Here is a 57,671-nt window from a genome sequence, read left to right on the forward strand (position 1 = left end):
AAAAAATGGTTTGTGGAAATTTTTGCTAAACCAGCATAGCTATTGGATCATCTTTTTTGTGGAGTTCTCTAAAGTAGTCAATAAATTTGAGGATTCGATTTTTCAAATCATCTTGACTGAGGAAACTGGCTCTTCTGAGTAACTTGCGAACCAAAATACTGAACCAAATCTCAATTTGATTGAGCCACGAAGAATGTTTGGGTGTGTAATGAAACACAATTCGGTGTGCTGGGTCACTCAAAAAAGTAGTGCGGGATTTCATTGATTTAAGGATACCACTTTCTCCCTTTATACCCAGGTCAAGATTCAAACCTTCTTTTTCTGCAACTAAACGAACTAGAGACTCAGACTGATGAGTGTTCAAGCAGTCCATAATGAGATGCCATTTTTTAGCCTGGGTATCAGTTTCAATTGTTCGACGAATATGAAGAGCAAAATCAATTTCTGTTCTGGTATCTGAACAAGTCGGCTCGACAATTTGACCTGTGGCAACATCGAAGCTGGCAATTAAGCTTTGTGTACCGTGACGAATATACTCAAATTCCCTTCTTTCGACTTTGCCTGGTCGCATTGGCAAGTCTTTTTCTAATCGCTCAGTAGCTTGAATACCTGTCATTTCATCAATCGATATTGTCCGTTCCCCCTTTATATGACGTTCGATTGCACTGATGTATAAACCAGTAATATCTTCCACCTTTGCATCAAATTCTTCATCTTGAGGGGGGGGTTAACCAGTAGCGGCTCTGGTGGGGTTTAAGTTCTGCTTCTTCAAGTAATCTTCCCAGATGGCGAATAGATATGCTTTCAATAATTCCTTGTTTGATGATTTCGTCCGTTAGTTCTCTTACCGTCCAATGACTTATTGGTCTTCCGTAATCGGATGGTGGAGAACAAGCTAATGCAAACAACTCGATTACTTGTTCCATACTAAACTTTGGGCGTGCGCCAACACGCTCAGAGTCTTGTAATCTTTGCTCAATTAATAATTCTTTCCCCTCAGTTTCTAACCATCGGTTTCGCCATAAACGCGCCGTTTGCCGATTGACATCTAAATTTCGGGCAATTTCACGATGATTTTGACCCTCTGATGCCATGAGAATTATTTTGGCTCGTAGTGCTATCTGTTGCGGCGTGTTGTGTCTGTTTATCAACTTTTGGAGTTGATCTCGTTCGCCATCGCTTAAATTTAATATTTTAGGAGTTAATCTAGCCACACCCTGATTCCTTGATCCGTAACCCAAAACGGGTTTTAACTTGATTATTTATTCTCCCACCAATATGGTCTGTTTATTTACGCCGACCTGTACTAGTTATTTTGACCTCACAGCAATGTCAACCCGAAGTTTATATACAAGCATTGACCAACTCAAAAAATACTATATTCTGCAAACAAATTACCACAAATAGCTTACGCAAATATATCCCAAAAACTAAATTTGGGATATATTTTTATGAATCGATTTAATCACAAAACACTTGAACTAGTCGAACAAAATCCAGAATGTTTATCAACGATAAATTATCGAAATTTAACTGTCAAAAGTGAATCTGAAGTTGCTGGCGGTCAGTTTCACCTACTCATGCAACAAATTGGGTTAGGGCTACCAGTCGAAGCTTTATTGAAGGCATACCCCCAAATTAATAACTGGGTCGATAAGGTAAAAACTTTTCTAAATATTCCTGGCAACAAACAATGGAACGCCCAACTTCAATATTTATACCACGACATTCTTCTCTACAGCGAGTGCGATCTCATTATCTACGGTGAAAATCAAGTAGTTGGGTTTGACTGGACAATTCAAAAACCTCCTAAATTTGAAATTCTTGAGAGAAAATGGCAAACCCAGTTGAGGTTATTTCTCCTATACGAACAAACTGGAATCCCATTGGAGCAAATTAGCCTGGTTTACTTGTTCGTTAACACTGATAGTATTTACCAGTTTACTTATTCTGAAGATAAACATTTGAATTTCAAAGCCCGGCTAGAAGAAACACTCGCGCCTTTTGTAGAAGATGATAAGGAGAAAAAACTTTTAACCCACAAAATGACCCCTCAAGAAGCACATGATAAATGGCTAGCAAAAGAAATATCAACTATGGAATATTTAGCAGCAATTCCTGAAGTTGAGATATGAATCCAACAGAATTAAATATCACGAAAATCGAACTCACTCCTAACAGTGGTTGGACGCTCAATATTCTCTCGCGTCGGGTAGCGACTATTACCGACCCCTTGGGAAATAGAAAAACCAGCTATTTCGGGTTCGATACCAAAGAACAAGCCGAAAAGTTTAGAGATTGGCTTGTCAGAAAAAACAAATGTAGTAGTGCAGTTATCCGTCACTCAGAACGATTAGCTACTGAATGGGAGGTAAAAGCTTGGAATGTTCCAACCTCCCTAATTCTTGAATGCGCCGTCAAAGATTTAAAGGAATCAAGCAATGCAACTATCTCTACTAAATCTACCCTACAACGATGATAATTCACCCATAGCAGATATTTTTAATATTCCTAACTTAGAAAAAGCAGAATTCCTCCGTAATTTAGCTGCTTCCATGCAGCCAACAATCGACCAAAAGAAAAATCCTGCAATTGGAAATCAAAGGGTAACAAAGCGTCGTAAAACTATAGTCCAAGGGATAATTCAAGAAGGAATTGAACTTGAGATTATCCAGTCTTGGTTATTTGCGATCGCACAAATGTGGGAAACAGGAAATATCCCATTAATACTACGCGGTATATCTCACAAATCGCAAGTAGAAGCCCTATTTAGGATTTCCCAAATGGGAGAAACAATTCAGAAAGTCCACGAAAAATTGGCAGGCGAATATTACCAAGACTGGGTAAAGTCTTTAAGTCGCGCCGGATTACATACACCAAGCGAAATCATATCCGCAATAACAGAAATTCAACAGGTAGTAAAACCTGAAGCAATTGATACTACTAAGGAACTACTCAATAAGCTTGAGTTAGAAATCATTGACATGAAAGATGAAGATTTCTTCCCTACTCCTAAACTAGTCTGTCAACGGCTTATTCAACTGGCAGATATTAAACCAAATTGGCAAATTTTAGAGCCTAGTGCTGGTAGTGGAAATATTGCTGAGTATATCACTAATACCTACCCTAATGTTCAACTAGAGGTGGTTGAGATTAATTACGATTTACGACAAATTCTAGAACTCAAAGGATTTAATCTCGTAGGGAAAAACTTTCTGGAGTTTAACCCCAGTCATTTATACAATGCCTGTATCATGAATCCTCCATTTTGTGAACTTGTCCAACATATCTACCAGGCTTGGAAGTTACTCGTAACAGGTGGTGTATTAGTTTCAGTTATACCTGAATCAGTTTTCTTCAATCGTAAGTACAAAACCTTCAAAGGCTGGCTACAAGCCAATAATAGCTATGTAGAAATGGTAGATAAAGATGCCTTTTTGAGTTCAAATAACCCTACGAATGTAGCTACCAGAATCATTAAACTCATTAAACCATAGTGTACTACAAGCGCATGGCATACTGCCAAATTGATAAAACTAAATATGTCACGTATATTTTCCCTATATGGGGACAATATATGAGATACAAAATCCTTACACAGCAAGAGTTAGAAGTAGCACTCAATAAGTGCAAGCTTGCTGGTTGGAAGGTCAGTAATATCACCAAACTTAGTAATAAAATGCTTGAAATCAAACCCCAACGAACAAGGAGATAAATATGGCAATTGAAACTATTGCTTCTTATAGATTTATTCCTGGTAAAGACAGTCAAATAACCAGTTATGGATCTCCTGAAGAACAAACAGTCGCAATTCATAATTCAAGCATGGCATCTGTGTCACTGACTTTCACAACTGAAAACACATCTGTTCTTAGACAAATTATCATCAGTCTTCAGCAAATATACCAGACACTTATAAATACTAAAACTGAAATTATTCAGGAAGATAATTGCATTGACAGCTTTACAAACTTAAGGGGAGAGTGTGATGAAAAGTTTATCTAAATAACTAAGCATCAATCAATCTTTTAAGTCGTCTTAATAACAGACGACTTTTATTTTTTACAACGACTTTTTGCTTTACGCATTAAATATTGATTTCCATTAATTAAAATTATGGCAAGGAATCAAACAAAGCCTACTAATTCTGCTACTGAAGAAAGCACAGTATCCCAGTCTGAACCCCCTGAACAAACAGTTCAGAATAGTACAAACATACAAAAGCGTAAATTAGCTATTTCTAAATTTGCAAATCCTGAGTACAATGCGCCGATTAGTAACATCTGCATCTGCCAAGTCATTAACCACATGGAAGCAGAAAAAGTCGGGTTGTTTATCAAAGATAAATACTTAGCAGCAATTAACTGGCAAGGACAAGAACCTACACACAAGCACACTTTCTCTAGTGGCACGCCAGAAATGGGAGTGTTGTTGCAATCGCCCAGGATGCACATTCTTGATGTCTCTCCCAGATACATTGAACAGCGCGATGACGGCAAGATTGTAGGAGTGTACGAATCACCTGATGGGTACGAAATGTACCAAGCACTTGGCAAAGATGCCGCAGTATTGAGACGGTTTTATTTGTTGCAACTTGTTGATGAAAATAATCATAACCTGCACTCAGTACCAATTGTCCTATCAATTAAAGGCGTTGCATCATCAAAATTTGGCGAGGCTTATAAACAGTTCCAACGCGAACTAGAGGTTGCATTCGCCCGATTTACTGATACGACTGTTGCTGAAAAACGTGCAGAGTTTCATCGTCTCGGTGTATTTCAACCCACCTTTACGCCATCTCTTGAACCTAAAGAAGCAGTCAACCAAAGAGATAAATCTTGGGTAGCAGTTGTCACTTCCTATAAATCACCGAACCCCGATGGCAGCGATTTTCTTGAATTCTTCTCAGAAGGCAAAGAAATCGATATCCAAACAACAATGCAGGCAAATCCCGAATTCTCTCATCGCATCGGTAAAACATCAACTGTTATAGCAGAACATAATCGCCTGGTAGGTGCAGCTGATATGCCAGTAGCAGCACTTCCTCCTAGTACAGCAGGTCAAACTTATACAGCATACAGTACTGAGATGGAAGAACTGCCCTACTAAAACAAGTATCTCATGTAACCCAAAAGGGTGCTAGAAATAGCACCCGTTAAAACATCATCTACTAAAAGCAAAATAACAAATGAAACTAAGCATTGAACAATCTAAACTCGCAGAAATTCTAGAAACCGCTTATTTCGCAATTAGTCCTAAGCCCACTGACCCAATTTTAGGAAATATCTTACTGATAGCAAATGAAGATGGGATAGTATCAGCAACAGGAACAAACCTTAACCTCACAATTCATACTACAACTACGGCTAATGTAGAAACTTCAGGTCAGGTAGCACTACCAGCCAAACTATTAACTGACACTATTAACAATGTCAGAGGAGAAATTACCTTAGAGGTAGAAAACCAAGCCTGCATAATTACTCACAATAGCGGTAAATGCCGTCTGATTGGCGGAAAACCTGACGAGTTTCCAACTCTTCCCAAAGGAGAAAATCCAATAGAAGTAAATTTAAGTGCCAAGAAACTCCAAGCCGCACTTGAAGGGACACTATATTGCACCAATGGTGACGAAACAAAGTTAGTTCTAACTGGTGTCAACTTCAAAATTGATACTAATAAGTGGCAAGCTGCTAGTACAAATGGTCACAAATTAGCACTAGTCACAGGAACACTTGATAGCGAATATTCTGACCCAATTGACTTTACTGTTCCAGGTAAGTCACTTAGTGAGTTAAGCAAAATTCTCTCTCAAAGTGCTGATACAAGCGTGTGCAATATTCTTCTATCAAATAAAACTATTGAGTTTAGTCTTCCTCACACAAAAGTCATTTCCCGACTTTTAGAGGGAGAATACCCCAAAATCAATAGCTTGATTCCCAGAACATTTGAGTATGAATTTACATTAGAACGCAAGGGATTTGAGAGCGCACTGAAGCGGGTAAGTTATCTAGCCGAACGCAAGCAAAAGGTTGTCAAAATTCTCTGGGAATTGGAAGCTACACAGGCAACACTATACACCGAAGCTACTGATATCGGGGATGCAGTTGACTCGGTACTGATGAAACCAGCAACTAATCATTCAGAAAACATCAGTATTGGATTAAATATCGACTACCTTCTCGAAGGATTAAAGCACATTAGTACTGATGAAATCGTGGTGCGGTGTAACAAACCCACGCAACCAGTCATTATCTGCCCAATGGGAGGACTGCTCAATCAGTTGTATCTAGTAATGCCTGTAGAAATTAAGCAGGGGTTTGAAAATAAATCCACCCCAAGCAAAACGACAACAGCAGAGAAAACTCCTGAAGCATTGGAAACAACAGAAACTACTGTAGTAGCCGAACTAGAAGAAGCCATAAATAATACTCAGACTTCTCAAACGGAAAGCAATGGTGAAACCTCTGAAGTAGAGACATCAACAGCTGAGGCCAAAGCTAGTAACAAAAGTAAGCCTAGTTCGCGTACACGAGCCAAGAAAGAGGCTGCTTCTGTATAAAAGCAAACTCTCCTACCAGATAACTGGTAGGAGGAATTTCAAATAAATCATTGGAAAGAACTATGTACCGACCACTACATCTCAAATACCGTCCCCAGATTCTTAGTGAAGTTATTGGGCAAGAACATATCGTTCGCACTCTCATAAATGCGATCGCATTCCAAAAGATTGCACCTGCTTACCTATTTAGTGGCCCCAAAGGTACAGGTAAAACCAGTACCGCCCGCATCATCGCTAAATCTCTTAACTGTCAATCAAGCAATGAGCCGACAACTAAGCCCTGTGGAGAATGCAATTCATGCAAGGGAATTACGGCATCTTCTTCTGTTGATGTAACCGAACTGGATGCAGCAAGCAATAGTGGGGTAGAACTGATCCGAGAGCTTATATCCACTACCCAATTTGCACCAGTGGAGAGTAGATTCAAAATATTCATTATTGATGAATGTCATGCCCTAAGTAGCCAATCGTGGCAAGCACTCCTCAAAACCATTGAAAGCCCTCCCCGTCATGTAGTATTTATCTTCTGCACAACCGAGTTACACAAAGTTCCAGAAACGATTGTCTCCCGTTGCCAAAAGTTTGACTTTAAGAGAGTTCCTGTCTCGCTAGTTGCAAGCTACCTAGAAAAAATATCTCACCAGGAAAGTATCAACATTGCGCCATCAGCAGTTACCGCCGTAGCTAAAGCAAACAAGGGACATCTGCGCGACTCACTCAAACTGTTAGATCAGCTAACCTTACTAGGTGAAGAGGAAATTACCTATAACTGGGTTTGGGAACTATCAGGCACTATTCCCGAATACGATCTACTCACCGTCTGTGAAAATATCATCAAAGGAGAAATTACGGGGAATTTAGGCATCCTTCAAGATTGGATTGAATCTGGTAAACAGCCAACTGCTATCCATACAAGTCTTGTCAACTTCCTCAAAGACTTACTTGTGTGCAAAACTAATCCCAATGGCAGACATCTTACACAGCTAGAACAGGACACCTGGGAGGAATTAGTAAGTATCTCGCAGTTGTGGAATATCGACCAGATCCGAAACGCGATCGCAATCTTAATGGCACGCCAAAGTCTCATGCGGGATGAAGACGCGCACCTTTGGTTGGAAGCTACACTTATCGAGATAGTGCCAACCAACAAGGGTAGTCACCAATCACAACCCTGGAAAGATTGGAAAACTGCTCAAGATGCAATTAACTGGGGCAAGGAACAGTTACCCCACTTAACACAAGCGCAGTTACAAGAACACTGGCAAAAGCTGACACCTATTAATGGTAAAAAGGCACCTGCTTGGGTAGAAGCTGTCCAAAAGCTGCAACAAAAACAATTACAGCAAGCTTAACTTTAACGAGGGTTATAACTATAGTTATAATCCTCAATTTATAGTTTTTTAGTAACAATTAAAATGCTAAAACTACTAAAGGGCTTAATATTTATTAAAATACTCTCATTTAGGCAACCTGCATCAATTCCATACATTTCTTTGAAAGTTCGTCTGCCACTGACACAGATTCTACATCAATACATATAAATCCGAGATGTTCAACCTTCTCCCTCATGCGTTTATTATATAATAAGGTACGGTCTAAAAACTTTTGAATTAGGTACTTTTTATCCTCACTTACATTATAAAAATTACTTTCACTAAAGATTCGGTAAGAGAAGAGTTGGTCACTAGCCGTAAGCCAAATCGCTTTAACACCATTTTCGCTAACTAAATTCGCTACAAATTCAGGCCATAATGCAGAGCCTTCAAGGATAAGGCATTCCGTTGATAAATCAGACGCATGAGAATGAACGATAATCTCGACTTGCGGTAACACATTTTTCTCATAATGCGACAATACATCTACAAAAAGAGCGTCAACAGACAAAGTTCCATAATGTTCTGCTACGTGTTCTGGAATAGCATTTCTATTTGCACCCACCCAAGGATGTCCAGGATGCCGAGCGAGTTTGTCTGTAGAACGATAACTCCAACCAAGCCTCGCCGCCAAAGATTGGCCAAGGGTGGATTTGCCTACATGAGAGGAGCCACCAATTAAAATCACTCGTGTTTCATTGCTTAATTCATTCATAAGTACTGATTAACCATATTTATTTCTGTATTTATTTAATCAAATAACCAAATAAATTAACATTTACTACCACAGCAGCATACGCAGTTAAGTTGATAGTTAAAAATTAATATCAACATGAAGTTAGGAAAATCTCTAATTAATGAGTTATAACCACAGAGATTTTGTGAGAAAATCTAGAGGGATAATCGTTGTCGATGAAGACAAACTAAACATTTATTGGAAAGATCCCTCTTCAATAAAACCTTGGCAACCCAAAATACAACTCAAGCCATACCAGGAACTTTCACAAATATTTGTTGATATCGAAACAGCAGGAATCAACTCATTTGAAAGCCGTATTTATGCTATTGGTTGTATGGATTCAAGGGGATATTCTACTATTTTCATGGATATCTCAGAAGCTAAAATACTAACCAAATTTATCAACCATCTCAGTAAAAGAAATCCAGATGTAATTTTCACATATAACGGGATGGCATTTGATATTCCATTTATTATTACTCGATGCAACTTGCACGGTATAAAACACCCATTTAAAGTTGCATCCAAATCTCGGACTATTCGTACCGCCCAAGTACGGGGCGAGCCACTAAAAATTCAGGAGGTGTTCATCCGAAATAGCCAACACGTAGACATTTATATCTGCGTTCTGAGGTGGGATTTCATAGCCAAAAAGCTAACTAACGGCAGATCGCTCAAAAAGGCTGTATTGGACATGGGACTGCGCCAGAACACCAGGCTAGTTCTTCCCTATGAGGAAATCCTCGCTTGTTGGAAAGATGGCCCCAATAGCAAGGGATGGAAACGGCTAAAAGAATATCTTATTTACGACCTTGAAGACACCCGGCTAATTGCAAATAGACTTGTACCCTCATACTATTACGAAGCACTAATTGTACCGGAAATGAATCTCCAGCAGCTAACACTTGCTGGTAATGGTACTAAATGGGAACGAATATTTGAGCATCATTATCCAGGTTATAAACCAAAACCCCATCGCAAGTACAAATTCCAAGGAGGGATGGCTTACTCTATTCCTGGATTGTATAGAAGGGTTGGATATGCAGATATTAGCTCAATGCATCCTTGGGCAATGCTAGACAAGGGTATTTGCTCAATTAAAGATACAGAACGTATTGGGCTAAGTATTCTGCAATATTTGGTAAATGAAAAATTTAGGTTGGAACAACTTGCATCTGCTGGAGATGTTGCTGCTAAGGAAAAAAGAGAATCAGTCAAGGTTTTAGCTAACTCCGAATTTGGATTCTTAGGCACCTCTGAACTCGCCTTCAATGATATGGAGGCTGCTGCATTAGTTACAGCCTACAGTCGAAAAGTACTCAAGCTAATGATTGAAATTATCACGCGGTACGGCGGTACTCCTGTGGAAGTTGACACAGATGGAGTGTTCTTCACACATCCCAACCCAGAAGAGGTACGTAGTTTACTTCAATCTCAATTGCCCAAAGGGATAACTGTCAAGCTAGAGTTTATCGCTGACGCTATGTTTATCCCCGAACGGGGAACCAAAAATTACCTTTTATGGCTTCCAGACGGGAAAATCATCACTAAAGGCAACTGGCGCAACCGCGATCGCTCTCAACTAGAGAAAGAGTTTTCTATTGAGTATTTAACCCTGCTAATTCAAAATGTATCAGCAGCAGAAGATTATTATGCACACATCAAATCCCAGATTTTATCAAGGGAATATCCAAAAGAAAAACTTGCAATTACACGCAAGATTAAAGAGGGCGAAAAAGAAATACTCAAACTAGGGAAACCTGGAGATGTAGTAACTTACTATTACGGAATTAGCGGCATAACCAATATCAGCAGTAATGAGAATTACTCACGTCAATACTATCTTCACCTTATTGAAAAAAGGCGAGAAGAAATTCTCAAAATAGCTGCTCCTACAACACTAGAAAGTAACAAACGTCAATTATCTCTTTTCTAAATGAACAAAGTTGAGATTTTAGGTAAATTTTGAAGGCACTAAATATAAAGGTTTTTCAAATTCATACATTCTGATTTGTCTGTAACTAATGAAAAATAAATCCGCTTCTCGCAAGCCCAGACTTAATAAAAAGCAAAGGGCTTGGGTAAACTCATTCCTTTCGTCTCATCCTAATGCCAGAGTTAGAACTATCTACGAATTAGATGGCGATCGCGTAGTTCAAATTGAGTGGTGGGAAAACACAAACCCAGTAATATTAGACCCAAAAACTTACATCCAAGGAATTATCAGCTACAACATGTGGGTCAAACTAAGAAAGTCTGGCGACCCCAGGAAAACAGCTGAGTTTTCTTATCGCATTACCCCACCAGAAAAACGAAGTGCATCATGGCACTTAACAGGTCAACTCTCTCTAGAACTTCCCCAATGTTACGAAGTTACAGAACCAAACAACCCAGTTATCATTAAACCAAAAAGGAGAAATGCTCAAACCAAAAAAGTTAAAAAATTTCTTCAATATACTCTTCCTTTATCAGAAATTAGTGTTCAACTTCATACTACAAATATAGAAGATAATGGTGTTACTCTATCTGGACAAGAAATATTACTAGAAAACACATCGCAGCTAAATTTAGATACTGGTAAAGACACTAAACTTCCCGAAGCTATAGTCAAAAGTCTCTCAGAGAAACAAGCCGACTTAAAGGAATGGGAAACAGCCATTACACTATACGAGGTAGCTGGTTATAGTGGAGTAATAGAGTATCTTCAACAGTTAGATTCTTGGCGCAAATACTTGGGTAATAAACCAGTAGATAACCATATTGATAAAGACTCAATTCAAAATTTCGTACAACCAGTACAAACTTAAGTAAGTGTTTACTGGTCACACATAATAAATGCCAAGCAAGCAGAAAGAGTTAATACTAACTCTTCTTTTTTTAACCACTGCTTATAACTAACGCATGATAATTAGATGTTTATCTAACTTGTAATGCCAGTATACCTATACTACGGCGAAGATACCTATTCGCTCAATCAAAAAATTAACCATTTGGTGAATCAAAATGTTCATGCTGAATGGAAAGATTTCAACTACATCAAGCTATCTGGAAATGAGAAAAATATCACTGCCAAGGTTTTTACTGAGGTTATGACTTTGCCCTTTGGAGATGGTAACAAAATTGTTCATACAGACAGCGATCATTTAATTGAAAGTTTATCAAATGAGGATAATAACCAAGAACTTGAAAATCAACTTTCTCGAATACCTGCAAGTAACATTCTTTTAATTGCTAGTAACAAAAAGCCAGATTCCCGCAGAACAGTAGTAAAAACTATCCTAAAATATGCTCAACAAGAAGAGTTTCCTCTCGTTCCTTGTTGGGATAAAAAGGGGATAGTTAATTTGATAGGAAAGTATGCAGCTATCCATCAAGTTAAACTTACACCGGATGTGACTGATTATCTAGTCGAAGCAATTGGTAATAACACTGCAAGAGCCGATAGCGAATTTGCTAAACTTGCTGTCTATGCAATTGAAAAAATTATTTCCCTTGAGGAAATAAAACAATTAGTTAGTAATCACAATACTGACTACCAAAAGCTTACTATTGCTATGTTAAGGAATCATTCAAACTTGGCAATAGCACAAGTGGATAAACTACTAGATAGTAATGAACATCCACTCAAAATAGTAGCAACTATTACGTCAATTTTTCGTACTTGGCTAATAACTAAAGCTGGCGTAGAAGCTAAGTTATCTGACATGAAGATTGCAGAAATAGCCGAATTGAAGAACCCTAAAAGATTGTATTACCTCAAAGATGAAATCAAGTTTGTAGGCGTTCAAAAACTGAAAAATAGCCTTACCTTACTTTTACAACTCGAAACGGAACTCAAAAGCGGCACTAACAATTTAACTAGCCGAATTATCGAAATTTGCACGATATGAAAAACGACTTATTTACAGAAATCATCGGACAGCATACCGCCAAACTTCTACTAACTGAAGCAATCGAACGTAATCAAATTGCTCCCGCATACCTATTTAGCAACGAAGTTGAGGGAGTGGGCAAAGGAAAAATTGCTTTGGCATTTGCAAATGCAATACTCTCAAGAGGAAGTCGCTCCGCGATCGCAGGAGAATCTAAACATCTAGACATCTTACAAATCAAACCAAGCTATACCGAAAACACCTCCCAGCAGAAAGGTGTACCTGCTATTCGAGTAGAACAGGTGCGCGAGGTAATTGAATTTCTCTCAACTAGTGCAGTCGAGGGCAAGCAAAAGGTTGTGATTATCCACGAAGCAGATATGCTCAACCCTACTGCCGCTAACAAACTTCTTAAGACGCTGGAAGAACCTAAAACTGGAACGTTTATTCTGATATCATCCTATCCTCAAAAGCTATTACTCACTATCAAGAGTAGGTGTCAAATCATACCTTTCCAAAGGTTAACTGATGAGGAGGTTATTTCTGTCCTTAAAGACCAACAGATTGAGGCAACAGAAAAAATACTAGCTATCAGTTCGGGCAGTCCTGGTCAAGCGATCGCCAACATGACAATGTTAGCTTCCATCTCACAAGAAATCACAAGCCAACTCGAAGTACCTCCTGACGATATCCTCAAGGCACTCAGTTTGAGTAACTGCATCTCAAGCTGGAATCACCAAACGCAGTTATGGTTGCTTACCTACCTGCAATACAACTGGTGGCAGAAATTAAAAAGCACTATGCTACTAGCCAAATTCACTCAAGCAAGAAAGCAATTGCTGCATCACGTTACTCCTAGAAGCGTTTGGGATAGCCTACTTCTGCCATAGCAAAATACACTCATTATCAAAAAGCACTGCCAGTTAGAAGTATTTCTAGCTGGCAGTATTTGTTTACACATAAAAGATATGAACCAGCAACACAGTTTATTCAATGTCGAAGAAACCATCCGCAACAGTAAAAACCAAAAAACCAGCGAAATATTAAACCCTAGCACTAGAAAGATACTTCAGTTACTAACCAGTCAAGGGATTAACAAAGCTGTAACAGCCAGCCTACTCGATCTAGCAGGAGCAAGTCGTGAAATTGTTCAATACATCGCTGGGCCAATTGTCACTCAGCAGAACGGCTGGCAACAGTCAATTCCCACTTGGGTTTGGCGCGCGATCGCAGTTGATAGATTAGACGCAGCTTTACAAGAGATAGACAAGGGAGAAGTAGGTAAACTCGCCTCTAGCAGCGAAGTCGTTGCACTGATGATGCCAATTGCTTTTGAAGTGCCGCTATCATCTGAATGGACAGATGTTTATCTCTGGGCAAGTTATGATGCCCTCGTTAGGCACAGACCTTTCAAGAATTTTAACTATGAAAACCTCTGGGAGAAGATTGGTACAACTCCGGTTTCGTATGACAAAATTCGCTCTGATTATGAAACCCTTGCTGCTGATATTCGTTCTCGTGTAGTCAAACACGCGGCGAAAGAGGGATGGGGTAAGAAGTCTTCAAATAACAACAAACACCCTGTTACAGCAAATTCAACTGAAAGTAATACGAAGATGGAGCAATTGTCACTGTTTTAATAACTAATTGTTAGTACTTTTTTCAACACTCCTCCCAAATTCCTTCCTCTCTTTGTCCGTGAGAGGAGGAAGTTCTTCCTTGTAATAAAAATTGCCTAATTTCTGACACTGATTGACATAAATTCGTCTTGCTGAATCACTTGCCCCCAAGTCCTGACGCAAAAGTAATTTAAATGATTTTTCATGCTCCTTCAATTCTTTTGCTGCTACAATAATTTCTGGTGATACGGCAGGATTTTCATAAGTAGAAGAAAGTTCCTCACTTGATGAATAAACGCTTAGTCTATTGCCAGCAGGTTGTGTTAGAAAACGCTGAGTATTATACGAACGCCATAGACCTAATTTTTCGCGCTGTAGTGACTCAATTTCAACCTCACCAACTCGGTCTGGAGTACTGCGCCGCACGTAGAGAAAACAAGCTTTATCAGCCGCTACAGTCAAACTTACTTTTACACCATTACCATCAAAATAAAACGAGTCAATTAAGTCGTTTTCTGCACTAATTTCTCCAAGCTTCTCTTTATTTGATAAATCAGGTAACACTTCTGAATTTAACGACGGCGTAGCATTATTAACATTAGCTGAGGATAATGAAGGTGTAGGTGAAGGATTCGATTCTATAGCTGAAACTTTATTTTCTTTTTCTGGAGATGAACATCCAACCAGTAAGAATAATCCTATAAATAAGTATATTTTCATAAATATAAATTTGTCTTTATTAACCAACAGCAGAATATTAATTATTGTTTTCCATTCAAACGACCTGTTTGATAAAAATCAAGCAGGTTAGGGAAAGCTTTTTGTAGCAACCAGTTCCGCCCAATTTCTGATTCGGGAATATTTGAAGCAGCCATGTAATAACCACTTCTGTAAGCAGCTACACCCAAACAAGCTTGTAGGCTGGATATAGCCCGTGAAGAAGCTGGAATATCCATCAAATCTTGTATATGACTGGGATGATAATTTTGTCCTGCCACCAAAAAATAAACTAAAGTATGAACCAACCGGGATAAAATTACTGTTCGGTCTTGCCAACGCTCTAAATGAGACTTGATACAGAAGTAATCAGGTAAATCAGCTGCTTGAGATTGATCAAGGAATAAATCGCTTTGGCTTTCGATAAAACTAGAATCCAGACCTATAAACTGTTTTAGAAAAACAAGCGTTTTGCCCCAACGTTCGTGTTCCTTAGTTTCAGGAGAGAACGCACCTTCTGAATATTGTGAGCCATACTTTTCTTGAAGCTGTACAACTGCCTCTTGATTGATATCACCTTGCCAGTCAGATTTAGCAAAAAATTTTTTGAAAATATCTTTCAAATAAATGGATGAAAATTCACTAATATCCGGTGCTTCATCATCAAAATCGTCTTCATAAGTATCAATAAGAAATTTCTCTAACTCGATTTCTAGCTCTCGTTTTCTATTAACTGGCAGTAATGATTTAGCATCTTCTAATGATAAAGGAAAATCTAAATAAGGATGTCCTTTAGCTAAGTAAGAATCACCCAAATCTGTCAAACTTTTTAGCGCAATAGTCCGGGCAAAATACTCATCTTGTGGATGTACGCATATCCCATCTAATTCCTTATCCACCAACATCATAGTAATTGCCAGTAGAGCAAACCATGAAGCATCGTGCAAACAAGTTGGTAAATCAGTAACTAAATCTACTAACTTCAGTTCTAGGATTTCTCCCCAAACGCCTATCCTAGCGGTATTGGAAACATCACAAAAATGCTCGACCTCTTCTCCAACAGATGTTTCTCCTAACCACGTAAGATTTTCTACTTGCAAAGGAGAGGAGTAGTCAGGAGTTAGCTGGTTTTGGCTGTCTTCATCGAACTGTATCCACATCAAAGCCAAGAGCATCAGCTTACAAATACTTACTCGCTTCAAGAGAAGATATTCAAGCATAAGTCATTACTTATAATTTTTAGATACATACCACGACATTTGCAATCCCACCATAGCACAGGATAATTAGCCGTTCCTTAGTAAAAACCGCAATGCTATGAGAAACAGAAATAAAAAATAACTCATAAGTATGAAGCAAAAAGTGTGCTTTAAATAAAACAATTCGTCAAAATGATAAATCCTAAAAGAACTAATGCTGACGCAGCAATAAAAGAAATATATCAATTCTCGCGTTATGAACTATATCAACAAAGTCATGCTAGTTGGCAGATGTGGACAAGAACCTGATCTGAAATTTTTCGAGTCGGGTGCAGTTAAGGCTTCAATCTCTATTGCAGTAAGACCGCCCTACAGAAGTGAACAAGCCCTTTGGTTTGATTTAGTCGCTTGGGGAAATCAAGCAGAAGTGATTGGAAATTACGTTCGTAAAGGAACTCAGATTGCAATTACTGGTGAGTTTGGATTTGATCGTTGGGCTGATAAAAATTCTGGCACTATGCGACAAAAACCTGTAATCACAATCAACACCATCGAATTATTAGGTTCACCCCGTAAAGAAGAATCTACATCCACTTCTGCACCAAACGAAACACAGGCTGTAGCTAACGCAAATTTCTAGAAAATTACAAATCGCCTATGCAGTATAAATCATAGGCGATTAACCATCTAATCAATCTACAAATCAAACGACCATGATTCATAATACTGCAACTATTAATCTTAAATCAGTGAACACAACCCACGACAAAGAAGGTTCCTTGATTGCTTTTGGGATTGCTGAATTCTACTACCGTTCCAAGGAAGGAGTCGTTACTGACGAGATACCATTCCGTTCCAAGGGCGCACCTGCTGTCGTTATCAACGAACAGGGGGAAGGCGTACATGGTACAGCAGAAGGATATCTTGATTTAGTGGTAGATAACAGGGGTGAGTACAAAGAAAAGATTGCCACATTCGTAATTAAAAACTTTATCTCAGCACAACCGATTAACGAACTTACCCAAGTTAGCAAAAACTCTCACTCGCCTGAAACTCCCGATTTTGCCAAGGAACTACTCGAAGATAACGTTACTTCGACAAATGAAGACCTAGACGAAGAACCTCCATTTTAGAACCAACTAACTGAATAATGCTAGTCCAGACAGGTTTACTGGTTTGAACTAGCGTTATTTTTTTCAAAAATCCAAAATAAAAATCCACTGTTTGGTAGAATCGCTGACATGGGTTCACAAAATCGCTTCATTAATATATGTCATCAACCAAAATAATTGCCACTTTCAATCAGTCAGGTGGTGCAGCTAAGACAACTATTACACACAATCTTGGATACCACCTTGCTAAAAAACATCGTGTACTGCTTGTGGATATGGACCCACAAGCATCACTAACAGCTTTTATGGGATTAGGAGAAGTCAAGCTGCAAACTGAACAAACTATCTATGGCGCGATCGCTGAAGAAACTCCCCTCTATGTATGGGAAAAACCCATTTACGGGATGCACCTTGTGCCTACAAATATACAATTGGCAGGTACGGAGCAAAAAATTTTCCATGACCTGACCATCGACAACCGCCAACGGCTCAAGTTTGCACTCTCAAATGTACTTGACCAGTATGATTATATTTTGATTGATTGTCCGCCTTCTCTAGGAATCCTAAGCATTATGAGCTTAGTAGCTGCTTCACACGTTATTATTCCTGTTGAGACACAATACAAGTGCTATCTTGGCACCAATCAACTGCTAGAAACAATTGCCCGGCTTAAAAAAGGAGGACACCAGAAATTACAAATTGCCTGTATAATTCCAACCAAATACGATAATCGTAATCTTCAAGACACAGGAATACTGGAAGAAATTAAACAACAGGTTGAAGGACGGATACATGTTACTGCCCCCATTCCTAAATCAACAGCTTTTCCTGACGCAACCCAAGCACATCTACCACTTGCACTCCACAAAAAAAACCACCCCGCAGTTAGCATACTCGAAGAAATCACAAAATATATCACTCAACTATGAGCCAAAAACGCGAACTAGAAAAACTCACCGGACTCGATAATTTATTTGGAGACGAAGAAGAACAATCCTTATCCGATTCCACTTTACCTTTATCCCAAATCATCCTTCCGCCGAGTCAGCCCCGTCGCTATTTTGACCCTGTAAAACTCAAATCGCTCGCCAACAGCATTAAGGAAGTGGGTTTATTAGAACCCATAGCCGTCAGAAAGATTGAGGAAGACAAGTACGAACTTATCGCTGGTGAACGCCGTCTCAAAGCTTGTGAAATTGCAGGACTTGAGGAAATTTCTGTAGTCATTCTTGAATGTGACGAGAAAAAAGCTCGCAAACTCCGCTTAGTTGAAAACCTCCAGAGGGAAGACCTCAACGCTTATGAGGAAACTATCGGAATTCTCGAACTACTTGCCGAAGAACTCGATCTTGACCAAGAAGCGGTGGTCTCTCTTCTATATCAGATGAATAATGAGACAAAAGGAAATTCTAACCATAACGTTATGGTTAGTGAAGAAGCACTTGCTATACAAACAATATTCCTCCAGATAGGCAAGATATCTTGGGAATCGTTTGTATCCAACCGCCTTCCTCTACTCAAACTTCCTCAAGATATCCAAATCACCCTTGAAAAGGGTCAAATCGAGTATACAAAAGCACAAGTGATTGCACGTATCAAGGATAATAAAAAGCGGCAAAATATTTTAAAAAAAGCTATTGAAGAAAATCTGTCATTATCTGCAATCAAAGAGTTAGTGGGGGATATTCTCCCAATTCAATCAGAAAACAAGCCGCAGTCTCCCCAGCAACAAAATAAAGAAAGAGCAAGCAAAATATACAAATCACTGCTTAAGAGCAAAATCTGGGATGACGAGAAAAAAGTAAAAAAAGTTAATCGTCTTTTTGACCAAATTGAAGCACTTTTAGAAGAAAAGAAGGAGGATGCTTCTTGACTCGGTTTGATCCAAGAATTCAGTTCAGGTGCTCTCAAAAAAATTCCAGCTAATAGAACCTGATCAACCAAAGCCAGTTTACTCTATAAAGGCTTGTAAACAGTTTGGATGGTAATTGTCTTTAAAAGTTTTTCCAACAGTACCAATTTTACTGTTATTAATGTGAGCGACGATATAGCATTTTAAATGGGTAAATAGAGCGAACGCTATCAAGTGGACGGACATCGAAAGGTAACTTAATAGTAAATGTGCTACCTTTACCAAATTCACTTTGCACATCTATGCTGCCGTGATGTGCCAAAACAATTGCTTGGGCGATCGCTAATCCCAAACCAGAACCGCCAGTGCTACGAGAGCGATCGCTATTGACTCGATAGAAGCGGTCAAAAATTTTAGTCAAATCATGCTGCGGAATACCAATACCCGTATCTTGAACCTGAATCACAGCATAATGGTCACTGCGATCTAGGTAAACGGTTATCTTTCCTCCTTTTGGCGTGTATTGAATCGCATTGATAATTAAGTTAGAAAACAAGCGATAAAGCTGATCTGCATTACCAATAACATCCAAAGAAGTTGGCATCCGTACTGAAGATGTTAATGTTACATCAGATGCGATCGCCAAGGCTGCAAATTCCTCTATTAAGTCGTTAACAATATCATCCAAGCAGCAAATATCTCGTTGCATTGGCATTGGTTGACGATCCAGACGAGTCAGCAGCAACAAATCTGTAACCAGAGTTGTGAGTCGCTGATTTTGACGCTGTAGAGTTTGCAGAATGTCCCGTGCTTCTATTTCATCTATTTGGGGCATCAAAAGGGCTGATTCTACTGTCGCTTGTGTTGCTGCTAGAGGTGTCCGTAATTCGTGTGCAGCATCTGCTGTAAATTGTTGAATTTGTCTATATGAGCGATAAATTGGCTGCATTGCTAACCCTGCTAACCACCAACTAGCAACACCAACCAGAGCCATTACCATTGGTAATCCCAATGCTAAAATGAGCTTCACAGCAACAAGATAACTGTTGAAGTCTGCCAGACTTCGCCCTACTTGAATGTAACCCCAATCACGATTGTCTTGGGTGTGTAGAACAAAAGAAATTTGGTGGTAGAAATGTCCTTTGCTGTCTTTCAGAGTTTGCCAAAGTTCCTTGTTAAAGGCTACGGGTAACCCTTCTGGATAAGTTCCGGCTAGAGCAATCAAGCGTCCGGAATTATCGAAAAAACGCACATAATAATTACCTTGATTGATTGCGCTTAAAATATGGCGTTTGGAACTTAACTGCTCTTGAATACAGCTTTTATCAACTACACAAATATTGGGTAAAAGCTGCTGTATAACTGGTTCTAATTCACCAGGTTGCTGTAATTTTAATTCAATACTGTCATGTAGTGTTCCGGCAACAGACTCCAGTTCTCGATCTAATGTCATCCAATGGGCATGGGAAATCGCTCTGTAGATACCAAATCCGCACAGGCTTAAAATCAAAGCCATAACGAGCGCATACCACAAGGCTAAACGCAGGCGGGTCTGCTTAAACAGTTTATTTTGATTCATGGCGTGAGATTGAGACGATATCCTGTACCATGCAAAGTTTCAATCATATTCCCGCACCCACTGTTGGTTAGTTTGCGTCGCAGCAAACGCATTTGAGCAGCTACTACATTACTTATGGGTTCTGCACTCACTTCCCAAAGCTGATTACGAATTTGTTCAGTAGTTACAATTTGGTTTGGGTGTTTCATAAAATACTCTAGTAACTGGAATTCTTTATTAGTTAAGGAAATCTCCTGTTTCTTGCCTGTATTATTTTGACTAACAACCATATTGTTGCCGTAATCTAGAGTTAAGTTGCCAACAGTTAATTCTTGGGGCTGAAATTGGGGCGATCGCCTCTGCAATGCCCGCAATCTAGCCAATAATTCAGCCATCCCAAATGGCTTTACCAAGTAGTCATCTGCACCCGCATCCAGCCCAGTCACTTTATCTTCCATTCTGTCTTTAGCTGTCAGCATTAAAACAGGTAGAGGACTTTGACGATAACGTAGCCTTTTGCATAACTCTAATCCTGATATTCCTGGCAACATCCAATCGAAAATAGCTAGCGTGTATTGTGTCCACTGATTTTCTAGATATGCCCAGGCATCATTACCATCGAGTACCCAATCAACTAAGTACTTCTGCTGGGTAAGAGTTCGCTTAATAGCAGCACCCAAATCTGGTTCATCTTCGACTAGTAACACTCTCATAGAGTTCACCTGTCAACAGTAAGTTGATATCTTTTTAAAAACTTTTTCATCTGTACATTTATATAAAATTTAAGTATAAAATTTTACAGAATTTTTTTTGAAATAGCAAAATGTTAACAGTGAAAAAGGACTCAGTAGATTGACTTGCCAAAATAGGTGTGGTCTTAGTTTGAGGAGTTACAGAAACTAAGTATTTGCAAGAGTCTATTGAGTCACTATTTATTTTGACAGGTAAAGATGAAACTAAGATGAAATTCCAGCTATTTCCCGAAAATTTATAAACTGATTTATAAACTATTGGTGTTCATTGTCACATCAAGAAAGTTCATTAGCATTATTTTTCTCATATTCGAGTTTGACGCTATACAAACAAACCCTCCATTAACTTAAGCTTCATCGTCATGCAAGCAATAGTGTATACAAAGCAAATCATGGAAGTCAATTTAATGACAATGAGAAAATCATAGCTACTGATTTTTGGAAATTATTTAAGACAATATCTGAAATTTCATCTTAATTTCATATTTATCTTTCAGGATAGAAATATCGAGTCTATTCATGAATGAATACAGGCATTTCTGAGAATTGGCTTGAAAAAATAAACCTGTTAGATATTGATTATTAACTAGGAGTGATGCCCCGTAAAGCTGACACACCAATTGCCATAGCACAAAAGCAAACCTACCAATAATTGGGGCGGCTGATTTAATCAGGTATTCCAAGACATTTGTACATGACATCAAGTTTATTACAAATATCACTAAATTTAGGCTGTAAATACGACATAAGAGAGCTTTAGCAAGTAAGCAAGTTTACAAAGTTGCAGCCACAGTAATTTCCTCATTTGTTTCAATATTCAATATGAATTCTTTTCCCAAAACTTTATCGTCCGAGAACTTTTCTAGTTCGCAATACAACAATCGTAAGAGATACAATCTTTTTGTATCTGCCAATGTTACCCAGGCACTAGGAAATGTCCCGATCGTACAGCTTGGAAACATATCCCGTGTATGTATTGAATCAGAGTGTTTATTAAAGCTTGAGAGCTGCAATCCTGGAGGATCAATTAAGGAGAAAAATGCAGTTTACCTCGTCAAGCGTGCGGAGGAAGAAGGACTACTTGTACCTGGTGGTACGATTATCGAGTCAAGCTCAGGAAATTTCGGCGTTGGTTTAGCAATGGTAGGAGCAGTCCGAGGGTATCGAGTGATTATTGTTGTCGATGCCAAAACTGCGCCACCGTTTAGACGAATGCTGAAAGCATATGGTGCGGAACTTGTGGATGTACCGCTACATGAAGCAGACGAATCAGGCTCTATGCAAAAGGCGAGAATGAAACGAGCGCATGAGCTTACCGCAACTATCCCTAATGCTTGGTATCCATGTCAGCACTTGAATCCTTGGAATACTGAGGCACATTCATACTACACTGCGCGGGAAATTGAAGCCCACTTTGCTGGTGAACTTGATGCTGTCGTGGTAGGTGTTAGCACGGCGGGACAAATAATGGGAATAGCTCGTTATCTCCTACCGCGATTTCCCAAAATACGTATTGTTGGCGTTGATGTGGTGGGTTCAGTGATTATGGGAACGCCAGCCAAACCATACAAGATGACGGGTATTGGGTTATCTTTCTTTCCACCAAATCTGGATATTTCAATGCTCGATCGCGCTTACGTGATACCAGAGGATATGGCTTACTCGGTGTGTCATGCACTTGCAAGTCGTGAAGGATTGCTTCTTGGTGCATCAACAGGGGCAATTGTCGCTGGTGGTTTGCATCTGGCGCGCTCTCTTGGTGCGGGTGCGCGGATTTTGATGATCAATCCAGACCGAGGGGATAGATACCTTGAGACAGTCTACGATTCCGATTGGCTTGATCATCATGGATTTACCTTGAAACAGGGGGAACATCTTGATGATGCGATCGCCTCACTGACTCCTCTGTATTTTTAGTGGCTCATCATAGATTAATGTTGAAAAAAATCATGAACATTTCACCTCAGCAGGGACAGGAAGGTAATAATACAGCTTCAGGGCGATCGCTACTAGCACTACTGAAGCAGTTTATTCCACTTTCCCTATCTGATGTGGCAATGACTCTCGGAGATCCGCTTCAGACATCTGCACTTAGCCGCCTATCTTTTCCGCAAGAGACATTAGCTGGAGTCGGGGTAGTCAAAGGAGTTGCCGTATTTCTGGAAAGCCCCATTATCATGATTCTTCATGCCTCAACTGCACTGGGAGGCCAAGCTAAATCTCGTCGCGTACTTTGGCAGTTTACGGTAATTGCGGGACTAGCTCTGAGTGGTATCTTTCTGTTCCTCACTTGGAAACCCTTATATAACTGGCTACTGCTTGATTTATTCGGCGTTAGCTCATCAATCGCTGCACGAGGAAGAACTGCTTTTCTGCTAATGTTCCTGTGGCCTTTCGTGATTGCTTGGCGGCGATTCTTTCAAGGGTTACTGATCCGCGCTCACAAGAGCATAGCTGTAGGTTGGGCAAGTGTAGCGCGATTGACTTGGGTAATTGTGACGCTAGCAGTGGGAGTAAGTTTGAGGTTAGATGGCGCATTTTTAGCAGGTATCACCATGATGGGAGCAATACTCATTGAGGCGGTGCTGGTTACATGGTTTGGTCTACGTCTTGGTGCTATTTCTATTCTTAATCAACAAGGATATTCTGAAACTAAGAAACTGCCTCAAACCTTTGGTGAAGTTACCTTTTACTATCTTCCTTTAGCCTCAACCATGCTTTTGGTTTGGGGTGCAAGAGCAATACTCTTGAGTTTGATTGCACGCGCATTCGATGGTAGCATTGCACTTGCTGTTTGGCCTGCGGCCTGGGGGCTACTTCTTTCGATCGCTAACGGTACACGTATGATTCAACAAGTGGTAATTTCTGCTTATGAAGAAACTTCCAGGCGAACACTTGCTGCTTTTGTAATTATTGTCGGGTTAAGTTTTACTTTGATACCTTTTTTTCTGGGGTATACAGATCAAGGATTATTTTTACTGCGTCAGTTTTTGGGTAATAATCCCTCTCTTGTAAACGCATCTCGTCCAGTTATACAAATACTCTCATGTTTACCCCTGCTCTTGGCTCTGCAAAATACTTTTCAAGGGCTACTGATTCACAAAGGCAAGAACTGGTTCATTAACTTGGCAACACTGGTTGCCGCAATCTTGACTTTAGTAGTATGCGGAACCCTAATTTTTACCAGACATAGCGGAGCTAATTCAGCAGCTTATGGAATGCTTGCAGGTGTAATTGGTGAAATAATAGTGCTTTTTTTCGCGCTTCAGAGTAAATAATTGGATTAATTTTGACTAGCAACTATGGCACTATTAACACGGAACAAAAAGCATGATGAAGCAGATAGTTGCTAACACGACCTAAAACAAATTCTTCTATAGTAGAAAGCCAACGCCGCCGTCCAATTACAATCAAGTCTGCTTGCCAATTCCGAGCAAATTCACAAATGGTTTCGCCAGGTTGACCAACGTGTTGTTTGTATTCTACTTCTACACCTGCTGCTGTTGCTTCTGTTGTATATAAATGCAGCATCTCTAACTTTGGCTGGGAGAATTTATCTAACATTTTTTGGCTGTGTTGTGCAGCTTCACTGTCTTTATCGGGATCATAGTAATTTAAAATGTCAGTAGTATCTAGATATCCCTCTTCTTCAGGACATAAAACGTTAAATATCATAAGGTTAGCCTTTGTGAGTTTTGCCAGAGCAAGTGCTTTTTCAAAAACACGCTTGCTAACTTTAGAACAGTCTATTGCCACTAAAATTTTCTGAAACATAAAAAACTCCTTATCTTATTCCATACGCACAATATCTCTCATTCCTAGCCAGTTATAGCGTCGAATCAACCAAGGCAACACTATAATTACAATGAGGAAAATAACAGAAATAGCCATTCCTAAAGGTGTTCCTACGCTTAATGCTTCTCCCATATATGTCAGCAAAAATGTTGAAGGAATCATACCTAAAAACGTAGCAATTGCATATTTAGGGAAAGAAAGACCAGCTATTCCCGCAGCATAGCTAATCAAATCAAAAGAAAATATTGGCAACATCCGAGTAATAAAAATTAACCAGCTAAGATAGGTCTCTCCTTTGTTTTTTGAGAAATAAATGATTTTACCTGTTAAAGCTTTAATTGCCGATCGCCCCAAAGTTCGTCCCAAAAAATAAGCAATTAAACCACCTAGAAAACCTCCTATGATGCTGTAAACTCCTGCCATGAATGTCCCCCAAATAGTGCCAGCTATAACTGCGAGTGGCGCACTGGGAATAGGACTAATAACTACAGATAAAGCCAAGATACCAATATAGACAAATGGGCCAAGTAACCCTAAATTTTTTACAGTTTGTCTAAATCCTTCTGGTGTTAATAAATTCAACTGGGGATTCAATAGCCAATAACAGACGGCTAAACATAGGAGCAAAATTGCCAACCCAAAGGCGTTTTGACGATTAAACAGGATTTTGATTCTTTCCTGTCTTTTCACTTACTTAGTTCTCCCAATATTTTAGGTATTACTTCTCTTGGTGCTGTCTCCCAGACGAGGGAAAAAAGCTGGTGTATTGCTGGCATAGCGATCGTACTCTTCGCCAAATTCTGCTCGTACCTCACGTTCTTCTTGGCGTGCTAGTCGTGTATACATCCACACCAGCACCGGAAACATCAATAATGTGAGAATTGTCGGCCACTGAAGCAAAAAACCAAACATGATACTGATAAAAGCTAGATACTGGGGATGGCGAATTGTTGCATAAGGGCCAGTAGTAGCTAATGTGTGAGAACGCTGGGCTTTGTACAGAACCTCCCAAGCTGATGCCAATAAGATAAACCCACCAAAAATGAGGATGTTACTCAAAATATGCAACACATTAAAGTGAGGATTGCCTTTCATACCCAGCATTGTCCACCAGAGATGTCCTACATCATGGGAAAGTAAATCCAACTTTGGATAGCGGCTTTGCAACCAACCTGAAAGTAGGTAAATTGTTAAAGGTATGCCGTACATTTCAGTGAACAAAGCCATGATAAAGGCAGAAAAAGCACCAAAGGCTCGCCAATCACGGGGACTTTTTGGTTTTGTAAAGCTGAAGGCAAAGATAATAAATACCAAAGAGTTGATAATCACCAAAGACCAAAGACCGTAGGCGGGTGCGTTGTTCATTTCTTATTTCCTGTTGATTGATATTTTTTACCGAGATGAACGATCATTTCCGTCACTGTGTCCGCCGTGTCCACCATGTCCTCCGTGCATAAATAAGTGCATGAATGGGCAGGCTAAAAGTAACAAGTAGGGGAGAATTCCAGCTAGATGTGCTAAGTGTTCAGTGATGAGAAAAAATGCAGCAATGGCCAGGAAAATATATAAGGCTATTTTGGCGGGCGATCTCCACCAACTATCTTGACTAGATTGATGATTCATAGAATTTTTCCCCCAATCCAGTTAACAATTGCAATTCAATTTGTTGACAATTTGAATCCTTTCAACAGTGATGAATTAACAATCACTGACAAGGAACTCAAAGCCATCGCAGCTGCGGCAATCATTGGGTTGAGTAAACCGAAGGCAGCAATGGGAATGCCAATGGAGTTGTAAATAAATGCCCAAAATAGGTTTTGTTTAATTTTGAGCATCGTGGCACGAGATAGGCGAATTGATGTGACAACATCGCGCACATCGTTTTTAACCAGAATGATGCCGCCTGTTTCCTTGGCCACATCTGCACCAGAACCAATAGCAATCCCAATGTCAGCAGTTGCTAAGGCTGGTGCATCATTAACACCATCTCCCACCATTGCCACAACTTCGCCACGTCGTTGAATATCTTTAACGACTTGGGCTTTATCACCGGGTAATACCTCAGCAATTACCTTATCGATTCCTAGTTGACGAGCGATCGCTTCGGCAGTACGCTGGTTATCTCCAGTGAGCATCACAACTTTGACCTTTTCCCGACGCAAAGCAGCGATCGCTTCCTTGGCTTCAGGTTTGATGGTGTCGGCTACTGCTACAATCCCCATCAACAAACCATTACAACCAACCAGCATGGCTGTTTTACCATCAGATTCCAGACGAGTCAATATCTCTTCTGTTGCCGGATTTATTTGATAGCCTTGCTCGCGGAACAAGCGGCGATTACCCAGCAAAATCCTATCTCGATTAATTGCTCCCCGAATCCCATGTCCGGGAATTGCCTCAAAATTACTCACCTTGGGAATATCTAGCCTCTGATGTCTGGCTGCTCGCACAATTGCTTCACCCAAAGGATGTTCTGAACCCGCTTCTACCGCCGCCGCCAACCGCAGAATTTCATCGTTTGGGCGTTCTGCCAAGGGTACAATATCCGTCACACTAGGCTCACCACGAGTCAAAGTTCCAGTTTTGTCGAAAATTACGGTAGAGAGCTTTTCAGCTCGTTCTAAAATTTCACCACCCCGAATCAAAATCCCGCCTTCTGCTCCCTTACCCACACCAACCATCAACGCGGCGGGAGTAGCAATACCCAAAGCACAGGGACAAGAAATAATTAACACAGCAATAAATGCCAGTAAAGCTTGCGGAAAGTTCCCGACAAGTAACCAACCGAGAAATGCCAGTACCGCAATTCCCACAACCGCAGGCACAAAATAACCCGTCACTTTATCTGCCAACCGTTGGACTTGAGCCGTACTTGTCTGGGCTTCCTCCACAATTTTGATGATTTGAGCTAAAGCCGTTTCCGCCCCCACACGAGTCGCCCGAAAACGGAAAAGTCCGGTTCTGTTTAAAGTACCACCAATCACCGCAGATTCGGCTTGCTTCTCTACTGGTAGTGACTCCCCTGTCAGCATTGACTCATCTACAGATGAAGATCCATCCAGCACAATTCCATCCGTCGGTACTTTTTCTCCCGGACGGACAACAACTGTTTCATCCACCATTAATTGCTCTGCCGGAATTTCCATCTCCATACCATCTCGGATGACTCTGGCGGTGGCAGGTTTTAAATCTAGAAGTTTGCGTACTGCTGCCGATGAGTTCTTTTTGATAATTTCTTCCATATACTTGCCTAGTAAAACAAAGGCAATGACGACGGCAGAAACTTCAAAATAAACGCTACGTTCCTCAACTCCAACAGGTAGAGCATTAGGAAAGAAAATCACTGCCACACTATAGAAATAGGCAACACTGGTTCCTAAAGCAATCAGGAAATCCATGTTTACATTGCGGCTTTTGATGGCATTCCACGCTCCCACGTAAAATGACCAGCCACCAATGAACTGTACAGGGGTAGCCAGGATAAAAAGCCAGACTCCCCAAGTGAACCAGGGTAGAGCAGAAATCGGCACCCAGCTTAAGATACTTACACCAGCTGCCAGTCCCAAAAATGCAGCCGCTCGCAGAATTGCTAAAAATAGTACCCCCGTCATCGCAATGGTGACGCGAGTCCGCATTGATTTAAGTTCCTTCTCAGGATCTAAAAATGTGTTTAAGCAAGTTTGGCTGCAAAAATAGTAATTGCGTCCACCTCTTTCTGTCTTCAAGGATGTGGCTTTAGGTACTGTCATGCCACAAATAGGATCTTTCGCCATCCCACCTTGAGGTACAATGCTTGCGTGTCTATGTCCGTGATGCTCGTGAGTTCTTGCCATTTTTGAATGAACTCCTTCATCCTGCTGGTTGTGATTTAAAAGTATGCAGCCAAGTCTGGCTGCAAAAATAGTAAGTCTGTCCGTCTCGCTCGGACTTCAATGCTGTAGCCTTTTCTACAGTCATGCCACATATTGGGTCTACAGCAGTCTTTTCACTATCTTGTTGACGCTTGCGTCTAAAAAAATTCCACATAATTGACCTCCTTGAGAGCAGATGTCAATCCTGTCAGGTCAAAATCTCCCCGGAATTTAACTTTCTTCGGGGTTGGATTTATACCAAGCCTGATACCACTGCTGCATCTGGTTAATTTCAGCTGTTTGAGTTTTAATGATGGACTGAGCTAAGTTACGAATTTCTGGTTTGGTAGCTTTTTTAGTAGCCATCTGCGACATCATTAGAGCCATGCGATGATGAGGAATCATCTGACGGATAAATTCTTTGTCGAAATCTGGTGCATTTTTCAAGGCTGCCAAATCTACATTCATACCCATCATGTTGCAGTTCATCGGCATTTTCATCATGCCTGGGTTCATCTGTTGGCACATACGCTGATGCCTTGCCATCATGCCTTGATGATTCATGGCTGTTGCAGGTACTTCTTTCCCGTACCATGCCTTGTACCAAGTTTTCATTTGCTGAATTTCGCGGTTTTGTTCTTGTTTAATAGCTTGAGCTAGCTTTTTAATTTCTGGGCGTTGAGCGCGACTTAATGCGATATCAGCCATTTCCATTGCTTGAGTGTGATGAGGAACCATCATTTCAATGAAATGTTGATCCATATTAGTCATCATCCTTCTTTGGGGAGGAGGACTAGTTTCTGTAGATGGGTGATGAGTATTGTGTTCTGAGTTTGAAACCTGTGCTTGTGCGTTATTTAAAATTACTAATCCAGCGAGCGTACTACTGGTTAATAGACCAGCTAAGCCATAAAACAATGTTTTTGTCTTCATAACCCCACCTCATTTTAGGAGTTAAACACAACTTATATTTATGAAATTATCGAGAGATTGTGAGGAACTTGTGAGATAAAAAATATTCGATTAACTCAATGAAATTGTGCAAATAGAAAGCGGTAATCACGGCTTTTTAAAGCTTTACTTTCTTGAAATAATTAAGCTAATTTTCTTTCCAACCACTTAGTTAGATATTTCTATCTTCCATAAAATCCTATACTTTAAGCTTTTCACCTAGAGATGAAAAGAGGATGAAATATTTTTTATGTACACCTTTCTTTACAAATCAAGGCGATAGCAAAGGACTGCTTTCAGTAGATGATATCTTCGTTAGTGTCGTAATAGATGCGATGGTCTCCGAATCTACCGTGGGCGATCGCGCTTTTTGGCATTTGTGTAACATCCATGCCTACTTAATTAAGGGATTGTCCCACATCGACTGCTAGCAATTGGTCATGAGTTGCTTTACCAGTCAACACTAGTACCCCGTTGATGGCGATTGCTTGCATTGACTGAACTCCATACTGTTCAACTTTCGCTAGATAAGTCTGCTGCTCCTAAACTGAACACAAGTCATCAACTAATACTTCACAATTTGAGCCAGCTAGTTCTTACGCTGTGCAAACTGTATCCTCACAAAGAGGGCAATTAGCTATAAATATCTGAATTTGACATTTATTTTGCCATAATGTTGACCAATAATTACCTTACTAGTATTTTCAATCCTCCATTTACCAGGAGAGTCAAGTCTAAACAATACAATATTAATAATTTGTAATAAATTTAATTTTTTCTTCTGACAGCAAGGAAATGAAGAAGTTACTGTTAGAAAAAATGCAGCAACCGCATAAATTGACTTTTTCATAACTAACTCTGGCAAGATGATATAGGGTAGGCAAAATCCACTATCCCACCCTACAGCTACCGATTAATTTGGTTGACAGCAAGCCACACCTAAAATTAACAGCAGTTACTCACCTTAGCCACCGTAAGTCTGAATCCGAGCTAAACCAAGTGGAATTTCTTCTTTCATATCAATCTTTTTGACAGATACGGGATAATGCCAAGTTCCCTCATAATCTGGAGTCTTAACTCCTTTCATACGAATTGATATAGTTGTACCAGGAACTACTGGTTCGGAAAAAGCTACAGTAGCTTTTTTGTTGTTAATAGAAACCGTTGTAGGAATTTTTTGACCTAATTTGTTTTGGACTTCAATTCCTTTATCAATACTTATTCCTTCTGGTAAATCAATCGCCAATTCTGAAAGTGCTTTACCTTGGACATGAACATCAAATTTATGAGTAGCATCTGGGATACGGGCATCATTAGGAACAGCAGCACTATTACCTAGATGAGAAATATTAGCATCATTTGGATTTTTAGCCCAAGCAGTAGAAACTGAAGATGCAAAAACTAAGGTAAAAGCAGCTGCGTAAATCAGCTTTTTCATCAATATTCTCCTTATTTAGTTAACCAATGAACTATCTCTATAGGAATCCGACTTGAGTCTTGCTATGTATACTGAGAAGCCAAACCTTATTTGACAGGCTTTCAGTTAGGTTGACTTTTCAACAATCAAATGGGATTTCTATATATTTATAATTATGAAAGCTATTGATGAAATCAAGATGAAATATTGTTATGTCAAGGGAAATTTAAAATGTAGTTATTAAACGTAATTATTCAAAATTGTTTCTGATTGAACTATTAAATATCTAAATTTAAAAGCAACTTAAAATTCTCCTGATAGTTAACTCAAAAATCAGTTAACTATCAGGAATTTTATTTGGATAGCGAAGATTTTAAGGACTAATACGAAACCTAGCTACACCTATAGGTATTTTTGCATCACTACCAATGAGATTAGCAGATAAATAATAAACAGGGCCATTACCAAGAAATGGTTGTTTGACATTCTTAATGTCAATCTCTAGCTTACTGTTAGGAGCAACTGGTTCAGCAAAAGCTAGTAGTATAGTCTTACCATTCAAAGAAACATTAGCGTTAATTTTTTGACCATTCTCTTTGTTTACAACAACATCATTAATATCATTGCTCCACCTTACAGTACTTGGAACTTCAATATTTAACTGCGAAACATCTTTACTATTTTTAGGAACGTGTACTCGCAAAGTATGTCTAACAACCGCCCAGCGAGTCGGAGGAAATTGATAGTTACCCTCAACATGAGGAAGACTATCATTTTCTTCATTGGCACTTGCATAGTTGGCAGAAATTAAAAATGCAGCAGCTAGAGTAGATATAGCAATGTAAGCTAGCATTTTTTTCATATTTACTCCTAATTTAATCAGTAACATCAGCAAATATTCAGATTCGTGTTTAGTAAGCCGTTATCAACTAATACATAACAACTAGGTAAAGACAGAATTATCTATCTCCTACATTCACACAAGAATCAAGAGAAGTTAAAAGCCTTCTCATTAACTTGTTTACTGTTTTAAGTCAAAAAGGCCTACTACCTTTATTGATCAAGTTTGGCAGGTCTTAATGAAATCTGGATGAAATTTTTGATTAACATAAAAATCTACATATTAAAATGTAGGGAATTTAGCTAAACCAATAGGAATTTCTACCTCACTGCCAACAACTTTCACTGAAAAGCGGTATACAGAATCCGGGCCTGTAACTGGTTGTTGAACTTTATTAAAATTAACTAAGAGCTTAGTGTTAGAAATAACCTTTTCAGGGAACTCTATAATAATTTGTCTGCCATTGGCGGAAATATTAGTATTAATTTTCTGATCATTCACATCCAAGACATCAATATCATTACTCACTGCTACAGTAGATGGAGTTTCAATAATAAGTTGAGAAAGAGCGTTGTTATTTTTGGGGATATTTAACCGAAAAGTATGTTTTACAAAACGCCAGCTATTAGTAGGATATTGCAAATTATTATCAACATAGTCTCCTTAGCATTTGCCTTAGTCATGCAAATGAAAGCTATAGTGCCAAGAGCAAATACTGTACCTGTGTAAATCCATATTTTCTTCATCTTGAATTGTGAAACAACCATTATGTAAAATAAGTTACAATTTTCTACTGAATAGACCTTTACATAATAAGTTTGACATGTCAGGATGAAATTAGGGTGAAATTTTGACTAGTTCAAAAAATAATTTGGTGATGTTGTGATAGTTAGCTAAACCTGAACTAGAACTTTAGTTACTGCAACAAAAAATTCAATATTTTCAGTCTCAAGAACTAACAAGATCGTGGAAATCAGTTGTGGATGATATTAAAAAATCAGGCTTTTAGTTGTAAAAGTACAATTAAAAGTCCGATTCTGCATCAAAGCATAAGTATAAAAGGCTCAATAATAGTATAGAGACATCAAAGTGAAATTAAGATGAAAATTGAGCATGACTAAAGAGAAAATTAGTGTTTACTATCATTCACCCGAACAAATTATTAACGCTGAATTTGCTGAATCAGGGCTTGTGTTTGTTGATAAGCTTGGGTATCACCTTGTTTAAGAAACAGTTTTGCAGCTTGCTGAAGGTCTGTAACAGCACTCTTACTGTCTCCTAAAGCATATTGTGCCAGTCCTCGGTTGCCATAGGCATCAGCTAAATTGGGATTGATTTGTAGTGCTTTATTAAAATCTGCGATCGCTTGCTGATGATTTCCCTGTCTAAAATGGGCTAGTCCTAGATTGTAATAACCATCTTGTGAGTTTGGATCAATTTTCACTGTCTGATTAAAGTCGGCAATGGCTTTCTGAAAATCTCCTAGTTCTACATAAGAAATTCCCCGACCATTATAAGCATCTGTATGCTTGGGATTTAACCGCAGCGCTAGGTTAAAGTCAGAGATGGCTGCACTGAAGTCTCTCAATTGAGATTTAGCTAAACCACGAAGGCAAAAACCTTCATAAAACCGTGGATTCATCTGTACTACAGAGTTAAAATCTGCGATCGCACCATTGAAGTTGCCTTGCTCAAGCTTTTGCACTCCTTGGTTATAGTACTCTTGGAAGTTCGTCGCCTTCAAAGGTATTTGTGCTTCTCTCGCAGAAACAGCAGCAGGCATTACACCCAGTAGACTTGTTATTCCCAGGATGGCTACTGTTCGCTTGATATATTTCATGGCTTTACCCCTTCATTCTTGCAGCATGACATTGGATTGCCACGGATCTGTTCCTTTATTTTAACTGGGAACTTGTAATAGCCATCCCCAAAGACTTTGTAATAGCAACCAAGCATTTAAGCCAACGATGACAATAGCAACTAACCAAGCTAAAGATTTTAACCACAAGGGATTGACAAACTCACCCATCAAGCGGCGATTACTTGTAAACATCACCAAGGGAATTACTGCAAACGGTAACTGTAAACTGAGGATGACTTGACTGAGAACTATGAGGCTGCTTGTACTATTTTCACCAAACAGAATAATTGTAATTAACGCTGGAATGATGGCAAGCAGACGGGTTATTAAACGGCGTAACCACGACGGAAGGCGAAATTGCAAAAAGCCTTCCATAACAATTTGTCCTGCTAGAGTCGCAGTCAGCGTTGAACTTTGCCCAGAAGCAAGTAATGCAATGCCAAAAATCGCACTAGCAGCACTGACTCCTAACAGTGGTGAAAGCAATTTATAAGCATCTTGAATTTCTGCAACATTCTGATTGCCAGAAAAATGAAATGTTGCGGCAGACACAATTAAAATTGCTGAGTTAATGAATAGTGCTAATGACAAAGCAAAAGTTGAATCAATTGTGCCAAACTTAATCGCTTCCCATCTTTTTTCAGTAGTAGGTTGCCAATCACGAGTTTGTACAATAGAGGAGTGTAAATATAAGTTGTGAGGCATCACTGTTGCCCCTAAAATACCAATAGCGATGTAGAGCATTTCTGGATTCTGTAAAATTTCCTTCTTGGGCAGATATCCCAACAAAATCCCCCCCATATCAGGTCGAGAAAACAGAATTTCCGCTGTAAAACAGATACCTACGGTTGCTACCAGCATTATTACTAAGGCTTCTGTATAACGAAAGCCTTTATGTTGCAGGAATAGCAATACCAGGACATCCAGCGCAGTGATACACACACCCCATATCAAGGGAATAACGAATAAAAGTTGTAGGGCGATCGCACTTCCCAGTAATTCCGCTAAGTCACAAGCAGCGATCGCAATCTCACACAGTACCCACAAACAAAAGCTTACCTTTGGGCTGAAATAGTCTCGACAAGCCTGCGCTAAATCTCGCCCTGTAGCAACTCCCAAACGCACACATAGAGATTGGAGTAATATCGCCATCAGGTTGGACAGCAGGATTACTGTTAACAACGTGTACCCGAACTTTGACCCCCCCGCAATATCTGTTGCCCAGTTACCAGGGTCTATGTATCCAACTGAAACCAAATACCCTGGCCCTGCATAAGCCAACATCTTGCGCCAAAAGCTGTTGCTGTTGGGGACTCTAATACTACGGTGAACCTCTGGTAAGCTAGGTCTGTTTTCTGGGGGAGTCATTTACTTTGCCATGAAATATTCTCATATTCTTTTCATAATCCCAGAAAATGTAGAATAAACATCAACCATTAGGCAAGTAGGGATGTTGTAGGTGTAACCATCAGCATAATTAGCCCAACCCGAAGATCGGGAGAGTTGCGTAGGAAAATACCTCCCAATCCCCAAACAAAAACAGGTGTCCAAATAAAGTTCATGCCCAAAATCAATCCGGTCATCTTGTAATTTTGAAATGCCTGACCTAAATGATTAAGTGGAATATTTAAAAATACTCCATAGAGCATAACCATCAAGGATGGAACAATTAGGAATACAGCATTTTCCTCAACCCATTTAATTCGTCCCAATATCAGCCCGATTAAGATAGCAATAATGAAAAATCCAGATTGGAGTTTTTCAGTAAAACTCATGTTTAAATGTCTCCATTAAGTCTTTGAAGAAAACAACAAACATACTTTAGATATCAAATGGCAATATTGAACGAAGTGCGATGGAGGGCAATTTGCCGTCGCACTTTGTCTTTGCTTCTTAGTAGCCGTAAATAGGTAAGGGAAAGTAATTAAAAAATATTCAGTCATATCCACGTTATAGTCTTCTTTTATAAATGTTTAATCTGCTTTCAAAAATACTTCCATAACTTTGAATGATGCAAATTAATTAAGACATTTTATACACTCTTGTCAAACAGAAAGTTTATGGTGTATCTTTTTTGCAATCGAGCAGCAAAATGCTTTTGATTGACGAATTCGTAAAATTGATTCTCAGAGGTCAAAAATGACTAATTTTTCTTCTACTTCAGTGTTGCGGAAGACCGCAGGTATTACTTTGTCTAAACCTGTACAAGTAACACTTTATATGCTGCTGTCTTCTTTGGTTATCTGGACTGTTTTGTTCTCTACCTATCCTGCGGCTCATAACACGGCACATTCAGCGCGTCACCACACTTTAGGCGTTGCGTGTCATTAAATTATCATAATCTCAAGATATTTCGGATACATGAGATTTTGCTAAAACACTTGATAAAATAACGCCACGAGGATGGCGCGAAATCTGCGCCATTTTTTGAAATGTAAGTAATTAAAGTTTTGTAAAGTAAAGATACTTTGTCTTTCATCTCTGCATTATTTTGCTTTGATTTCATACCATCTCTGATTTATTGTCAATATTTTTACTGGAATTCTTCACTCTGTAGTGAATAGAAGCTGATAAGGTAACTTTTACTGACAACTATCAAATATTGACCGAAGATACATAGTTTACGTAAGGTTTTATGAAAAAATATCGACTGTTTGGGGCGATCAGTGCTGTTTGTGTTGCATTGTCAATTCTTTATTCCTTTGTAGGAGTTTCCCAAACTCCTACACCCAGAGTACAACTCTCTACCAACCCACCTTTAGAACAGATTCATCCCTTTGAAGCAGGAACAGATAAACCACAATCTCCAGTTACACTAACGCTACAAGCTCTTGATGCTATAGGTAAACCCTTAGAAAATACCAAAATTAGCTTACAAATTCTGACACCACCACCTAATCCTTGGTTGACTACAGATTTCCCCATTGTCGAGGGAACAAAATTACTACAAATGGATGCGGCTGCACCTGATGGTAAGTTAGAAATTCAGCAGATGTTACCTATCCGTGGGAACTACCAACTGCGGGTAAATGTGTCACCCTTAGTAGCAAATGCTTTTACCCCCTATGAACAAACCTTGAATTTGAATATCCAAGAAAATCCAGTTAAATACAAATATTTTGCTGTTTTTGCAGCTATCTTACTATCAGTTGGATTATTAGGTGGTTGGGTTATCGGCGGACAAGAAGAACTACGACAAGGAGAAATTGCGCCGCAATCTGTGCGTCTGTTGTTAAGTGCATTGACAGTGGTGGCTATAGTAACTTTATTGTTTATTAACATTAGTGCAGAAGTTGCAGAGGCTCACGGTAGTGGACACTCAAGCGGTAAAGAAGAAATCGCACCATCAGTCCAAAAATCTCAAGGGTTGGAAGTCCGTGTTGAGGGAAATAAAAGCGCAACGGTAGGAAAACTTGCTAATTTGATAGTAAATGTTAAAGATGCTGCCACAGGACAACCCATCAAGGATGTAGTGTTGCAGGTGAAGGCGATCGCTCTAGAAGATAATTTAACAGTCTTTGCCTACAAGGGAGTTACTGACCAATTCGGCAAGTTAACGTGGCAAGAGCAATTTTTTGATGGCGCACCTCACAAAGTTGAGGTCGAAGCAACTCCTAGCCCTGGATCTAAGCGTCAATTTCCACTGGTGAAAGTCGCACAAGAAGTTGAAGTTGAAGGAATTGCACCGCCAATGTACATCCGGTTGATTGGTTTATTCTACTTTACTGCTATTGTCGGCATTGGTATGGCGATGGGATTGCTAATACAGCATCGACGAAAACCACAAGCTAGGGCAAATTAAAAGCATCAACGCTTGACACTACACCGTATCAATATTCCTAAAATGCCCAGTTCCAAAAATGTAGCACTAGCGATCGCTAACCCAAATCCAGATCCCTCAGTACGATGCGAGCGATCGCTTCGTCTGTCAAGGGTAAGTGAAGGATGAAAGTGCTACCCTTACCAACTTGGCTTTGCAACTGTATACTACCTCTATGAGCCTGAACAATTGCTTGAGCGATCGCTAATCCCAATCCAGATCCACCAGTACGACGCGAGCGATCGCTATTGACTCGATAAAAACGGTCAAAGATCCGCTTTTGCTCGTGCGATGCAATACCAATACCTGTATCTTGAACTTCAATTACAGCATTACCGTTGCTGCGTTTGAGGATAACAGTTACATAACCGCCAGCAGGGGTATATTGAATAGCATTGGCAATTAGATTAGAAAGCACACGCAACAGTTGATCTTCATCTCCCATCACGTATAAAAGCTCTTGGCATAACACCAAAGATGTTAGTTGCAAAGAAGCCGCAGCCGCTAACGCTGAAAATTCTTCTATTAGGTCATTAATCAAAATATTCAGACAGCAATGTACTTGTTGTGTCGCCAGCGTTTGCTGTTCCAATCGAGACAGTAACAGCATATCCTGAACTAGTTCAGCTAGTCGATGATTCTGACGTTGAATAGATGCCAAAACATCTCGCGCCTCGTCAGACAGATACTCCATATCAAATAAAGTTTCTACCGTTGCATTAATCGCTGCAAGAGGAGTACGCAACTCATGAGAGGCATCAGACGTAAACTGTTGCATTTGTTTATACGAAGAGTCAATTGGTCGCATTGCTAACCCTGCCAGCCACCAACTAGAACCGCCAACTAACAATACCGTAATTGGCAATCCCACGGCCAAAATTAATTTCAAAGCAGCGAGACGATTATCAAGGTCATTGAGATTGCGCCCTACCTGAATATAGCCCCAATCTTGATTATCTTGAGTGTGCAGCAGTAGAGACTTTTGACTATAACGATTACCTTGCAAGTCTTTGACTATTTGCCACACTTGAGTTTCCACAGTCGGGGGCAATTCATTAGGTTGGAAACCTGCCACTGCAATTAACCGTCCTGAACCATCGACAAAACGGATGTAATATTGCTTATCTTTGTATACAGTACTAAAAATGCCGTGTTCATTATGGGTGCTTTGACTGTGACTCAGGATATTTTGGGTAGGACAACTGGACTCAGCTAAACAAATATTTGGTAAAACCTGCTGGAAAACTAGCTCTGTAATACCAGGTTGTTTCAAATTTGGTTCAATTACATCATGTAGTGTACCTGCGACCGATTCCAGTTCCCGGTTGATAGAAGCCACATAAGCATCAATGATTACCTCATAAACCACAAAACCGCATAAGGATAGAATCAGAGCCATAACTACCGCATACCAGGTAGCCAATTGCCAGCGAGTCTTACGAAATAGTCGAATCTGCATTGCCAGGATTGAAACGATAACCCATACTAGGGACAGTTTCGATTAGCCCATCACAACCATATTCCGATAATTTGCGTCGCAAAAGTCGGATTTGAGCTGCTACTACATTACTAACGCGTTCTGCACTAAAGGCGTACAGATGATTTAAAATTTGGTCGCGGGTAATAACTGTATTAGGACGTTTCATCAAGTATTCTAATAATTGAAATTCTTTTTTTGTTAAATAAATTACCTTATTTTCACCATTCGGGTACTGTCGAGAAATCGTACAATTACCGCAGTCTAGGATAAGACCACCAACTTGCAATTGTAAAGGCTGGAACTGAGACGTAAGCGATGCGCCTCCTAAAGCAGATCGCCGTTGCAATGCACGCAATCGTGCCAACAGTTCTGCCATGCCAAACGGCTTGATTAGATAATCATCTGCCCCTGCATCTAGACCAGCTACCTTATCTGCCATGCTATCTTTAGCAGTTAGCATCAGCACTGGTAAAGCATTACCCCGATTCCTTAAACGTTTACATAGTTCTATCCCTGACATTCCTGGTAACAACCAATCAAAGATTGCCAGTGTATATTGAGTCAAATCATCTTCTAAATAAATCCAGGCTTCGTTTCCATCCAAAACCCAATCAACAACATATTTTTCTTTACTCAACTTTCGCTGAATCGACGCACCCAAATCTGGCTCATCTTCAACAAGCAGAACTTTCATAAGCAGCAGATGTATTTTAGTAATTTATTCATTAAATTACACGCAATTGAGCGACACCAATTGGTAACTCTGCATTCATACCAGTGAGAATAGTAGATATCTTGTAGAACTTATCACCAGTAGTCACTGCTGTTTTTTTAACATTATTCATTTCTACAATGATAGTAGTTCCAGGAGCGACTGATTCGGCAAACTCTAGCGTAGCTTTTTTGCCTTGAATAGAAACTTTTGCCGCAATTTCTTTACCAGATTGCTCGGACACATCAATGCTTTCTCTGAGGACAATATTAGCTGGAGCTTCGATAATTAGCTGAGAAATAGCCTTGCTGTTTTCGGGAACTGCTATTTTTAAAGTATGTCTGAGAATTCTCCAGTGGCGAATACCTTGAGGAGATTCCCCTAAGCTAATAACGTGAGGAAAGTTACTAGATTGTGGTGTAGGATTTGCATAAGTAGCTGGAACTAAAACTGCCATAGTCAAGGCAAAAATAGCAGTATATCTCAGTATTCTAATCATTGCGTTTTTATAATCACTTTACTAGATCCATAAATCATTAGAATCATCTTCGTTAAAAGATGTTACCTCTTAATAGCTTGACAAAGTGAGATGAAATTTGGGTGAAATTTTAGCTAGTTACAGGAATTTATTAAAAAAAACAAATAAGTGACCTTTGATAGAGCTATGACGTTTTCCTACAACGCATCTCTTTATAGTTTCAAAGCTCTGTCTAACCTTGTTTCAACTTATAACGATATTGACAAAAAGTTGAAGAAGCAAGATGTTCGTACTGATGTTTTGTCATACATTTAACTGAAAATATACTCTCGTAGATTTGTTTGGCAACGACGGAGGTAACTCAGTGCTTGTTTTTCTAAGTAACGAACTCTCCTTTCACTAATGTTGAGATGTTGAGCTACCTGCGTCAAAGTGAGTTCATAATTATCTTCCAAGCCATAATGCAAAATTAGGACTTGTTGCTGCTGTGGAGTTAATTCTCTCAGTGAGAGATAGATATCTTGACGCATTAAATTTTGAGTCACTTGGATTTCAGGCGAGGTTTCTGGAACTTCTGTTAAAAGTTCTTGCAATTCTGTGTCTTCGTTATCGCCCACTTGTTTATCTAATGAAGCAGGTTGACGAGATATCATCAGCAGTTCGCGGATTTGAGCAGGGTTTAATTTCATCTTTTCTGCAATTTCATCTGCACTAGGACTGCGTTTTAATTTCTGAGATAATTCTCTTTGTACTTTTTTAAATTTATTCAACTTTTCGGTAATATGAATTGGCAGTCTAATAGTTCGTGATTGCTGAGATATTGCTCGTGTCATTGCCTGGCTAATCCACCAATAAGCGTAGGTAGAAAATTTATAGCCACGAGTGGGGTCAAATTTCTCTACGCCACGTTCTAAACCTAATGAACCTTCTTGAATTAAATCCATTAACTCCAAATTTCTTCTTTGATATTTTTTGGCAATAGCAACCACTAAACGAAGATTTGCTACCATCATTTTTTGCTTTGCCTGTGTACCTTGCTGAAAAATATCCTTCACTTCTATTTCACTAAGCTGTACATATTTGGCTAATTCTTTTTGAGAGGGTTCGTGGTTGAGTTGTTTCTTCAAAGTTTCCTTCTTCTTCTGTAACACCATCATCTGCTGTACCTGTTTGCTATATACAATTTCTTCCTCATGAGTCAACAATGGTACCCGAACAATATCTTGCAGATAATTCCGAACTATATCTGTGCTGAATTTAGTATTTGAAGTTGTTGTAATCATAATGTGGTGATTTTACCTATTCGAGCTTCAAAATAAACACTTTGCTCAAATCTTTTGAGTTCTGCTAAAGCTTTTTCTTCTTGAGAATAATTTAAGAAAATATTTAACTCTTGTGAATTCCAAAACTTCTCAATTAGGGGAGCAATGAAAAAGTTTCTAGAAAGCTGATTTATAAGTAATGGAACTACAATCAGAATTAACAGAAAACGGAGGGAGGAAATTGTTTGCAGTCGAGAAGCGCGAAACTCTTCAATAACCTTTGCTTCGGCATTTGGATCTAACGTGTGTTGAAATTGTCCTATCGTCCGCAGGATAGAGCGAGTAATAAAGCTCATCTTTTGAGATGATGACTTTTATTTCATCTTAATTTATAAGCATCAAAATTATAGTTGCACCCATAATTTAGTGAGACAACTGTGGTGTTTTAAAAACCTATAAGATTTAAACTTTAAATCTCTAAATTCTACTTTACAAAAATAGGATGAAATTAAGATGAAAAGTCAGTATTTTATAGATTTTTTTCTAAATTTAGTTATTTTGGTATATATTAAAATCAGCAAATTTACTTAAATAACTATTACTTTGGGGATTTGTTCTCACAAAGCTAAGATGATTAGGTATTCGGTTACAGTAATTGCTCTAAATGCGATCGCCACCAAATTCTCTCTTTATATGCTCAACTAAATTAATTTAAACCACGTTTTCTTGAGCAAGAGGACATGGATAACTTGGATCGCCTGTTTCTATGTGAATTGTAGTGTGTTCGATACCAAAATGGTCGTGAAGTTGTTGATTTACCTGAACTAAAAAAGCATCACTAAGATTTCCAGCAGGCATAATTAAGTGAGCAGTGAGAGCTGTTTCTGTGGTACTCATCGCCCAGATGTGCAAGTCATGAATACTAGATACACCGGGAAGTTCAGCTAAGAATGTACGGACTGCAAGTGGTTCAATACCTGCTGGTACTGCATCTGTGACTAAGTTCAAAGATTCTTGGAATAATTGCCAAGTACTCACAATAATCACGACAACGATCATCAAACTTACAACTGGGTCAAACCATAGCCAACCAGTAGCAACAATCGCAATACCAGCCAGGACTGCACCCAAAGACACCGCCGCGTCAGCAACTAAGTGAATAAAGGCTCCCCTAATATTCAAGTCTCTTTCACGACCAGATAAGAACATTAAGGCACTTCCCATATTGATGGCAATACCTACCGCAGCCACGCCGATAATTGTACTACCTGATACTGGACTAGGTTGAGCAAAACGCTGTATGGCTTCCCAGGCAACTGCGCCAGAAGCTACGAGTACGAGAACAGCGTTCAAAAGAGCTGCCAAAATAGAGGAGCGACGTAACCCATAAGTGCGGCGTGGTGTTGGTTGGCGACGGCCGAGGAAGCTCGCTCCCCAGGCAAGTAACAAACCTAGAACATCACTCAAATTGTGACCAGCATCGGCAAGTAGGGCAAGGGAATTGGCAGCTAACCCATAAACTACTTCAATGACAACAAATCCAGTGTTGAGAGCAACGCTAATAATGAAGGCACGGTTGTAATTAGTCGGTTCGTGGCTGTGTCCGTGACTGTGACTGTGAGACATGAATATTGCCCTTAAAGCGTTACCAACGGCGACAGAACTTCTATGTTTTGACGTTATCTTCTTGCTACCACTTGCTATTAATTATCGCTTGAAGGTAAAACGACTATTAAATTTTTCACCTTTTACATCCGTTTGAATCACAACTTTATACTCTCCCGTTGCAGTTCCGTCCAGGTTTGCCGTATAATGCTTTTCCTCGGTATTATAAGGAACTTGTAGAGTTTTATTAGTGCCATCTGGTAGCTGAACTTGAGCCGTGAGCTTGGCATCAGTAATTGCTTGGTCTTGCTCGCCGTGTACGCTGATATCTAAATGAGTAGAATCTTTTTCTATATCTGATTTGAACTCTAAATGATATTTGCCTGACTGTACAACTTGACCGCTATGCTTCTCTCCACTATTGGAGTGACCACCTTTTTCATCATGGCCATGACCGTCGTTTTCATTATGCACTTCCCCAGTTTTAGTAGATGTTTCTGTAGTTGCTGTTTTAGCAACGGGTTCAGTTTTAGTAGCACTTTCTGAGTTAGCGACTTGATTCCCACCACTACAAGCACCCAAAAAAATTAATCCTACACTGCTAAGAATTACTAAACTGGTTTTCAGAAATTTCATTGATTTACACTCCTCAATATTTGGTCAATTAACAACTAAAAACTTGCCTCTCCTACGGGAGTAATTAAAAATCCCCCTGGTGCATTGGCATTGGCTGCTTGTGCTGCCTTGGTGACATCATCAAGAGAAACATTAAACGCCGAGTCAGCATTAACTTTATCTAGGATGACAGACCGGAATGAAATTCAGGTGAAATTTTTACAAGGGAGAGTTCAGGTGATAAGCTACGCTCCATCGTAGGAGATCGCGATTCCTTTAGTCCTTTTTTGAAATCCATAACTAATTATCATTGGGCTATTGAACATTAATGAGTTGCTGTGAATGAGTCAGCTAAATGTTAAAATAATGACGCTATTTGTGTAATTATCATATTTTTTGGATTAGGTTGAGCAGCAGAGGTAAGTGATGGTAAAAGCAAAACGTAGCGGGGGAAAAGGGTTTGGTAAACCACCTAAGCCACCATATCTCAATAGCTCATTAGATTTTGAAGAATTAGTTAACGGCAATCAAATTTTATTAGTGAACGTAATCACCGACGATACTAAAGGGATTGGAGATGCCTTTACATTTATAAAATATAACGATCTTGCTAACAAATCCTCAAATTTTAGGTCAGCTATTGCCACCGCTTTTGACTCCTCATTGATTAAACTGGCGAAGCGGCGACAAAATGAAGAAGGTAAAGGTTTACTAACTCTAACTCCAAAACATTATCGTCAAGAATGGGGACTTAGTGATAGCTCTGACGGTGAAATAGTTTTTAATTGGTGGACTTTACCAGAGTTGAAAGTTGCTCAAGAACGAAGCTACATATTTGGTGGAACGCGAATTCTTGCCAGATTAACAGAACCTCTAATTATGTATTCTCAAGAAAGGTTTCCGGTTATCTATCATGCTGTTCCATATACAAGTGGAAATGACCAAGTAAATTATGTGCATCTCATGTTTACTGTTTCACTCAATTCGAGCAAAGCACAGGAAATTCTTAGTATCAACATAATTGAACGTGAAACCACACCTTTAACAGAACTTTTACCTCCTAGTTCCTAAAAAGTCATTTAAAAACAAAAACACTATGTCTAAAATCCGCATTGGCAATACTGTAGTTAAAAGTAATGAAAAATTAAGACAAATACAATCACAAGTTTTTACTAGTTATGGCTATCAAAAAGTAAACGATTTTTTGCTCAATGATAGCAGAGATTTTAGAGTTGTATTTGATATGTTATGGGAAAAATATCAGAATCAGCCCCAAAAATTTTATGATTCTACTCTGATAAAGGTACTAGAGAAATCGAAATCATTTAAAAAGTTTATATTAGCTGTTAATATGCAAACAATTTCTCAGATGAAAATCCCTTTTGATAAATTTTATATACCGTGTTTAAAACAATGTTATCAAGATTATGAAACTCATAAACAAACGGGTGCGAGGGGTTGGGTAGTCGGTGTTATTCCTTTTCTCGGTGCTACTTACCCTGAACATCGAAAATTTTTATCAAATTTGATTGACTCTTTAGATATTACAGAAAATATTAATTCAGGAAGAATTATCTATTTAGATAAGCATCTAGCTCTAACTTATAAACAAGATGATGCAAAAAACCAAGCATTAGGAGAACTGTTGTTTGCGGCAAGACATTCTGAAGGTTTATGGTCTTTTAACCAAACAGATGTTTTTGTACCCGTAAAATCCTTACGTCAAGCTAAAATTGCTTTAGCTAATTACCACGGTAAGCCCCGAAAAGGAGAATTAGTAGGAAACGACTCTACACGTTTTTCCAGATTTTTAGGCTTAGATATTAAAGATAATTATGCCTATATGTCTGGATATGAAGAATTAGTTAATTATAGAGGAAAAGGATTCCAAAAACGATAATCGGCGTTCTTGAATCAAGAGTTATGTGGGTAGAGTGGGTATCCTGAAGCCTGGAAATAAAACACGTTATTAGAGTACATCAAAATATTACAAACTAAAAACACCTAATTAATAAGTGTTGAGTTGAGCATAGCTCAACCCAAACTTCTATTTTAGAAAGTGAAAGTTGTTCTCAATGTACCAATCACAGCATCATTGTTATTGTTAGCAGATTGACCAGGATTAGTTAACCAAATTACACCAGGAGTAATAGAAATGTTATCACTGATGCGATATCTGTAAAAGCCTTCAATGTGATAGGGTTTATCACCGTTGCTACTACCTAAATATGGTTGCGCGCCTGCAAAAATGCCTAAAAGATTGCCCTTCTTGCCAAAGTCGGGTAAAGCTACACCCAATCCATAGCTCCAAACTTCATCGTTATCGTTAGCTCCAAAGCCTGTAATATTACTGTAGAGTGCAAACCCACTAATTGACAGTTTATCGCTAGGTCTGAAAGCTGCTTCAAAGCCGTAAGAATTACTTACAAATGGATTGCCAGCACCGACAAAATTAGCTTGTGAAGTCCCAACTACAGCAGCACTTACCGAACCAGCATCAAATAAAGCACTATTTGCACCATGATAACCGTGAACGTAGGTTGCAGCCAAGGTCAGGCGATCGCCAACGTTAAGATTCAACTGTGCTAAAGCTGCATAGTTACCATCGAATAAACCTGAGCCTGGACTAGGATTATTCGGTTCAGATCCTAAATAACCCAAAGTTAATGAAGGTTTGAAGCTACCACTACCAAATGGGACATTAACACCAATTCCGGCACCACCACCGATGCGATAGATAGGACTTTCGGAAGCAAAGGTAGATAAAGCACCGTTACCATTATCAAAGTCTTCAAAATAAGGGTTGACGGTGGGAACATAATCGCTTTGGATACCTCCAGTAGCAGCTACATAAACTTGAGAGTTGCCAACAGGGAAGTAATATGCTAACCAATCTATAAAAGCATTATTATTGCTACCAAGAAACAAGTTAAAAGTTTGAGTACCTTCAGCAGTGCCATTGGGTAAAGATAATGGAGTAGCATTACCGGCTGCAATCCGAGTGTGTAGGGTATCTTTACCCGTAAAACTAGTTTGCAAATCTAAACGCACCCGGTTTTGGAAAACGGTATTGTTATTATCATTGTTACCAAAACTATCCGTAACCGCAAAAACAGCTTCACCTACTAGTTTTGTGGTAGTCGAAAACTGATTAGCTTCTAATTCAGAAGTGCGTGCTTCCAAGGCATCGACTCGACCCCTGAGTGTCGCTAGTTCCGCAGAAAATTCTTCTTGTAAACGCCGTAGGGTAGCTAAATCCTCTTTTGTCACTAAATCAGCTGTAGCTGTAGCAATCAATTCATTAACTCGATCCAAACAAGCATTTAAACCTGCCGCAAATTCATAACGAGTTAAGGCACGATTACCCCGGTAAGTCCCATTGGGATAACCTGCAATACAACCGTAACGTTCTACTAAAGATTGCAAAGCTTGAAAAGCCCAGTCTGTTGGTTGTACATCCGAAAATTGGGAAACTGATGTAACTTGAGATAGTGAAGTTTGATTATTGGCTTCAAGATTGTATTGGTTTATTTGTGAAAAAACGTTTTCGTCAGCGTTTGTTTGAGCAAGTAACGACTGATGAGTTTGTGATGGCTGTTGTTGGCTGTCAGCAGCAATGGCACTAGCTGAAATAGCAAGAGTTACTCCCAAAAATACTGGGCTGAATATAAGTGTTTTCCACAATAGATTCGACATATTATTTTTCCTCACACCCTCTCGTAATGATGACGCAAACACTAATTTTAAACTGTACTATTTCATACCATAATGCAATCTTAATTTTATGTTGTGCCAATATAGTCTAGAAGTAAGTTATTTTACTGTTAAGTTCTCATTTAGTTTACTAACTTAAAAATTTGCAACTATTTATCTGGGTTTACCAGCACTTGATACTGACGCCCATCTCCACCAAATATGACGATATTATTTAGACCAGTGACAGCAAGCAGGCGGTTTTTCACTTACCAGTTGACACTACAAGCTTTCAAAATTAAAGAGTATCAGTCAGCTAGATAGCTGCGTGAGTCAATTCCATATCTTCGTAGAAGCGTGAGAGCTTGTTTTTCCACTTGTCGTACTCGTTCCCGACTAATACCCATCCGTTGACTAATCTGTACTAGGGTCAGTTCGCATCCACCTGCTAAACCAAAGCGCAAGATTAAGACTTCTTTTTGCTGGGGAGTCAGCTTTGCTAATAGGTTGTGAATGTCTTGATAGAGCAATTCTCGTTCGGCGTAGCGTTCGGGAGACATTCCATCATCCTTCAGCAGATCCTGTAATTGGGTATCCTGCTCAAACCCAATTCGCATATCTAAGGAAACAGGTTGACGAACAAGCTGCAAATATTCTCGAATCTGACTAGGTTCCAAATTGAGGGCTTGGGCGATTTCCGTTACGCCAGCAATGTAACCAAGCTTTTGAGATAACTCTCGCTGAACACACTTAATTTTGTTCAGCTTATCAGCCATGTGAATGGGTAAACGAATAGTGCGGGATTGTTGTGCTATTGCTCGTGTAATTCCCTGACGAATCCACCAGTAAGCATAAGTGGAAAACTTGTATCCAAGAGTTGGATCAAATTTCTCTACCCCTCGTTCTAGCCCCAATGCACCTTCTTGAATTAAGTCTAGAAACTCCAGATTGCGTTTCTGGTATTTTTTAGCAATAGATACCACTAACCGCAGATTAGCCTGAATCATCTTCTGCTTGGCAATTTGTCCTTGACTTAGTTGTTGCAGCAGCACATCTTCTTTCAACTGCATCTTGTCAGCCCATTCTTGCAGAGTCGGTTCACGCTGTAATTTTTCAGCTAGCTCTTCTTTTGCAGTAAACATCACCATCATTTGCTGAACTTGTTGAGCAAAAAAAATTTCTTGCTCATGGCTTAACAGAGGTACACGTCCAATTTTATGAAGATAGATACTTACTGCATCTGCTGTATATGAAAATTCGTTATTCTTGCTCTTAAGTTTAGTCACTTGGGATGTTGAATTAGGCATAAATATGTTAGCCTCAATTGAATAAAATCAAATGGTTACATAAAAATAAATAAGCATAAAATAATCGAAATGATAAATTTTAAAAACTTCATCAATTAATTGGTTCAAACTGTCCTAAAAAAGTAGGTCGGGGACGGGTAATGTCAACTTCCCACAAAGCCTTAACATTCGCTAATGATTCCCGTAATAAATCAGGAATCATTCCTCGTAGTCCATAAATTTCTATATCTGGAGTTCCTAAACCAACTGTCTTTAGTCCTAATTGGCGACAGGTGTAAACAGTGCGGGGAAGATGATAATTTTGAGTTATGACAACAGCTTTATGTACACCAAAAACTTTATGAGCGCGATAACAACTCTCATAAGTGCTGAAACCTGCATAGTCTAGGGTAATGTTTTTCATCGGTACACCCAGATCATGGGCATATTTCAGCATAGACCTGACTTCATTATAGGAAACTGTACTGTTATCTCCTGTCATCAAGAGTTTACTAATCTTTCCCATTTTATAAAGTTTGACAGCAGCTTCTACACGGTCTGACAACATGGGTGTGGGATTATCATTTGGAAGAATTCCTGCACCGAATACTATTGCAACCTGTTCTTTTGGGACTGATTCTGGTTGAACATAGCGATCGCCATTCGTCATTAAACCTATATAAGCCGTTGCTATTAAAGGTTTTGCTAATACACTAATTACTAAACCTAGCAAAATCCATCGCAGGTAACGGAACAACTTGAAATATTTTCCCCCTATACTTTTTTCAAAAAATCTCATAAAAGTGATATTGTACAGAGTATTTTATTGGATCAGTGATGCCTATTATTGGAAGTTTATGTGTACCTATAAATTACTTCTTATATTATCAGCCAGTAAAGAATTCACTGGCTGTACTTTATCAAAATTACTGTGCCATTTGCGCTTAACTTAGCGATGCTAATTAATTCTCCAAAACCACCCCAGCTACCTTACCATTTTCCTCAACAGCCGCTCTTCGCTTAGGTAATAAAAACCTACCAAACTTAGAATATAAAGCAGGTAAAACCAGCAAGGTTAACGCTGTAGAAGTAAACAAACCACCTAAAACCACTATCGAAAGTGGTTGCAAAACTTCCTTACCTGGACCGACTGCAATTACTAACGGTACTAATCCCAGAGCGGATGTAAAGGATGTCATCAAAATAGCATTGAGTCGTTCCATTGACCCGGTTATAATAATTTCTTTTAACGACATTCCGCTAGAAAATTTAGTAGCGTAATTGTCTACTAAAAGCAATCCGTTACGAGTAGCAACACCAAATAAAGTCACAAAACCTACCAAGGAAGCGACTGAGACAACGCCCCCAGTTAGTGCCACAGCAATTACACCTCAGGGCGAACGCATCTTATTATCTCCTTTTGCTATTGTTGAGAATACTTAAATCTTGACTCGTAGTTATTTCTGAAGCGATACCCGTTTGAATTGCTGGGGAAGTTTGTTTGGGTATTAAATACGTGCCAAATTTACTATACAAAGCTGGAAGTACCAACAAAGTTAAAGCTGTGGAAGTAAATAAACCACCCAACACAACTATCGCTAAAGGTTGCAAAATTTCTTTACCCGCACCAGTCCCGATTACTAAAGGAACCATACCTAATGCAGATGTTAGGGCTGTCATTAAAATGGCAACAAGTCTTTCGATTGAACCTTGGGAAATTACTTCCCGCAAAGGCATTCCGATCGCAAACTTGCTGTTATAGTTTTCTACTAGCAATAAACCGTTACGGGTAGCGACACCAAATAAAGTAATAAATCCTACCATTGATGCTACCGAAAGGATACCACCACCCAAAGCCACAGACAAAACACCCCCAATCAATGCTAAGGGTAAGTTACTCATAATTATTAAGGTTGCTGGGATTGATTTCACGGCGAAATACATCAAAACCGCAATTACAATCATTGATAAACTGCCAAATACCAGTAAATTTTGGGAAGCTCGTTGTTCCGATTCAAACTGCCCCCCATACTGAATAAAGTAACCAGATGGTACTTGTACTTGCTGTTGAACTTTGGCGCGAATTTCATCTACCACCGAACCCAAATCTCTACCAGAAACGTTTGCAGAAACAACTATCAAGCGGGAAACATTTTCTCGGTTAATGGTATTCGGACCAGTTCCATAGTCAATTTTTGCTACTGCTGCTAAAGGTATTTTCTGTTCGTTGGGAGTGTCCACAAGTAAATTACGAATGGTGTCTAAGTTGTTGCGTGCTTCTGGTTTTAACCACACCAATAAGTCAAAAAGCTGCTGTTTTTCTAATACCTGGGATACTACCCGACCATTGAGTGCAGTTTCGGTAATTTCTGATAAATCGCCTACAGAAAGACCGTAACGTGCCGCAGCATCTCTGTCAAACTGAATTTGCACCTGTTTGATAGGTATTTGCGGTTCTAACTGCAAGTCTACTAAACCAGGAATATCTTTCATTACAGCTTCTACTTCTTTCCCCAAAGCACGTAACTCCTCCAGTTCCGGACCGAATATTTTCACGGCGATCGCACTTCTGACACCGGATAAAATTTCATCCATGCGGTGAGAAATGAAACCTCCGATAGCTGCTACTGAACCGGGTATTCTCGCAAACTCTTCCCTCACTTTTTCTACCGTTGCTTCCCGATCCTTCATCCCCACATCGCTAATCTCGATATCGAGGTGGGTTAAGTTGACAGGTGCAGCATCTGCATCTCCTGGAGCGCGTCCCGAACGCATCTGCACTGATGCAATGCGGGGGTCATCTTTGAGTGCTGATTCAATTGCGTTTCCTGCTTGGTTGGTAACTTCCAAAGATGTACCGGGATATAGCAGCAGGGAATTTACTAAAGTCCGTTCTTGGAATTCCGGTAAAAACACTCGTCCCAAACTCGAAAAAATCACCATTGATGCTACAAAGGCTGCAATTGCGGTCAAAATTACCACACTAGGGCGTTTGATCGAAAAGTTCAACAGGGGACGATATAATCTTTGCGACCAACGAGTTACCCAAGTTTCATCATCTGGTAGTCTTTGGTTGGCTAGCAGTATGGCACACAATGCCGGAGATAAAGTCATTGCCACTAAGGTTGAAGACAAAATTGATACCAAGTAAGCCCAACCCATCGGAGCGAAAATCCGACCTTCTATGCCACTTAAAGTAAAAATTGGCGCGAAAACTACAACAATAATTACTGTGGAAAGAATGACGCTGGTTCGTACTTCTACAGAAGTGTCATATACTATTTGGAAAGGATGAACGGGATTTTCTGCTTTCTGGTTTTCCTGTAATCCCCGGTAACAATTTTCCATATCAACAATAGAATCATCCACAACCGAACCGATGGCGACTACCAATCCTCCCAAGGTCATAGTATTAATCCCTTGACCAAATAAATTGAGAATCATCATCCCAATTAACACCGACAAAGGAATAGCGCTGAGGGTGATAATAGCAGTCCGCCAGTTCATCAAAAACATCAGCAGAATAATTGAAACAATTATCGTGCCATCCCTCAGAGAACTAGTCACATTTTCTATAGCATCTTCAATAAAGCTTTCCTGACGAAAAGTAACCGTGTATTTGACATTGGCAGGTAAGCTAGATTTGAGTTCTGCGATCGCCGTTTCCACAGCCCGACTTACAGTCGGAGTATCAGCTTGGGGTTGTTTATCAATTAAAACTACCACCGCAGGCTGAGTATTAAAACTGCCATCACCCCGCTTTAATGCTGCACCAATTTGCACATCAGCAATATCGCGTAAAAGTACAGGAGTACCATCACGGGCAGTAATCACTGATTTCTGTAAATCCTCAATTGCCGTAATCCTGCCAATACCCCGAATTAATAATTCTTGGTCTGGGTCAATTAAAAATCCACCAGCCGCATTATTATTAGCTTTGGCAGCAGCGGTGGTGACATCTTCTAAAGAAACATCAAAAGCTTTTAACTTTGCAGGGTCAACTAAAACTTGATATTGACGGACATCTCCCCCATAGGTGATTACCTGAGAAACACCTGGAACTGCAAGTAGACGGTTGGTGACAACTAGGTCAATAAATCGTCTCACCTCCATCATGTCGGTTTTAGCTTTTCCCCCTGGCGAATCGATAGTAAAAGCATAGGTAAGGATGGTACCGATGGGATTACTAATTGGGGAAATTTGGGGTGACTCGATATTTGCTGGCAGTTTTTGCGACGCTTGCTGCAATCTTTCGGTGACTAGCTGACGCGCTTGATAAATATCAGTTCCCCAATTGAATATAATTCTGACAACAGAAATCCCAATTCCAGAGGAAGAACGTACAGTTTCGACACCGGGAGTCCCATTGACAGCACTTTCAATCGGTAAAGTCACCAAAGATTCTACCTCTTCGGGTGCTAGTCCTGGTGCTTCGGTTTGAATTTCTACTTGAGGCGGAGCAAAGTTAGGAAAAACATCCAAAGGCATTTGAGTTAGGTTGTAAACTCCTAACATCATCACAATCATTGCTCCAATCACCACCAGCCATCGTTGTACAATTGACCACTTGAGAATGTTATCGATCATGATTGTAGTTTATGAGTCAGAATGATTTTTTGAGGTGGATTTGAGCAGACCACTTTGAGTTTTTGGTTCGTGATGATTATTTTCAATTTCATTAAGATTTTGATATTGAATTTCTTCTAACTCCGGTGATGTAACAGATTCATTACCCAACCCTCCAGCGTAAGCTGCAACCATGTAGTTTTGGCTACGACGACCAGACCAGATACCTACTACAAAAGCACCACCAGCAACTACAGTTCCTCCCAAGGTAGCCATTAACCATAAAGGTAGGGGAAAATTATTAGTATTAGTTTTTTGCAATTGCGAACCTTCATCTTCCGAGTGGTCATCTTCTTTTTTACTCCCACCCCGTAAAGATTGAGCGTAAAGTTGCGTAGCACGTTGGGTAACTACTGCATCTCCCTCAAATAAACCACTGGTAACTTCGATTAAACTCCCAGAAATTTGACCAAATTCAGGTTCAACAGATTGAAAAGCATTACCATTTTTGACGTAGATGATTTTTTTACCATTGGCATCTACCACAGCAGAATTAGGAATTGCTAAAATTAACCCAGGTGTCTTATCCGTAACTACTTCCAACTCGGCAAACATACCTGGTTTTAATTGCCCGTTGGCATTATTAATTTCAGCTTGTACGGGTACTACTTGCGTTTCTCCTTCTACTACGGAACCAATGCGCTTAATCCTACCTGTAAAAATTTGATTGGGTACGCTAGCAACCTTTACATTCACTGGTTGACCAATTTTTACTTTACCCAAATCTTTTCCATAAATATTTGCTGTAGCAAAAACCTCGCTGTCATTAGCTATGGTCATCAACTTGCTACCCGTATCTTGAAATGATTGTCCGATAGTGACTTGCCTGTCAGTAACTTGACCATTGATAGGAGCCGTCACCGTTACCAATCCCTTATTATTAGCAATAGCTCCTAGTTGAGCTAATCGAGTTTGATAAGTAGTATTACTCAGATTAATCCGTTCTTTTGCTACCTTTACTGCTGCTTGAGCGCGTTGAACTTGATTTTCTGCTTCGATCACATCTCCCCGACGATTGGCTTTAACTAGTTCGGCTTTGGCTTGCGCTAATTGAGTTTGAGACTCTAAAGCCGTGCGACGCGGTAAAGCACCATTAATCACCAATGACTGGTCTTTGTTATATTTTTCTTGAGCAAATGCGACTTGACTTTGTGCTTGGGCTATTTCTGCTTGAGCGATATTTTGATAGCGATTGTAATTTTGTTGGGCCAACTTTAAATCAGCCAAAGCTTGTTGTAAATCTGCTTGACCTTGTACTAATTTTTCCTGGGATTCAACCCGCAAATTCACGAAGTCAGGGCTACTTAAAACCGCAACAGGTTGACCTTTTGTGACCCTTGCACCTGGTTCTACCAACAACTCAGCCACCTTCGCTCCAGAAATTGGGGTAGTAACTTCTACTTTCTGACTGGGTAAAGTTTCGATTTTACCCGTCGTTTTAATACCAATATCCAAACGCTGACGTTTGACAGTCTCAACTTTTATTCCCAATCCTTTCGCAGTTTGTTCGTCCACTTCTACTTGTCCGCTTGCTTCGCTACCAGCTTGAAACGCACCACTGCCGTGGTCGTGACCTGCACCTGCTAAAACAGTAGTAGGAGTATTTAGTAGTAACAAACTCAACATTGTCAACGAAACATAACGCAGTGGAGCAGAACATTGAAACAAATTAGAGATTCCCATCGCTTGTTGTGTCCTAAGTTAGTGAGAAAGCAGAATCGCCGGATGTTGGCATTTAATGTGCAAATTTGGACTACCGCTTTCTTTAGCTAGTTACATTGCTTTTGTGAGTAGTTTAAGGAATTTGAATAGTAGTCTTTTTCCAGTGTTTCATATCGATATGAAATTTGGGTGAAATTTTTAGCTGGAATTTTTGTTAGGAATAACTATAATATTTAGGCTATATTCATGTTTAGAATTTTACATTTTTCCTGGAACTACAAAATACACAAAAAAATGTATACACATCATATACATTTTTAAATTACTGTAGGCATTCTTACAACACAACTATAAATATTTACTTCTAAGTAGGTAGGCACAAAAAAACCAAACTATGTAAAGATAAGTAAATACGGAGAAAAATTTACCGAGGAAACAAAAATATATGGACACTCGTTTAAATGAAAGTCTTGATTGAAAACTAAACTGGACAAATCCATTAAATTTCAGGAAGGAAAGGTTTGTCTGTGTGCCTAGTAAAATCCAGATGGTTGTTAGCTTAAAAGTAATTATGGAAATTTTGACAGCTACCATAGCTTATCTGATATTGGGTTCGGTAACTGGAATTTTAAGTGGATTAATTGGCATTGGAGGAGGTGTATTCATTACACCAGCACTCGTTTATTTTTTTGGTTTTTCCCAGCATAGCGCCCAGGGAACCACCTTGGCTTTGATGGTTCCACCAATTAGTTTACTCGGAGCTTGGGCTTATTACCAGCAGGGATATGTAGACTTAAAAGTAACTATCTTTGTCTGTGTTGGTTTTTTCTTGGGAGCATTGCTAGGTGCTAAATTTGCCATTGGAATACCAGAGGTATTTTTGCGAAGGATATTTGGGACAGCACTACTTTTTATCGCTTTTAAGATGATTTTTACTAAATCGTAATACCTAAATCAGCCAACAAAATTTAGCACAATTGCACAGGGGAGAAGTTCAGATTAATACATTTATACTATTAATTTGCGATCACCCTGTGCCAGTTGCGTAAGTATTGTTTTCCACTAAAGAGCGATATAAGTTAATGACGTGACTGTCAGCCAAACTATAATAAACATTCCGACCTTCTCGACGATAGCTGACTAAACGCATAGCTTTCAATAACCGCAGCTGATGACAAACAGCTGATTCACTCATTTTGGTTAATGCAGCTAGATCGCAAACACACAACTCACTAGAAGCCAAAGCTGATAGGAGGCGTATACGGTTTGTATCTGCTAACACCCCAAAAATTTCTGCCATTTGTTGTGCTTTATCTGTCGGTAAGATTTGAGCCTGAGATGAGCGTACATTATCTAGATGCACCAGATGAGTATCACAGGTAGGGGTATCAGAACTTTGAATTAAGTCTAAGTCCTGCTTTTTCTTGTGCTTATTCATAGCAAGTTTTACTTAGCAATAGTTATCAATCTCAATAATACCTAAAATGATAACCATTGTACAATTGAATAGTTGTTCAATTGTTGTATTAGAATATTGGCAGTTAACTTTTTGCCTTAATTCTAAAGCTGCTATGACTCAAACTCCTTCGCTCAAAACCCAAACTTTGCAAGTTGGCGGTATGGACTGCGGAAGCTGCGCCAAGACAATTGAAGTCGCTTTGCAACAGTTACACGGTGTTACAGAAGCAACGGTAAACTTTACAACTGGTAAAGCCAGAGTTTCCTATGACGCAGAGGTATTGAGTGAAAAGAGTATCTATAACCAAATTAAAGGTTTGGGTTATACGATAGAGCAAAGTCATCAGGCGCAATCCCATCAGCAGTCTCATTCCTGTGGCGGTGAACACGACCATGACCACCAAAATCATGACCATAACGTAGATATAGTTTCTCTGCAAACGCTACAGCTACAAATTAGCGGGATGGATTGTGGCAGTTGTGCCAAAACCATTGAGGCTGGGGTGCAGAAGATCATAGGCGTACAAGAAGCATCGGTCAGTTTTGCCAGCGAAAGATTGCATATATCCTATGACCCACAATTGGTGAATGAGAAAACAATTTATGACCGGATTCAAGATTTAGGTTACACGGTCGAGGAGGGTGTTGAAACAAGTTCCAATCATCACACTGATGCTTGTGGTCATGACCACGAGCATCATCACGACCATGACTATAGCCATAACCACGAGCATTCTCAGCCAATAAACAAGTCCAAACAAAAACAAAAATCCGACTTAACAAGCTGGAGATTCTGGATTGAAAATCGTCGAGGACAGAGTGTCATACTTGCAGGTATAGGCTTAGTTTTAGGTTTACTTACTCAGTATTTAGTACTACCCATCTGGATTGCACGAGCTTTTTATG

General features: G+C 39.4%; 58 protein-coding genes and 2 pseudogenes (2 of these 60 cut by a window edge). 26 read left to right on the top strand and 34 right to left on the bottom strand.

The features are described 5' to 3' along the window. Positions 1–39: the end of an ISAzo13 family transposase gene (locus tag ACN222_RS29105; RefSeq protein ID WP_084789056.1), read on the top strand. It extends 1,161 nt beyond the left edge of the window; 39 of the gene's 1,200 nt are visible here — the last part of the coding sequence; the start codon falls outside the window, past its left edge; the stop codon is at positions 37–39. Here ACN222_RS29105 and ACN222_RS29110 read toward each other — a convergent pair. Both ACN222_RS29110 and ACN222_RS29115 read right to left on the bottom strand, forming a co-directional pair. Beyond that, complete coding sequence (locus ACN222_RS29110) at positions 26–694, bottom strand: IS630 family transposase (protein WP_010993891.1); 669 nt, start codon at positions 692–694, stop codon at positions 26–28. The two genes, ACN222_RS29105 and ACN222_RS29110, sit on opposite strands and share 14 nt — an antisense overlap. Positions 695–710: 16 nt before the next feature. After that, positions 711–1,214 (bottom strand): helix-turn-helix domain-containing protein, encoded by a 504-nt coding sequence (locus tag ACN222_RS29115; protein ID WP_096637320.1) that lies wholly within the window; start codon positions 1,212–1,214, stop codon positions 711–713. Positions 1,215–1,451: 237 nt separating this feature from the next. Here ACN222_RS29115 and ACN222_RS29120 point away from each other — a divergent pair, with 237 nt between their 5' ends. The 7 genes from ACN222_RS29120 (at position 1,452) to dnaX (ending at position 7,911) form a co-directional block, all read left to right on the top strand. Next, positions 1,452–2,135 carry a hypothetical protein gene (locus ACN222_RS29120; RefSeq protein ID WP_010993893.1) on the top strand — a complete coding sequence of 228 codons (684 nt, stop codon included), beginning with the start codon at positions 1,452–1,454 and terminating at the stop codon, positions 2,133–2,135. Beyond that, positions 2,132–2,479 carry a hypothetical protein gene (locus tag ACN222_RS29125; protein ID WP_010993894.1) on the top strand — a complete coding sequence of 116 codons (348 nt, stop codon included), beginning with the start codon at positions 2,132–2,134 and terminating at the stop codon, positions 2,477–2,479. Before ACN222_RS29120 ends, ACN222_RS29125 begins: the two co-directional genes overlap by 4 nt. Further along, positions 2,442–3,497 carry a type I restriction-modification system subunit M gene (locus tag ACN222_RS29130; protein WP_044520234.1) on the top strand — a complete coding sequence of 352 codons (1,056 nt, stop codon included), beginning with the start codon at positions 2,442–2,444 and terminating at the stop codon, positions 3,495–3,497. The genes ACN222_RS29125 and ACN222_RS29130 overlap by 38 nt, the downstream gene beginning before the upstream one ends. A gap of 220 nt (positions 3,498–3,717) precedes the next feature. Beyond that, on the top strand, positions 3,718–4,005 hold the full coding sequence (locus tag ACN222_RS29135; protein ID WP_044520237.1) for a hypothetical protein: 288 nt from the start codon (positions 3,718–3,720) through the stop codon (positions 4,003–4,005). 111 nt (positions 4,006–4,116) lie between these two features. Beyond that, positions 4,117–5,109: a DUF5895 domain-containing protein gene (locus ACN222_RS29140; RefSeq protein ID WP_010993896.1), complete on the top strand. Its 993-nt coding sequence runs from the start codon at positions 4,117–4,119 to the stop codon at positions 5,107–5,109. Between the two features lie 79 nt (positions 5,110–5,188). Then, on the top strand, positions 5,189–6,559 hold the full coding sequence (gene dnaN, locus ACN222_RS29145) for a DNA polymerase III subunit beta (protein WP_010993897.1): 1,371 nt from the start codon (positions 5,189–5,191) through the stop codon (positions 6,557–6,559). Between the two features lie 62 nt (positions 6,560–6,621). After that, positions 6,622–7,911 carry a DNA polymerase III subunit gamma/tau gene (gene dnaX, locus ACN222_RS29150; protein ID WP_010993898.1) on the top strand — a complete coding sequence of 430 codons (1,290 nt, stop codon included), beginning with the start codon at positions 6,622–6,624 and terminating at the stop codon, positions 7,909–7,911. A 109-nt stretch (positions 7,912–8,020) separates the two neighbouring features. Here dnaX and ACN222_RS29155 read toward each other — a convergent pair whose 3' ends face one another. Continuing rightward, positions 8,021–8,647 (bottom strand): hypothetical protein, encoded by a 627-nt coding sequence (locus ACN222_RS29155; protein WP_010993899.1) that lies wholly within the window; start codon positions 8,645–8,647, stop codon positions 8,021–8,023. Between the two features lie 142 nt (positions 8,648–8,789). Here ACN222_RS29155 and ACN222_RS29160 point away from each other — a divergent pair, with 142 nt between their 5' ends. From ACN222_RS29160 to ACN222_RS29180, 5 genes are all read left to right on the top strand, one after another. Continuing rightward, complete coding sequence (locus ACN222_RS29160; RefSeq protein ID WP_010993900.1) at positions 8,790–10,607, top strand: 3'-5' exonuclease; 1,818 nt, start codon at positions 8,790–8,792, stop codon at positions 10,605–10,607. A gap of 88 nt (positions 10,608–10,695) precedes the next feature. Next, positions 10,696–11,478, top strand: a complete 783-nt coding sequence (locus ACN222_RS29165; protein WP_010993901.1) for a hypothetical protein — start codon at positions 10,696–10,698, stop codon at positions 11,476–11,478. Between the two features lie 186 nt (positions 11,479–11,664). After that, on the top strand, positions 11,665–12,561 hold the full coding sequence (holA, locus tag ACN222_RS29170) for a DNA polymerase III subunit delta (protein WP_416365147.1): 897 nt from the start codon (positions 11,665–11,667) through the stop codon (positions 12,559–12,561). After that, the gene (locus ACN222_RS29175; RefSeq protein ID WP_010993903.1) at positions 12,558–13,433 is read left to right on the top strand and encodes an AAA family ATPase; all 876 of its coding nucleotides are present in this window, start codon (positions 12,558–12,560) and stop codon (positions 13,431–13,433) included. The genes holA and ACN222_RS29175 overlap by 4 nt, the downstream gene beginning before the upstream one ends. A 78-nt stretch (positions 13,434–13,511) precedes the next feature. Continuing rightward, complete coding sequence (locus ACN222_RS29180; RefSeq protein WP_010993904.1) at positions 13,512–14,183, top strand: hypothetical protein; 672 nt, start codon at positions 13,512–13,514, stop codon at positions 14,181–14,183. A 3-nt stretch (positions 14,184–14,186) separates the two neighbouring features. On the opposite strand, the gene ACN222_RS29185 is transcribed toward ACN222_RS29180, so the two are convergent. Together ACN222_RS29185 and ACN222_RS29190 are read right to left on the bottom strand one after the other, a co-directional pair. After that, positions 14,187–14,882, bottom strand: coding sequence for a hypothetical protein (locus ACN222_RS29185; RefSeq protein ID WP_010993905.1), 696 nt, complete (start codon positions 14,880–14,882; stop codon positions 14,187–14,189). A gap of 41 nt (positions 14,883–14,923) precedes the next feature. Beyond that, positions 14,924–16,099 (bottom strand): hypothetical protein, encoded by a 1,176-nt coding sequence (locus ACN222_RS29190; RefSeq protein WP_010993906.1) that lies wholly within the window; start codon positions 16,097–16,099, stop codon positions 14,924–14,926. Positions 16,100–16,334: 235 nt separating this feature from the next. Between ACN222_RS29190 and ssb the strand changes: the two genes are divergently transcribed. The 4 genes from ssb to ACN222_RS29210 all read left to right on the top strand — a co-directional run bounded on the left by ssb (position 16,335) and on the right by ACN222_RS29210 (position 19,063). After that, positions 16,335–16,718, top strand: coding sequence for a single-stranded DNA-binding protein (ssb, locus tag ACN222_RS29195; protein ID WP_010993907.1), 384 nt, complete (start codon positions 16,335–16,337; stop codon positions 16,716–16,718). A gap of 73 nt (positions 16,719–16,791) precedes the next feature. Next, on the top strand, positions 16,792–17,211 hold the full coding sequence (locus ACN222_RS29200; protein WP_010993908.1) for a hypothetical protein: 420 nt from the start codon (positions 16,792–16,794) through the stop codon (positions 17,209–17,211). A 137-nt stretch (positions 17,212–17,348) separates the two neighbouring features. Beyond that, a complete protein-coding gene (locus ACN222_RS29205) occupies positions 17,349–18,119 on the top strand; it encodes a ParA family protein (RefSeq protein WP_010993909.1) in 771 nt (256 codons plus the stop codon). Further along, positions 18,116–19,063 (top strand): ParB/RepB/Spo0J family partition protein, encoded by a 948-nt coding sequence (locus ACN222_RS29210; protein ID WP_010993910.1) that lies wholly within the window; start codon positions 18,116–18,118, stop codon positions 19,061–19,063. The genes ACN222_RS29205 and ACN222_RS29210 overlap by 4 nt, the downstream gene beginning before the upstream one ends. 157 nt (positions 19,064–19,220) lie before the next feature. Here the strand turns inward: ACN222_RS29210 and rppB (ACN222_RS29215) are convergent, their stop codons facing one another. Next, on the bottom strand, positions 19,221–20,621 hold the full coding sequence (gene rppB / locus ACN222_RS29215; RefSeq protein ID WP_010993911.1) for a two-component system sensor histidine kinase RppB: 1,401 nt from the start codon (positions 20,619–20,621) through the stop codon (positions 19,221–19,223). After that, complete coding sequence (gene rppA, locus ACN222_RS29220) at positions 20,618–21,313, bottom strand: two-component system response regulator RppA (protein ID WP_010993912.1); 696 nt, start codon at positions 21,311–21,313, stop codon at positions 20,618–20,620. The genes rppB (ACN222_RS29215) and rppA (ACN222_RS29220) overlap by 4 nt, the downstream gene beginning before the upstream one ends. 861 nt (positions 21,314–22,174) lie before the next feature. On the opposite strand from rppA (ACN222_RS29220), the gene ACN222_RS29225 reads away from it, so the two are divergent. Both ACN222_RS29225 and ACN222_RS29230 read left to right on the top strand, forming a co-directional pair. Further along, the gene (locus tag ACN222_RS29225) at positions 22,175–23,269 is read left to right on the top strand and encodes a cysteine synthase family protein (RefSeq protein ID WP_010993914.1); all 1,095 of its coding nucleotides are present in this window, start codon (positions 22,175–22,177) and stop codon (positions 23,267–23,269) included. Positions 23,270–23,301: 32 nt separating this feature from the next. Continuing rightward, positions 23,302–24,630, top strand: coding sequence for a hypothetical protein (locus ACN222_RS29230; RefSeq protein ID WP_044520278.1), 1,329 nt, complete (start codon positions 23,302–23,304; stop codon positions 24,628–24,630). Between the two features lie 22 nt (positions 24,631–24,652). On the opposite strand, the gene ACN222_RS29235 is transcribed toward ACN222_RS29230, so the two are convergent. From ACN222_RS29235 to ACN222_RS29265, 7 genes are read right to left on the bottom strand one after another with little or no spacing between them, the layout of a single operon-like run. Then, positions 24,653–25,126: a universal stress protein gene (locus ACN222_RS29235; RefSeq protein WP_010993916.1), complete on the bottom strand. Its 474-nt coding sequence runs from the start codon at positions 25,124–25,126 to the stop codon at positions 24,653–24,655. A 15-nt stretch (positions 25,127–25,141) separates the two neighbouring features. Beyond that, the gene (locus ACN222_RS29240; RefSeq protein ID WP_010993917.1) at positions 25,142–25,837 is read right to left on the bottom strand and encodes a TVP38/TMEM64 family protein; all 696 of its coding nucleotides are present in this window, start codon (positions 25,835–25,837) and stop codon (positions 25,142–25,144) included. A gap of 21 nt (positions 25,838–25,858) precedes the next feature. Then, positions 25,859–26,512 (bottom strand): methyltransferase family protein, encoded by a 654-nt coding sequence (locus tag ACN222_RS29245; RefSeq protein WP_010993918.1) that lies wholly within the window; start codon positions 26,510–26,512, stop codon positions 25,859–25,861. A 27-nt stretch (positions 26,513–26,539) separates the two neighbouring features. Beyond that, positions 26,540–26,770 carry a DUF2933 domain-containing protein gene (locus ACN222_RS29250; protein WP_010993919.1) on the bottom strand — a complete coding sequence of 77 codons (231 nt, stop codon included), beginning with the start codon at positions 26,768–26,770 and terminating at the stop codon, positions 26,540–26,542. A 35-nt stretch (positions 26,771–26,805) separates the two neighbouring features. Continuing rightward, on the bottom strand, positions 26,806–28,980 hold the full coding sequence (locus ACN222_RS29255; RefSeq protein WP_010993920.1) for a heavy metal translocating P-type ATPase: 2,175 nt from the start codon (positions 28,978–28,980) through the stop codon (positions 26,806–26,808). Between the two features lie 16 nt (positions 28,981–28,996). Then, entirely contained in the window at positions 28,997–29,173 is a 177-nt protein-coding gene (locus ACN222_RS29260; protein WP_010993921.1) for a YHS domain-containing protein, read from the bottom strand. Between the two features lie 56 nt (positions 29,174–29,229). Further along, complete coding sequence (locus tag ACN222_RS29265; RefSeq protein ID WP_010993922.1) at positions 29,230–29,931, bottom strand: DUF305 domain-containing protein; 702 nt, start codon at positions 29,929–29,931, stop codon at positions 29,230–29,232. A 254-nt stretch (positions 29,932–30,185) separates the two neighbouring features. On the opposite strand from ACN222_RS29265, the gene ACN222_RS29270 reads away from it, so the two are divergent. Further along, on the top strand, positions 30,186–30,380 hold the full coding sequence (locus ACN222_RS29270) for a hypothetical protein (protein ID WP_010993923.1): 195 nt from the start codon (positions 30,186–30,188) through the stop codon (positions 30,378–30,380). Positions 30,381–30,913: 533 nt separating this feature from the next. Here the strand turns inward: ACN222_RS29270 and ACN222_RS29275 are convergent. The 6 genes and pseudogenes from ACN222_RS29275 to ACN222_RS29300 all read right to left on the bottom strand — a co-directional run bounded on the left by ACN222_RS29275 (position 30,914) and on the right by ACN222_RS29300 (position 35,843). Next, complete coding sequence (locus ACN222_RS29275; RefSeq protein ID WP_010993925.1) at positions 30,914–31,387, bottom strand: DUF2808 domain-containing protein; 474 nt, start codon at positions 31,385–31,387, stop codon at positions 30,914–30,916. Between the two features lie 352 nt (positions 31,388–31,739). Continuing rightward, entirely contained in the window at positions 31,740–32,255 is a 516-nt protein-coding gene (locus tag ACN222_RS29280; RefSeq protein ID WP_010993926.1) for a DUF2808 domain-containing protein, read from the bottom strand. A 234-nt stretch (positions 32,256–32,489) separates the two neighbouring features. After that, positions 32,490–32,953: pseudogene (locus ACN222_RS29285) on the bottom strand (DUF2808 domain-containing protein). A gap of 416 nt (positions 32,954–33,369) precedes the next feature. Further along, positions 33,370–34,047, bottom strand: a complete 678-nt coding sequence (locus ACN222_RS29290; protein WP_010993928.1) for a tetratricopeptide repeat protein — start codon at positions 34,045–34,047, stop codon at positions 33,370–33,372. 60 nt (positions 34,048–34,107) lie between these two features. Then, positions 34,108–35,436: an Nramp family divalent metal transporter gene (locus ACN222_RS29295; RefSeq protein WP_010993929.1), complete on the bottom strand. Its 1,329-nt coding sequence runs from the start codon at positions 35,434–35,436 to the stop codon at positions 34,108–34,110. Positions 35,437–35,504: 68 nt separating this feature from the next. Next, positions 35,505–35,843: an arsenic resistance protein gene (locus ACN222_RS29300; protein ID WP_010993930.1), complete on the bottom strand. Its 339-nt coding sequence runs from the start codon at positions 35,841–35,843 to the stop codon at positions 35,505–35,507. Positions 35,844–36,207: 364 nt separating this feature from the next. Between ACN222_RS29300 and ACN222_RS29305 the strand changes: the two genes are divergently transcribed. Then, entirely contained in the window at positions 36,208–36,399 is a 192-nt protein-coding gene (locus ACN222_RS29305; protein WP_010993931.1) for a CbtB domain-containing protein, read from the top strand. A gap of 304 nt (positions 36,400–36,703) precedes the next feature. Beyond that, the gene (locus ACN222_RS29310) at positions 36,704–37,870 is read left to right on the top strand and encodes a hypothetical protein (RefSeq protein ID WP_010993932.1); all 1,167 of its coding nucleotides are present in this window, start codon (positions 36,704–36,706) and stop codon (positions 37,868–37,870) included. 76 nt (positions 37,871–37,946) lie between these two features. Here ACN222_RS29310 and rppB (ACN222_RS29315) read toward each other — a convergent pair whose 3' ends face one another. The 7 genes from rppB (ACN222_RS29315) to ACN222_RS29345 all read right to left on the bottom strand — a co-directional run bounded on the left by rppB (ACN222_RS29315) (position 37,947) and on the right by ACN222_RS29345 (position 44,061). After that, on the bottom strand, positions 37,947–39,347 hold the full coding sequence (gene rppB / locus ACN222_RS29315) for a two-component system sensor histidine kinase RppB (protein ID WP_010993933.1): 1,401 nt from the start codon (positions 39,345–39,347) through the stop codon (positions 37,947–37,949). Then, positions 39,325–40,062 carry a two-component system response regulator RppA gene (gene rppA, locus ACN222_RS29320; RefSeq protein ID WP_010993934.1) on the bottom strand — a complete coding sequence of 246 codons (738 nt, stop codon included), beginning with the start codon at positions 40,060–40,062 and terminating at the stop codon, positions 39,325–39,327. Before rppA (ACN222_RS29320) ends, rppB (ACN222_RS29315) begins: the two co-directional genes overlap by 23 nt. A 31-nt stretch (positions 40,063–40,093) precedes the next feature. After that, a complete protein-coding gene (locus tag ACN222_RS29325; protein WP_231865444.1) occupies positions 40,094–40,537 on the bottom strand; it encodes a DUF2808 domain-containing protein in 444 nt (147 codons plus the stop codon). Between the two features lie 332 nt (positions 40,538–40,869). Continuing rightward, positions 40,870–41,841, bottom strand: coding sequence for an RpoD/SigA family RNA polymerase sigma factor (locus ACN222_RS29330; RefSeq protein ID WP_010993936.1), 972 nt, complete (start codon positions 41,839–41,841; stop codon positions 40,870–40,872). Further along, the gene (locus tag ACN222_RS29335) at positions 41,838–42,176 is read right to left on the bottom strand and encodes a heme-binding protein cemA (protein WP_010993937.1); all 339 of its coding nucleotides are present in this window, start codon (positions 42,174–42,176) and stop codon (positions 41,838–41,840) included. The genes ACN222_RS29330 and ACN222_RS29335 overlap by 4 nt, the downstream gene beginning before the upstream one ends. 355 nt (positions 42,177–42,531) lie before the next feature. Continuing rightward, complete coding sequence (locus ACN222_RS29340; protein ID WP_010993938.1) at positions 42,532–43,446, bottom strand: cation diffusion facilitator family transporter; 915 nt, start codon at positions 43,444–43,446, stop codon at positions 42,532–42,534. Between the two features lie 81 nt (positions 43,447–43,527). Then, positions 43,528–44,061, bottom strand: coding sequence for a hypothetical protein (locus tag ACN222_RS29345; RefSeq protein ID WP_010993939.1), 534 nt, complete (start codon positions 44,059–44,061; stop codon positions 43,528–43,530). 405 nt (positions 44,062–44,466) lie between these two features. Here ACN222_RS29345 and ACN222_RS29350 point away from each other — a divergent pair, with 405 nt between their 5' ends. Both ACN222_RS29350 and ACN222_RS29355 read left to right on the top strand, forming a co-directional pair. Then, entirely contained in the window at positions 44,467–45,111 is a 645-nt protein-coding gene (locus ACN222_RS29350) for a hypothetical protein (protein WP_044520244.1), read from the top strand. Positions 45,112–45,136: 25 nt separating this feature from the next. Further along, positions 45,137–45,940, top strand: coding sequence for a hypothetical protein (locus ACN222_RS29355; protein WP_010993941.1), 804 nt, complete (start codon positions 45,137–45,139; stop codon positions 45,938–45,940). A 152-nt stretch (positions 45,941–46,092) separates the two neighbouring features. Here the strand turns inward: ACN222_RS29355 and ACN222_RS29360 are convergent, their stop codons facing one another. The 6 genes and pseudogenes from ACN222_RS29360 to ACN222_RS29385 form a co-directional block, all read right to left on the bottom strand. Next, entirely contained in the window at positions 46,093–47,736 is a 1,644-nt protein-coding gene (locus tag ACN222_RS29360) for an iron uptake porin (RefSeq protein WP_010993942.1), read from the bottom strand. A 305-nt stretch (positions 47,737–48,041) separates the two neighbouring features. Next, complete coding sequence (gene sigB / locus ACN222_RS29365; RefSeq protein ID WP_010993943.1) at positions 48,042–49,040, bottom strand: sigma-70 family RNA polymerase sigma factor SigB; 999 nt, start codon at positions 49,038–49,040, stop codon at positions 48,042–48,044. A gap of 91 nt (positions 49,041–49,131) precedes the next feature. Beyond that, positions 49,132–49,818, bottom strand: a complete 687-nt coding sequence (locus ACN222_RS29370; protein WP_010993944.1) for a SanA/YdcF family protein — start codon at positions 49,816–49,818, stop codon at positions 49,132–49,134. Between the two features lie 163 nt (positions 49,819–49,981). Continuing rightward, a pseudogene (locus ACN222_RS29375) lies at positions 49,982–50,410 on the bottom strand (efflux RND transporter permease subunit); the annotation flags it as partial. A 19-nt stretch (positions 50,411–50,429) separates the two neighbouring features. Further along, positions 50,430–53,606, bottom strand: a complete 3,177-nt coding sequence (locus ACN222_RS29380) for a CusA/CzcA family heavy metal efflux RND transporter (protein ID WP_010993946.1) — start codon at positions 53,604–53,606, stop codon at positions 50,430–50,432. Positions 53,607–53,615: 9 nt separating this feature from the next. Continuing rightward, positions 53,616–55,328: an efflux RND transporter periplasmic adaptor subunit gene (locus ACN222_RS29385; RefSeq protein ID WP_010993947.1), complete on the bottom strand. Its 1,713-nt coding sequence runs from the start codon at positions 55,326–55,328 to the stop codon at positions 53,616–53,618. Positions 55,329–55,878: 550 nt separating this feature from the next. Here ACN222_RS29385 and ACN222_RS29390 point away from each other — a divergent pair. Beyond that, complete coding sequence (locus ACN222_RS29390; protein ID WP_044520281.1) at positions 55,879–56,253, top strand: sulfite exporter TauE/SafE family protein; 375 nt, start codon at positions 55,879–55,881, stop codon at positions 56,251–56,253. Positions 56,254–56,334: 81 nt separating this feature from the next. Here ACN222_RS29390 and ACN222_RS29395 read toward each other — a convergent pair whose 3' ends face one another. Further along, positions 56,335–56,745, bottom strand: a complete 411-nt coding sequence (locus ACN222_RS29395; protein WP_010993949.1) for an ArsR/SmtB family transcription factor — start codon at positions 56,743–56,745, stop codon at positions 56,335–56,337. A gap of 133 nt (positions 56,746–56,878) precedes the next feature. Between ACN222_RS29395 and ACN222_RS29400 the strand changes: the two genes are divergently transcribed. Continuing rightward, positions 56,879–57,671 carry the 5' portion of a heavy metal translocating P-type ATPase gene (locus tag ACN222_RS29400; protein WP_044520284.1) on the top strand. The gene runs 1,760 nt beyond the window's last position, so only the first 793 of its 2,553 coding nucleotides appear in the window; it begins with the start codon at positions 56,879–56,881; its stop codon lies off the right edge, out of view.

It is taken from the genome of Anabaena sp. FACHB-595 (assembly GCF_048568275.1).
GTDB lineage: Bacteria > Cyanobacteriota > Cyanobacteriia > Cyanobacteriales > Nostocaceae > Trichormus.

What these genes read in the sequence shown, in the direction of transcription:
- ACN222_RS29120 (WP_010993893.1), top strand. Translation starts at nt 1,452, where the DNA reads ATGAATCGATTTAATCACAAAACACTTGAACTAGTCGAACAAAATCCA.
- ACN222_RS29125 (WP_010993894.1), top strand. Translation starts at nt 2,132, where the DNA reads ATGAATCCAACAGAATTAAATATCACGAAAATCGAACTCACTCCTAAC.
- ACN222_RS29130 (WP_044520234.1), top strand. Translation starts at nt 2,442, where the DNA reads ATGCAACTATCTCTACTAAATCTACCCTACAACGATGATAATTCACCC.
- ACN222_RS29135 (WP_044520237.1), top strand. Translation starts at nt 3,718, where the DNA reads ATGGCAATTGAAACTATTGCTTCTTATAGATTTATTCCTGGTAAAGAC.
- ACN222_RS29140 (WP_010993896.1), top strand. Translation starts at nt 4,117, where the DNA reads ATGGCAAGGAATCAAACAAAGCCTACTAATTCTGCTACTGAAGAAAGC.
- dnaN (WP_010993897.1), top strand. Translation starts at nt 5,189, where the DNA reads ATGAAACTAAGCATTGAACAATCTAAACTCGCAGAAATTCTAGAAACC.
- dnaX (WP_010993898.1), top strand. Translation starts at nt 6,622, where the DNA reads ATGTACCGACCACTACATCTCAAATACCGTCCCCAGATTCTTAGTGAA.
- ACN222_RS29155 (WP_010993899.1), bottom strand. Translation starts at nt 8,647, where the DNA reads ATGAATGAATTAAGCAATGAAACACGAGTGATTTTAATTGGTGGCTCC.
- ACN222_RS29160 (WP_010993900.1), top strand. Translation starts at nt 8,790, where the DNA reads ATGAGTTATAACCACAGAGATTTTGTGAGAAAATCTAGAGGGATAATC.
- ACN222_RS29165 (WP_010993901.1), top strand. Translation starts at nt 10,696, where the DNA reads ATGAAAAATAAATCCGCTTCTCGCAAGCCCAGACTTAATAAAAAGCAA.
- ACN222_RS29175 (WP_010993903.1), top strand. Translation starts at nt 12,558, where the DNA reads ATGAAAAACGACTTATTTACAGAAATCATCGGACAGCATACCGCCAAA.
- ACN222_RS29180 (WP_010993904.1), top strand. Translation starts at nt 13,512, where the DNA reads ATGAACCAGCAACACAGTTTATTCAATGTCGAAGAAACCATCCGCAAC.
- ACN222_RS29185 (WP_010993905.1), bottom strand. Translation starts at nt 14,882, where the DNA reads ATGAAAATATACTTATTTATAGGATTATTCTTACTGGTTGGATGTTCA.
- ACN222_RS29190 (WP_010993906.1), bottom strand. Translation starts at nt 16,099, where the DNA reads ATGCTTGAATATCTTCTCTTGAAGCGAGTAAGTATTTGTAAGCTGATG.
- ssb (WP_010993907.1), top strand. Translation starts at nt 16,335, where the DNA reads ATGAACTATATCAACAAAGTCATGCTAGTTGGCAGATGTGGACAAGAA.
- ACN222_RS29200 (WP_010993908.1), top strand. Translation starts at nt 16,792, where the DNA reads ATGATTCATAATACTGCAACTATTAATCTTAAATCAGTGAACACAACC.
- ACN222_RS29205 (WP_010993909.1), top strand. Translation starts at nt 17,349, where the DNA reads ATGTCATCAACCAAAATAATTGCCACTTTCAATCAGTCAGGTGGTGCA.
- ACN222_RS29210 (WP_010993910.1), top strand. Translation starts at nt 18,116, where the DNA reads ATGAGCCAAAAACGCGAACTAGAAAAACTCACCGGACTCGATAATTTA.
- rppB (WP_010993911.1), bottom strand. Translation starts at nt 20,621, where the DNA reads ATGAATCAAAATAAACTGTTTAAGCAGACCCGCCTGCGTTTAGCCTTG.
- rppA (WP_010993912.1), bottom strand. Translation starts at nt 21,313, where the DNA reads ATGAGAGTGTTACTAGTCGAAGATGAACCAGATTTGGGTGCTGCTATT.
- ACN222_RS29225 (WP_010993914.1), top strand. Translation starts at nt 22,175, where the DNA reads ATGAATTCTTTTCCCAAAACTTTATCGTCCGAGAACTTTTCTAGTTCG.
- ACN222_RS29230 (WP_044520278.1), top strand. Translation starts at nt 23,302, where the DNA reads ATGAACATTTCACCTCAGCAGGGACAGGAAGGTAATAATACAGCTTCA.
- ACN222_RS29235 (WP_010993916.1), bottom strand. Translation starts at nt 25,126, where the DNA reads ATGTTTCAGAAAATTTTAGTGGCAATAGACTGTTCTAAAGTTAGCAAG.
- ACN222_RS29245 (WP_010993918.1), bottom strand. Translation starts at nt 26,512, where the DNA reads ATGAACAACGCACCCGCCTACGGTCTTTGGTCTTTGGTGATTATCAAC.
- ACN222_RS29250 (WP_010993919.1), bottom strand. Translation starts at nt 26,770, where the DNA reads ATGAATCATCAATCTAGTCAAGATAGTTGGTGGAGATCGCCCGCCAAA.
- ACN222_RS29255 (WP_010993920.1), bottom strand. Translation starts at nt 28,980, where the DNA reads ATGGCAAGAACTCACGAGCATCACGGACATAGACACGCAAGCATTGTA.
- ACN222_RS29260 (WP_010993921.1), bottom strand. Translation starts at nt 29,173, where the DNA reads ATGTGGAATTTTTTTAGACGCAAGCGTCAACAAGATAGTGAAAAGACT.
- ACN222_RS29265 (WP_010993922.1), bottom strand. Translation starts at nt 29,931, where the DNA reads ATGAAGACAAAAACATTGTTTTATGGCTTAGCTGGTCTATTAACCAGT.
- ACN222_RS29270 (WP_010993923.1), top strand. Translation starts at nt 30,186, where the DNA reads ATGAAATATTTTTTATGTACACCTTTCTTTACAAATCAAGGCGATAGC.
- ACN222_RS29275 (WP_010993925.1), bottom strand. Translation starts at nt 31,387, where the DNA reads ATGAAAAAGCTGATTTACGCAGCTGCTTTTACCTTAGTTTTTGCATCT.
- ACN222_RS29280 (WP_010993926.1), bottom strand. Translation starts at nt 32,255, where the DNA reads ATGTTACTGATTAAATTAGGAGTAAATATGAAAAAAATGCTAGCTTAC.
- ACN222_RS29290 (WP_010993928.1), bottom strand. Translation starts at nt 34,047, where the DNA reads ATGAAATATATCAAGCGAACAGTAGCCATCCTGGGAATAACAAGTCTA.
- ACN222_RS29295 (WP_010993929.1), bottom strand. Translation starts at nt 35,436, where the DNA reads ATGACTCCCCCAGAAAACAGACCTAGCTTACCAGAGGTTCACCGTAGT.
- ACN222_RS29300 (WP_010993930.1), bottom strand. Translation starts at nt 35,843, where the DNA reads ATGAGTTTTACTGAAAAACTCCAATCTGGATTTTTCATTATTGCTATC.
- ACN222_RS29305 (WP_010993931.1), top strand. Translation starts at nt 36,208, where the DNA reads ATGACTAATTTTTCTTCTACTTCAGTGTTGCGGAAGACCGCAGGTATT.
- ACN222_RS29310 (WP_010993932.1), top strand. Translation starts at nt 36,704, where the DNA reads ATGAAAAAATATCGACTGTTTGGGGCGATCAGTGCTGTTTGTGTTGCA.
- rppB (WP_010993933.1), bottom strand. Translation starts at nt 39,347, where the DNA reads ATGCAGATTCGACTATTTCGTAAGACTCGCTGGCAATTGGCTACCTGG.
- rppA (WP_010993934.1), bottom strand. Translation starts at nt 40,062, where the DNA reads ATGAAAGTTCTGCTTGTTGAAGATGAGCCAGATTTGGGTGCGTCGATT.
- ACN222_RS29325 (WP_231865444.1), bottom strand. Translation starts at nt 40,537, where the DNA reads ATGGCAGTTTTAGTTCCAGCTACTTATGCAAATCCTACACCACAATCT.
- ACN222_RS29330 (WP_010993936.1), bottom strand. Translation starts at nt 41,841, where the DNA reads ATGATTACAACAACTTCAAATACTAAATTCAGCACAGATATAGTTCGG.
- ACN222_RS29335 (WP_010993937.1), bottom strand. Translation starts at nt 42,176, where the DNA reads ATGAGCTTTATTACTCGCTCTATCCTGCGGACGATAGGACAATTTCAA.
- ACN222_RS29340 (WP_010993938.1), bottom strand. Translation starts at nt 43,446, where the DNA reads ATGTCTCACAGTCACAGTCACGGACACAGCCACGAACCGACTAATTAC.
- ACN222_RS29345 (WP_010993939.1), bottom strand. Translation starts at nt 44,061, where the DNA reads ATGAAATTTCTGAAAACCAGTTTAGTAATTCTTAGCAGTGTAGGATTA.
- ACN222_RS29350 (WP_044520244.1), top strand. Translation starts at nt 44,467, where the DNA reads ATGGTAAAAGCAAAACGTAGCGGGGGAAAAGGGTTTGGTAAACCACCT.
- ACN222_RS29355 (WP_010993941.1), top strand. Translation starts at nt 45,137, where the DNA reads ATGTCTAAAATCCGCATTGGCAATACTGTAGTTAAAAGTAATGAAAAA.
- ACN222_RS29360 (WP_010993942.1), bottom strand. Translation starts at nt 47,736, where the DNA reads ATGTCGAATCTATTGTGGAAAACACTTATATTCAGCCCAGTATTTTTG.
- sigB (WP_010993943.1), bottom strand. Translation starts at nt 49,040, where the DNA reads ATGCCTAATTCAACATCCCAAGTGACTAAACTTAAGAGCAAGAATAAC.
- ACN222_RS29370 (WP_010993944.1), bottom strand. Translation starts at nt 49,818, where the DNA reads ATGAGATTTTTTGAAAAAAGTATAGGGGGAAAATATTTCAAGTTGTTC.
- ACN222_RS29380 (WP_010993946.1), bottom strand. Translation starts at nt 53,606, where the DNA reads ATGATCGATAACATTCTCAAGTGGTCAATTGTACAACGATGGCTGGTG.
- ACN222_RS29385 (WP_010993947.1), bottom strand. Translation starts at nt 55,328, where the DNA reads ATGGGAATCTCTAATTTGTTTCAATGTTCTGCTCCACTGCGTTATGTT.
- ACN222_RS29390 (WP_044520281.1), top strand. Translation starts at nt 55,879, where the DNA reads ATGGAAATTTTGACAGCTACCATAGCTTATCTGATATTGGGTTCGGTA.
- ACN222_RS29395 (WP_010993949.1), bottom strand. Translation starts at nt 56,745, where the DNA reads ATGAATAAGCACAAGAAAAAGCAGGACTTAGACTTAATTCAAAGTTCT.